At 60.5% G+C, this 56,302-nt stretch carries 52 protein-coding genes (1 of these 52 only partly in view); 27 read left to right on the top strand and 25 right to left on the bottom strand.

Features of this window, described 5'->3' with window-relative positions; all coding sequences use genetic code 11:
- The first annotated feature begins 28 nt into the window (after positions 1-28).
- The 3 genes from hrpB (at position 29) to ACRY08_RS13405 (ending at position 4,676) form a co-directional block, all read left to right on the top strand.
- Positions 29-2,482 carry an ATP-dependent helicase HrpB gene (gene hrpB, locus ACRY08_RS13415; protein WP_432450463.1) on the top strand — a complete coding sequence of 818 codons (2,454 nt, stop codon included), beginning with the start codon at positions 29-31 and terminating at the stop codon, positions 2,480-2,482.
- 120 nt (positions 2,483-2,602) lie between these two features.
- Complete coding sequence (locus ACRY08_RS13410) at positions 2,603-3,061, top strand: NUDIX hydrolase (protein ID WP_432450462.1); 459 nt, start codon at positions 2,603-2,605, stop codon at positions 3,059-3,061.
- Positions 3,062-3,194: 133 nt separating this feature from the next.
- A complete protein-coding gene (locus ACRY08_RS13405; protein WP_432450461.1) occupies positions 3,195-4,676 on the top strand; it encodes an inorganic phosphate transporter in 1,482 nt (493 codons plus the stop codon).
- A 93-nt stretch (positions 4,677-4,769) separates the two neighbouring features.
- Here ACRY08_RS13405 and argF read toward each other — a convergent pair whose 3' ends face one another.
- Both argF and ACRY08_RS13395 read right to left on the bottom strand, forming a co-directional pair.
- Complete coding sequence (gene argF / locus ACRY08_RS13400; RefSeq protein WP_432450460.1) at positions 4,770-5,696, bottom strand: ornithine carbamoyltransferase; 927 nt, start codon at positions 5,694-5,696, stop codon at positions 4,770-4,772.
- On the bottom strand, positions 5,693-6,874 hold the full coding sequence (locus tag ACRY08_RS13395) for an aspartate aminotransferase family protein (protein ID WP_432450459.1): 1,182 nt from the start codon (positions 6,872-6,874) through the stop codon (positions 5,693-5,695). The genes argF and ACRY08_RS13395 overlap by 4 nt, the downstream gene beginning before the upstream one ends.
- A 261-nt stretch (positions 6,875-7,135) precedes the next feature.
- On the opposite strand from ACRY08_RS13395, the gene ACRY08_RS13390 reads away from it, so the two are divergent.
- From ACRY08_RS13390 to ACRY08_RS13375, 4 genes are all read left to right on the top strand, one after another.
- Complete coding sequence (locus ACRY08_RS13390) at positions 7,136-8,011, top strand: DMT family transporter (RefSeq protein WP_432450458.1); 876 nt, start codon at positions 7,136-7,138, stop codon at positions 8,009-8,011.
- 111 nt (positions 8,012-8,122) lie between these two features.
- A complete protein-coding gene (locus ACRY08_RS13385) occupies positions 8,123-8,701 on the top strand; it encodes a GcrA family cell cycle regulator (RefSeq protein WP_432450457.1) in 579 nt (192 codons plus the stop codon).
- A gap of 235 nt (positions 8,702-8,936) precedes the next feature.
- The gene (gene rimO, locus ACRY08_RS13380; protein WP_432450456.1) at positions 8,937-10,334 is read left to right on the top strand and encodes a 30S ribosomal protein S12 methylthiotransferase RimO; all 1,398 of its coding nucleotides are present in this window, start codon (positions 8,937-8,939) and stop codon (positions 10,332-10,334) included.
- 31 nt (positions 10,335-10,365) lie between these two features.
- A complete protein-coding gene (locus tag ACRY08_RS13375) occupies positions 10,366-11,184 on the top strand; it encodes a hypothetical protein (RefSeq protein WP_432450455.1) in 819 nt (272 codons plus the stop codon).
- A 2-nt stretch (positions 11,185-11,186) separates the two neighbouring features.
- Here ACRY08_RS13375 and ACRY08_RS13370 read toward each other — a convergent pair whose 3' ends face one another.
- From ACRY08_RS13370 to ACRY08_RS13355, 4 genes are all read right to left on the bottom strand, one after another.
- Positions 11,187-11,489: a hypothetical protein gene (locus ACRY08_RS13370; RefSeq protein ID WP_432450454.1), complete on the bottom strand. Its 303-nt coding sequence runs from the start codon at positions 11,487-11,489 to the stop codon at positions 11,187-11,189.
- A 119-nt stretch (positions 11,490-11,608) separates the two neighbouring features.
- Positions 11,609-14,839: a carbamoyl-phosphate synthase large subunit gene (gene carB, locus ACRY08_RS13365; RefSeq protein ID WP_432450453.1), complete on the bottom strand. Its 3,231-nt coding sequence runs from the start codon at positions 14,837-14,839 to the stop codon at positions 11,609-11,611.
- 105 nt (positions 14,840-14,944) lie between these two features.
- Positions 14,945-16,225, bottom strand: coding sequence for a glycosyltransferase family 87 protein (locus ACRY08_RS13360; protein ID WP_432450452.1), 1,281 nt, complete (start codon positions 16,223-16,225; stop codon positions 14,945-14,947).
- Entirely contained in the window at positions 16,222-17,520 is a 1,299-nt protein-coding gene (locus ACRY08_RS13355; RefSeq protein ID WP_432450451.1) for a glycosyltransferase family 87 protein, read from the bottom strand. The genes ACRY08_RS13360 and ACRY08_RS13355 overlap by 4 nt, the downstream gene beginning before the upstream one ends.
- Positions 17,521-17,754: 234 nt before the next feature.
- Between ACRY08_RS13355 and aspS the strand changes: the two genes are divergently transcribed.
- Positions 17,755-19,605: an aspartate--tRNA ligase gene (gene aspS / locus ACRY08_RS13350; RefSeq protein WP_432450450.1), complete on the top strand. Its 1,851-nt coding sequence runs from the start codon at positions 17,755-17,757 to the stop codon at positions 19,603-19,605.
- A 206-nt stretch (positions 19,606-19,811) separates the two neighbouring features.
- On the opposite strand, the gene ACRY08_RS13345 is transcribed toward aspS, so the two are convergent.
- Together ACRY08_RS13345 and ACRY08_RS13340 are read right to left on the bottom strand one after the other, a co-directional pair.
- The gene (locus ACRY08_RS13345) at positions 19,812-20,000 is read right to left on the bottom strand and encodes a hypothetical protein (protein ID WP_432450449.1); all 189 of its coding nucleotides are present in this window, start codon (positions 19,998-20,000) and stop codon (positions 19,812-19,814) included.
- A 175-nt stretch (positions 20,001-20,175) separates the two neighbouring features.
- A complete protein-coding gene (locus tag ACRY08_RS13340) occupies positions 20,176-20,895 on the bottom strand; it encodes a response regulator (protein WP_432450448.1) in 720 nt (239 codons plus the stop codon).
- Between the two features lie 190 nt (positions 20,896-21,085).
- Between ACRY08_RS13340 and mce the strand changes: the two genes are divergently transcribed.
- Together mce and ACRY08_RS13330 are read left to right on the top strand one after the other, a co-directional pair.
- Positions 21,086-21,490, top strand: a complete 405-nt coding sequence (mce, locus tag ACRY08_RS13335; RefSeq protein ID WP_432450447.1) for a methylmalonyl-CoA epimerase — start codon at positions 21,086-21,088, stop codon at positions 21,488-21,490.
- Complete coding sequence (locus ACRY08_RS13330; protein ID WP_432450446.1) at positions 21,490-21,768, top strand: DUF1467 family protein; 279 nt, start codon at positions 21,490-21,492, stop codon at positions 21,766-21,768. The genes mce and ACRY08_RS13330 overlap by 1 nt, the downstream gene beginning before the upstream one ends.
- 32 nt (positions 21,769-21,800) lie before the next feature.
- On the opposite strand, the gene ACRY08_RS13325 is transcribed toward ACRY08_RS13330, so the two are convergent.
- The 3 genes from ACRY08_RS13325 to ACRY08_RS13315 form a co-directional block, all read right to left on the bottom strand.
- Positions 21,801-22,490: an EI24 domain-containing protein gene (locus ACRY08_RS13325; protein ID WP_432450445.1), complete on the bottom strand. Its 690-nt coding sequence runs from the start codon at positions 22,488-22,490 to the stop codon at positions 21,801-21,803.
- Positions 22,487-23,065 carry a nitroreductase family protein gene (locus ACRY08_RS13320; RefSeq protein WP_432450444.1) on the bottom strand — a complete coding sequence of 193 codons (579 nt, stop codon included), beginning with the start codon at positions 23,063-23,065 and terminating at the stop codon, positions 22,487-22,489. Before ACRY08_RS13320 ends, ACRY08_RS13325 begins: the two co-directional genes overlap by 4 nt.
- 101 nt (positions 23,066-23,166) lie before the next feature.
- Positions 23,167-24,279 carry a class II histone deacetylase gene (locus ACRY08_RS13315; RefSeq protein WP_432450443.1) on the bottom strand — a complete coding sequence of 371 codons (1,113 nt, stop codon included), beginning with the start codon at positions 24,277-24,279 and terminating at the stop codon, positions 23,167-23,169.
- Positions 24,280-24,351: 72 nt separating this feature from the next.
- On the opposite strand from ACRY08_RS13315, the gene ACRY08_RS13310 reads away from it, so the two are divergent.
- On the top strand, positions 24,352-24,633 hold the full coding sequence (locus tag ACRY08_RS13310) for a DUF167 domain-containing protein (protein WP_432450442.1): 282 nt from the start codon (positions 24,352-24,354) through the stop codon (positions 24,631-24,633).
- On the opposite strand, the gene ACRY08_RS13305 is transcribed toward ACRY08_RS13310, so the two are convergent.
- The 5 genes from ACRY08_RS13305 to ACRY08_RS13285 are packed head-to-tail and all read right to left on the bottom strand — an operon-like array spanning position 24,610 to position 28,358.
- Complete coding sequence (locus ACRY08_RS13305; RefSeq protein WP_432450441.1) at positions 24,610-25,038, bottom strand: DUF805 domain-containing protein; 429 nt, start codon at positions 25,036-25,038, stop codon at positions 24,610-24,612. The genes ACRY08_RS13310 and ACRY08_RS13305 overlap by 24 nt on opposite strands.
- Before the next feature lie 14 nt (positions 25,039-25,052).
- Complete coding sequence (gene plsY / locus ACRY08_RS13300; RefSeq protein ID WP_432450440.1) at positions 25,053-25,670, bottom strand: glycerol-3-phosphate 1-O-acyltransferase PlsY; 618 nt, start codon at positions 25,668-25,670, stop codon at positions 25,053-25,055.
- Positions 25,663-26,934 (bottom strand): dihydroorotase, encoded by a 1,272-nt coding sequence (pyrC, locus tag ACRY08_RS13295; RefSeq protein WP_432450439.1) that lies wholly within the window; start codon positions 26,932-26,934, stop codon positions 25,663-25,665. The genes plsY and pyrC overlap by 8 nt, the downstream gene beginning before the upstream one ends.
- A 10-nt stretch (positions 26,935-26,944) precedes the next feature.
- On the bottom strand, positions 26,945-27,403 hold the full coding sequence (locus ACRY08_RS13290) for a hypothetical protein (protein ID WP_432450438.1): 459 nt from the start codon (positions 27,401-27,403) through the stop codon (positions 26,945-26,947).
- Entirely contained in the window at positions 27,396-28,358 is a 963-nt protein-coding gene (locus ACRY08_RS13285; RefSeq protein ID WP_432450437.1) for an aspartate carbamoyltransferase catalytic subunit, read from the bottom strand. Before ACRY08_RS13285 ends, ACRY08_RS13290 begins: the two co-directional genes overlap by 8 nt.
- 127 nt (positions 28,359-28,485) lie before the next feature.
- Between ACRY08_RS13285 and ACRY08_RS13280 the strand changes: the two genes are divergently transcribed.
- The 4 genes from ACRY08_RS13280 (at position 28,486) to ACRY08_RS13265 (ending at position 34,770) form a co-directional block, all read left to right on the top strand.
- The gene (locus tag ACRY08_RS13280; RefSeq protein ID WP_432450436.1) at positions 28,486-29,310 is read left to right on the top strand and encodes a uracil-DNA glycosylase; all 825 of its coding nucleotides are present in this window, start codon (positions 28,486-28,488) and stop codon (positions 29,308-29,310) included.
- A complete protein-coding gene (gene moaB, locus ACRY08_RS13275; protein WP_432450435.1) occupies positions 29,307-29,849 on the top strand; it encodes a molybdenum cofactor biosynthesis protein B in 543 nt (180 codons plus the stop codon). Before ACRY08_RS13280 ends, moaB begins: the two co-directional genes overlap by 4 nt.
- Positions 29,850-29,953: 104 nt before the next feature.
- Positions 29,954-31,435, top strand: a complete 1,482-nt coding sequence (locus tag ACRY08_RS13270) for an efflux RND transporter periplasmic adaptor subunit (protein ID WP_432450434.1) — start codon at positions 29,954-29,956, stop codon at positions 31,433-31,435.
- Between the two features lie 2 nt (positions 31,436-31,437).
- Positions 31,438-34,770 (top strand): efflux RND transporter permease subunit, encoded by a 3,333-nt coding sequence (locus tag ACRY08_RS13265; RefSeq protein ID WP_432450433.1) that lies wholly within the window; start codon positions 31,438-31,440, stop codon positions 34,768-34,770.
- A gap of 153 nt (positions 34,771-34,923) precedes the next feature.
- Here the strand turns inward: ACRY08_RS13265 and ACRY08_RS13260 are convergent, their stop codons facing one another.
- The gene (locus ACRY08_RS13260) at positions 34,924-35,991 is read right to left on the bottom strand and encodes a hypothetical protein (RefSeq protein ID WP_432450432.1); all 1,068 of its coding nucleotides are present in this window, start codon (positions 35,989-35,991) and stop codon (positions 34,924-34,926) included.
- A 26-nt stretch (positions 35,992-36,017) separates the two neighbouring features.
- Complete coding sequence (greA, locus tag ACRY08_RS13255; protein WP_432450431.1) at positions 36,018-36,488, bottom strand: transcription elongation factor GreA; 471 nt, start codon at positions 36,486-36,488, stop codon at positions 36,018-36,020.
- A 126-nt stretch (positions 36,489-36,614) separates the two neighbouring features.
- Here greA and ACRY08_RS13250 point away from each other — a divergent pair, with 126 nt between their 5' ends.
- The 4 genes from ACRY08_RS13250 (at position 36,615) to ACRY08_RS13235 (ending at position 41,975) form a co-directional block, all read left to right on the top strand.
- Complete coding sequence (locus ACRY08_RS13250; RefSeq protein ID WP_432450430.1) at positions 36,615-37,589, top strand: phosphatase PAP2 family protein; 975 nt, start codon at positions 36,615-36,617, stop codon at positions 37,587-37,589.
- Between the two features lie 61 nt (positions 37,590-37,650).
- Entirely contained in the window at positions 37,651-39,303 is a 1,653-nt protein-coding gene (locus ACRY08_RS13245) for a 4Fe-4S dicluster domain-containing protein (RefSeq protein ID WP_432450429.1), read from the top strand.
- A gap of 118 nt (positions 39,304-39,421) precedes the next feature.
- Positions 39,422-41,137 (top strand): tetratricopeptide repeat protein, encoded by a 1,716-nt coding sequence (locus ACRY08_RS13240; RefSeq protein WP_432450428.1) that lies wholly within the window; start codon positions 39,422-39,424, stop codon positions 41,135-41,137.
- A 7-nt stretch (positions 41,138-41,144) separates the two neighbouring features.
- On the top strand, positions 41,145-41,975 hold the full coding sequence (locus ACRY08_RS13235; protein WP_432450427.1) for a 4-(cytidine 5'-diphospho)-2-C-methyl-D-erythritol kinase: 831 nt from the start codon (positions 41,145-41,147) through the stop codon (positions 41,973-41,975).
- Positions 41,976-42,148: 173 nt separating this feature from the next.
- Here the strand turns inward: ACRY08_RS13235 and ACRY08_RS13230 are convergent, their stop codons facing one another.
- Positions 42,149-43,144, bottom strand: coding sequence for a polyprenyl synthetase family protein (locus ACRY08_RS13230; protein ID WP_432450426.1), 996 nt, complete (start codon positions 43,142-43,144; stop codon positions 42,149-42,151).
- Between the two features lie 70 nt (positions 43,145-43,214).
- On the opposite strand from ACRY08_RS13230, the gene ACRY08_RS13225 reads away from it, so the two are divergent.
- The 3 genes from ACRY08_RS13225 to ACRY08_RS13215 all read left to right on the top strand — a co-directional run bounded on the left by ACRY08_RS13225 (position 43,215) and on the right by ACRY08_RS13215 (position 44,506).
- Positions 43,215-43,430: a DUF2007 domain-containing protein gene (locus ACRY08_RS13225; RefSeq protein ID WP_432450425.1), complete on the top strand. Its 216-nt coding sequence runs from the start codon at positions 43,215-43,217 to the stop codon at positions 43,428-43,430.
- 3 nt (positions 43,431-43,433) lie between these two features.
- Entirely contained in the window at positions 43,434-44,195 is a 762-nt protein-coding gene (locus tag ACRY08_RS13220) for a tRNA1(Val) (adenine(37)-N6)-methyltransferase (RefSeq protein WP_432450424.1), read from the top strand.
- A gap of 143 nt (positions 44,196-44,338) precedes the next feature.
- The gene (locus tag ACRY08_RS13215; RefSeq protein ID WP_432450423.1) at positions 44,339-44,506 is read left to right on the top strand and encodes a YdcH family protein; all 168 of its coding nucleotides are present in this window, start codon (positions 44,339-44,341) and stop codon (positions 44,504-44,506) included.
- Between the two features lie 22 nt (positions 44,507-44,528).
- Here ACRY08_RS13215 and yddG read toward each other — a convergent pair whose 3' ends face one another.
- The 5 genes from yddG to ACRY08_RS13190 form a co-directional block, all read right to left on the bottom strand.
- Positions 44,529-45,404, bottom strand: a complete 876-nt coding sequence (gene yddG, locus ACRY08_RS13210; protein ID WP_432450422.1) for an aromatic amino acid exporter YddG — start codon at positions 45,402-45,404, stop codon at positions 44,529-44,531.
- Positions 45,401-46,342 carry a transcriptional regulator GcvA gene (gene gcvA / locus ACRY08_RS13205; protein WP_432450421.1) on the bottom strand — a complete coding sequence of 314 codons (942 nt, stop codon included), beginning with the start codon at positions 46,340-46,342 and terminating at the stop codon, positions 45,401-45,403. The genes yddG and gcvA overlap by 4 nt, the downstream gene beginning before the upstream one ends.
- Positions 46,343-46,749: 407 nt before the next feature.
- A complete protein-coding gene (gene phbB / locus ACRY08_RS13200; RefSeq protein WP_432450420.1) occupies positions 46,750-47,472 on the bottom strand; it encodes an acetoacetyl-CoA reductase in 723 nt (240 codons plus the stop codon).
- Positions 47,473-47,655: 183 nt separating this feature from the next.
- Entirely contained in the window at positions 47,656-48,831 is a 1,176-nt protein-coding gene (locus ACRY08_RS13195) for an acetyl-CoA C-acetyltransferase (RefSeq protein ID WP_432450419.1), read from the bottom strand.
- Between the two features lie 191 nt (positions 48,832-49,022).
- Positions 49,023-49,826, bottom strand: coding sequence for an EAL domain-containing protein (locus ACRY08_RS13190; protein WP_432450418.1), 804 nt, complete (start codon positions 49,824-49,826; stop codon positions 49,023-49,025).
- Positions 49,827-50,001: 175 nt separating this feature from the next.
- On the opposite strand from ACRY08_RS13190, the gene ACRY08_RS13185 reads away from it, so the two are divergent.
- Positions 50,002-50,586, top strand: a complete 585-nt coding sequence (locus ACRY08_RS13185) for a DNA-3-methyladenine glycosylase I (RefSeq protein WP_432450417.1) — start codon at positions 50,002-50,004, stop codon at positions 50,584-50,586.
- On the opposite strand, the gene ACRY08_RS13180 is transcribed toward ACRY08_RS13185, so the two are convergent.
- Positions 50,552-51,745: a lytic murein transglycosylase gene (locus ACRY08_RS13180; RefSeq protein ID WP_432450416.1), complete on the bottom strand. Its 1,194-nt coding sequence runs from the start codon at positions 51,743-51,745 to the stop codon at positions 50,552-50,554. The genes ACRY08_RS13185 and ACRY08_RS13180 overlap by 35 nt on opposite strands.
- Before the next feature lie 188 nt (positions 51,746-51,933).
- Here ACRY08_RS13180 and argH point away from each other — a divergent pair, with 188 nt between their 5' ends.
- From argH to ACRY08_RS13160, 4 genes are all read left to right on the top strand, one after another.
- Positions 51,934-53,331, top strand: coding sequence for an argininosuccinate lyase (gene argH / locus ACRY08_RS13175; RefSeq protein WP_432450415.1), 1,398 nt, complete (start codon positions 51,934-51,936; stop codon positions 53,329-53,331).
- Positions 53,332-53,440: 109 nt separating this feature from the next.
- Positions 53,441-53,767, top strand: a complete 327-nt coding sequence (locus ACRY08_RS13170; RefSeq protein ID WP_432450414.1) for a DUF2834 domain-containing protein — start codon at positions 53,441-53,443, stop codon at positions 53,765-53,767.
- Between the two features lie 64 nt (positions 53,768-53,831).
- Positions 53,832-55,097: a diaminopimelate decarboxylase gene (lysA, locus tag ACRY08_RS13165; protein ID WP_432450413.1), complete on the top strand. Its 1,266-nt coding sequence runs from the start codon at positions 53,832-53,834 to the stop codon at positions 55,095-55,097.
- Positions 55,054-56,302, top strand: the 5' portion of a protein-coding gene (locus tag ACRY08_RS13160) for a TIGR02302 family protein (protein WP_432450412.1). The gene runs 1,388 nt beyond the window's last position; the window shows 1,249 of its 2,637 coding nt (coding positions 1-1,249); it begins with the start codon at positions 55,054-55,056; its stop codon lies beyond the right edge, outside the window. The genes lysA and ACRY08_RS13160 overlap by 44 nt, the downstream gene beginning before the upstream one ends.

Raw genomic sequence — 56,302 nt, 5'->3', positions numbered from 1 at the left:
GGCGCGCGGAGCGTCGGATAAGGGCAAGATGACCGATCAACTGCCCATCTATGACGCGATCCCCGCGCTTTTGTCCGCGCTGGCAGATCATGGCCGCGCGGTCTTGATGGCGCCGCCGGGGGCGGGCAAGACCACCGTGGTGCCGCTTGAGATGTTGAAGGCAGGTGCCTTCGACGGGCGCCTGATCATGCTGGAGCCGCGCAGACTTGCCGCGCGCGGGGCGGCCGAACGCATGGCCCAAACGCTGGGCGAGAAGGCGGGCGAAACCGTGGGCTATCGCATCCGGGGCGAGGCCAAGATCAGCAAGACAACACAGATCGAGGTGGTGACCGAAGGCATCCTGACCCGCATGTTGCAATCGGACCCGTCTCTGGAGGGCATCGGCGCGGTGATCTTTGACGAATTTCACGAACGCTCCCTGAACGCGGACCTTGGCCTTGCCCTGACATGGGAAGCGCGGGCCGCGCTGCGCGATGACCTGAAACTGGTCGTGATGTCGGCGACCCTTGACGCTGACCCGGTGGCAAAGCTGTTGGATGACGCGCCCATCGTGCGCTCTGACGGGCGGGCCTTTCCGGTCGAAACCCGGCATCTGGACCGGCCCTTGCCAAAAGGCGCGCGTCTGCCGGACGCCACAGCTGAACTGGTTCTGACCGCACTGGATGACACTCAAGGCGGCGTTTTGATCTTCCTGCCCGGCGAAGGCGAAATCCGAAGATGCGAGTCCGCGCTGAAGGGCCGCCTGCCGGATTATTGCCATCTGCACACGCTCTACGGCGCAATGGATTTCGCGTCCCAGCGCGCCGCCATTCAACCCGCCAAGGCGGGTCGCAAGATCGTGCTGGCCACCGCGATTGCCGAGACCTCTCTGACCATTCAGGACATTCGCGTGGTCATCGATGCCGGCCGGTCGCGACGCGCGCGGTTTGATGCTGGGTCCGGCATGTCCCGACTGGTGACCGAGCGCACCTCCAAAGCCGAAGCCGAACAGCGCCGGGGTCGTGCCGGGCGCGTCGCCCCCGGCATCTGTTATCGGCTGTGGACCAAAGGCGAAGAAGGTGGCATGCCCCCTTTTGCCCCTGCCGAAATAGAAACCGCTGACCTTGCCCCCCTTGCGCTTGAACTGGCAGGTTGGGGCAGCCCGGACGGGGCGGGGCTGGCCTTTCTGACACCGCCCAACGCGGGCGTTTTGACCGAAGCGCAAAGCCTTCTGAAAAGCCTCGGCGCGCTGGATGCGGGCGGGCGGATCACCGATCACGGGACAAAGCTGGCCCGTCTGCCCCTGCATCCGCGCCTTGGGCACATGCTGCTGACCGCTGGCCCCAATGCGGCTGATCTGGCCGCTCTGTGGAGCGATCGGGACCCCCTGCCCCGCGGCGCGCCGATGGATTTGACCCTGCGGCTCGAGGCGATCCGCGACCCCAAGGGGTTCAGCGCAAAGCGGGGCCTTCAACCCAATCGCGGCGGGATCGAGCGCATCCGCACCGAAGCCAAACGCCTGCGCCGCATGGCGGGCGACGCGCGCCCGGACCTCAGCCCCGCGCAGATGGCCGCCCTTGCCTATCCGGACCGCGTGGCGCTGCGCCGCCCCGGAGATATTCCACGTTTCGTCATGTCCGGTGGCAAGGGCGCGGTGATGGATGAAGGCGACGCGCTGGCAGGTGCACGGCTGATCGTGGTGACCGACACGGACGGGAACCCGCGCGAGGCGCGGATACGTCAGGCCACCCGGATCGGCGAAGGTGAACTGCGTGAGCTTTTCGCGGATCAGCTCAACTGGGTCGACAGCTGCGCATGGTCCAAACGCGACGGGCGCGTGGTGGCGCGCAGGCAGGAATGTCTGGGCGCCGTGGTGTTGGATGATCGCATCTGGAAAGACACCCCAGCAGATGCCGTGGCGCGCGCCATGCTGGACGGTGTGCGTGATCTGGGTTTGCGCCCAACGGACGCCGCCAAACGGTTCATCGCGCGGGTCGAACTGGTGCGCGCGGGCGGCGATAGCCTGCCCGATATGCGCAACGACGCGCTGTTGGCCACGCTCGACGACTGGTTGCTGCCGCATCTGTCCGGCGTAAAAACCGCGACGGATTGGAAGAAGTTCGACATTCTGGAAGCCCTGCGCGCGCGTCTGGACTGGAACCAGATGTCACGGCTTGACCAAGAGGCGCCCGCTCATTTCACCACACCGCTGGGGCATAAAACCCCCATCGACTATTCCGGTGACACGCCCGAAATCAGTCTGCGCCTGCAAGAGATGTTCGGCGTGACCCGCCACCCAATGGTGGGCAAAACCCCTCTGCGCGTCACGCTATTGTCGCCCGCGCGCAGGCCTGTTCAGACCACCACGGATATCCCAAACTTCTGGGCCACCAGCTATGCCGACGTGCGCAAAGACATGCGTGGACGTTACCCCAAGCACCCGTGGCCAGAGGACCCGACAGAGGCTAACCCAACGCTGCGCGCAAAGCCGCGCGGGTCGTAAATACTGGGAAATAAGGGTAAAAATTGCCGCCTGAACCCGCAATACTTGCATTTCACCCGCAAAATCGCATATTTTAGGTGTTAATCACAAAAAACGTTCGAAAACGAGTACAGGCGCAACATGTCATCACTACTGAAACAGGCCTGGGCAGAGGTCGTCTCGCCCATTTTGAAACGCCCCAACCGCGTTCAGGTTGCGGCGCTGTGTTATCGTGGATCGGGTGATGACAAAGAAGTGTTGCTGGTCACATCGCGCGGAACCGGGCGCTGGATCCTGCCCAAAGGCTGGCCGATGGATGGCAAAAACGCCGCCGAAGCGGCCCGTGAAGAGGCTTGGGAAGAAGCCGGGGTGATCGAGGGTCAGCTGGACCGTGCGCCGATCGGAGAATACTCCTATGACAAGACGCTGGACACCGGTGGCGTGGCGCGATGTTCGGCTGCGGTTTTTCCCCTGAAAGTCGAAAAGCTGTCGGCAGATTTTCCTGAAGCGGACGAACGCACCCGCAAATGGGTATCGCCCGAAGAAGCCGCCGATATGGTCGATGAAAAGGGGTTGCGCCAGCTGTTGCGCGACTTCTAAGGCGCGGCTGCCCGAAACCGTCCCCCTCCCCAAGGGAATCTGTTGCAATTGAACCAAAGGCAGGCTAGCGCAGGCCGTGAATTGTAACGGCCATGTTACAGCCAGATGACAGCTGCAGCGCGGGGGACAAGCCATGAGTGGCGAGAATAACGGCAACCAGTGGAAGACGCTGGACAAAGACCTGAACCGGATCAGCCAGGTGGAGTATGCGACGCAATATGTCGCGCGCCCGCTGGTCGGCATGGGGGTCGCATTGGCCTTCATCGTGATCGCAGCTCTGGGCGCTGCCATGTTTTTCGGTCAGACGCCGACGTCGCTGGTGGTGGTGATCGCAGCGGCCTTCGGGGCCTATATGGCGCTGAATATTGGCGCCAATGATGTTGCGAACAATATGGGCCCGGCCGTTGGGGCCAATGCCCTGACGATGGGTGGCGCCATTGTGATCGCGGCGCTTTTTGAAAGCGCGGGCGCGTTGCTGGCGGGAGGTGACGTGGTCTCCACGATCTCGAAAGGGATCATTGATCCGGCAGGTTTTGACCACTCACGCACCTTTGTCTGGGCCATGATGGCGGCGCTGATTTCTTCGGCGCTTTGGGTGAACCTTGCCACTTGGGTGGGCGCGCCAGTGTCGACCACGCATTCGGTTGTGGGCGGTGTTATGGGTGCTGGCATCGCGGCGGCAGGCTTTGCTGCCGTCAGCTGGCCCACCATGGGCAAGATTGCCGCCAGCTGGGTCATCTCGCCGGTTCTGGGTGGCGTGATTGCCGCCGCCTTCCTTGCGCTGATCAAGCACAAGATTGTTTATCAGGACGACAAAATCGCCGCCGCAAAACGCTGGGTGCCGGTGCTGATCGGTATCATGGCCGCAGCATTCGGTGCCTATCTGTCGATCAAAGGCCTGAAACGGATCGTCAAGATTGATCTGGGAACCGCGCTGATGATTGGTGCCGCCGTGGGCGCGATCGCCTATGTGGTCACAGCGCCGCTCATTGCCCGTCAGGCCGAAGGGCTTGAGAACCGCACCAAATCGCTGAAGACCCTGTTTGCCCTGCCGCTGATTTTCTCGGCCGCACTTTTGTCCTTTGCGCATGGTGCCAATGATGTGGCGAACGCCGTTGGCCCGCTGGCCGCCATCGTGCATGTTGAAAGCGTGGGTGACTTTGCCGCCAAGGTGTCGATCCCCACATGGGTCATGGTCATCGGCGCCTTTGGTATCAGCTTCGGCCTGATGCTGTTTGGCCCAAAACTGATCCGCATGGTGGGCAGCCAGATCACCAAACTGAACCCGATGCGCGCCTATTGCGTGGCGCTGTCAGCGGCGATCACCGTGATCGTGGCCAGCTGGCTGGGCCTGCCGGTCAGCTCGACCCATATTGCTGTGGGGGGCGTATTTGGTGTGGGCTTCTATCGCGAATGGCATATGGAAAAACGCCTGCGCAAAACCATGGCCGCCCGCCCACAGGCAAAGCGGCTGGCCCCGGAAGAGCGTCGCCGCCGCAAGCTGGTGCGCCGGTCGCATTTCATGACCATCGTGGCCGCTTGGGTGATCACCGTGCCCGCCGCGGCGCTGATGTCGGCTGTGATCTTCTACATGCTGAACGCGTTGGTGGCTTGAGCCTAAAGCGTTTCAATCTCGAAATGCTTTAAGTATTCACAAAACAAAAAGGGGCGCCCCATTGGGCGCCCCTTTTTCGTCAACCAAGACGGATCACTTCCCCAAACACCAGCGCATCACGGCCTTCTGGGCGTGAAGCCGGTTCTCGGCCTCGTCAAAGATCACGGACTGAGGCCCATCCATGACCGCGTTCGTCACTTCCTCTTCCCGGTGGGCAGGCAGGCAATGCATGAACAGCGCGTCAGGCTTGGCGTGACCCATCAGCTCGTCATTGATCTGGTAGGGGCGCAGCAGGTTGTGGCGCCGTTCGCGAGCCGAGGGCGCGTCATGCATCGACACCCATGTGTCTGCCACCAGAAGATCTGCATTTTGCACAGCTTTCACCGGATCGCGCACGATCTCGATATTGGCGCCCTTGGCACGGGCTTCTTCAATGAACACCGCTTCAGGGTCGAGCACTTCCGGCCCGGTGAAGGTCACATCAAATCCGAACTGGCCGGCGGCGTGCAGGAACGAGGCGCAGACATTGTTGCCGTCGCCCGCCCAGACCACTTTCTTGCCCGCAATGGACCCGCGATGTTCTTCATAGGTCAGGATATCAGCCATGATCTGGCAGGGGTGTGACCGGTTGGTCAGCCCGTTGATCACCGGCACGTCGGCATGCTCGGCCATCTCAAGCAGCGTCGCTTCTTCAAACGTGCGGATCATAATCATATCGACGTAACGCGACAGCACGCGGGCCGTATCGGCCACGGTTTCGCCGTGCCCCAGCTGCATCTCGGACCCTGACAGCACCATCGTCTGCCCGCCCATCTGGCGCACGCCCACGTCAAAGCTGACGCGCGTCCGGGTCGAGGGTTTTTCAAAGATCAGCGCAACCATATGGCCATCAAGGGGGCGTTCGTCATCCAGCGCACCCTTTGGTTTGCCCTCACGCGCGGTTTTGATCCGATGCGCCTCGGAAATGATGCTTTTCAGGTCATCTGTGTCGGTTTTGTTGATGTCGAGGAAATGTGTCATGCGCTTTGGCCCTCCACAGCCTGGGCAGCGGTTTCAAGGCGGGTCAGCGCCTCGGCAATATCGTCGTCTTCAATGGTCAGCGCGGGCAAAACCCGCAACACGTTGTCACCCGCCGGCACGCACAGCACGCCCGCGTCATAGCATTTCGCCAGCACCTCGGTGTTGGGGGTTTTGCATTTCAGCCCCAGCATCAACCCTGAACCGCGCACGGCTTCGAACACGTCGGGATGCGCGGCAACAAGGCCTTCCAGCTTCTGGCGAAACAGTCCCGCTTTGCGGCTAACTTCAGCCAGAAACGCCGGGTCCGATACGATTTCCGTGACCTTGGAGCCGACCGCACAGGCCAGCGGGTTGCCGCCATAGGTCGACCCGTGGGTGCCAGCAACCATACCGCTTGCAGCCTCTTCGGTCGCCAAAACAGCGCCCAAAGGAAAGCCACCGCCGATGCCTTTGGCGACCATCATGATGTCCGGCGTGACGCCCGAGAACTCATGCGCAAAGAGCTTGCCGGTCCGGCCCATGCCGCATTGCACCTCGTCAAAGATCAGAAGCGCGCCTGCGGCGTCACAGGCGGCGCGGATGGCTTTCAGCTCCGCGTCCGGTACCGGGCGAATGCCGCCCTCGCCCTGCACGGGTTCGATGATAACGGCGGCCACGTCGCCCTCGGCCAGCTCGCTGGTCAGACCGTCCAAGTCGCCGAAGGCCAGATGCGTGAAACCGGGCAGAAGCGGGCCGAAACCTGCGGTCAGCTTGTCGCCACCCGCCGCGGCAATTCCTGCCGAGGACCGGCCATGAAACGAGCCGTCAAAGCCAATGATCCTCGCTCGATCTTCGCCTTTGTCCGACCAGTATTTGCGCGCCATCTTCACCGCCAGCTCGCAAGCTTCCGTGCCTGAATTCGTAAAGAACACCGTGTCGGCAAATGTCAGGTCGACCAGTTGATCCGCCAGCTTTTGCTGCTCAGGAATCTTATAGAGGTTCGACACGTGCCAAAGCTTCGCGCCCTGTTCGGCCAGCACCTCGACCAGCGCGGGATGGGCGTGGCCCAGCGCGTTCACCGCGATGCCTGCCCCCAGATCCAGATATCGTTCGCCCCCATCCGTGACGAGCCAGCTGCCCTGACCCCGCTCGAAAGCAAGGTCAACACGGTTATAGGTCGGCAAAAGCGACGGGATCATGGTGGTATCCTCTTCAAAAAGAAGCCTTTGGGTGCCGGATGGCAGGCCTCAAGTCAACAATTTCCAGATGGTTTTGGATGGGTTTGCGCAAACGGAGCGCGCAGGATCAAACGGACGGGACGTCAGGCGCGAATGCGTCGGCGTCGGGTGTGCACACTGACTGGTGCGATATGCGTGCGTTTGATCATGGGGGCGGGATAGGGGATCGCAATCGTGCTGTCCAGTCTTTTCAATCCGCGTTCCCACGCATAGGAGGGTGAGATGGAAACCCGAAACGCCCCCTTGGCGGCGGTCGGCTTCATGCTGACGGCCACCGTGTTCATCGCCGGCACCACCCTGATGGCAAAGCTGGCGGGGCGGGATCTGCTGGGCGATCCGCTGCACCCGTTTCAGATCACCCACGGGCGGTTCACCTTTGCTTTCCTTGCGATTGGCAGTTTTGCCCTATTCAAGCGGTTGCGCCTGACCCAACCAAGCCTGAGGTTGCATGTCGCGCGGTCTGCTGCGGGGTTTGCAGGTGTGACCCTGATGTTTGCCGCTGCCACGCTGATCCCGCTGGCGGATGCGACCGCAATCTCTTTTCTGAACCCCGTTTTCGCGATGCTGCTGGCCATTCCCTTGCTGGGCGAGCGCGTGGGCCCATGGCGCTGGCTGTCGGTGGCGATGGCGCTTGTCGGCGCGTTGATCCTGATCCGCCCCGGCGCCTCCAGTTTCGATCCCGCGGCTCTATTGGCCCTGGGGGCCGCAGCGCTGCTTGGGCTTGAGACGATCTTCATCAAGCGGCTTTCGGGGCGCGAGGCACCGTTACAGATCCTCGTGATCAACAACGCCATCGGTCTGACCATCGCATCTTGCGCCGTGCTGGCCGTTTGGCAGTCACCAACGCCCGCGCAATGGGGCGTGCTGGCGGCGCTTGGCTTCATGATGGCATCGGCGCAAGCCTGTTACGTGCAGGCGATCCGACGGGCGGACGCAAGTTTCGTCGTGCCCTTTTCTTATGCGACCCTGATTTTCGCGGCATTGTATGATTTTGGCGTTTTCGGCGTGGCCCCTGGCTGGATCAGCGCTGTGGGTGCCGCGATCATCGTGGCCGGCGGGGCAATCCTGGCATGGCGCGAGGGGCGACAGGCCAAGTAATACAGCTTCTTGGCTTGTATCCCCCGCCCGGGTGACTAGTATAGGGGCTTGTGAATTTACGAAGGGCTCCGGACGATCCTGACCGGCCGCCCCAGAAGACGGGAAGACAGCATGTCCTGGACTGACGAACGCGTGGAAATCCTGAAGAAAATGTGGGGCGAGGGGCAATCGGCCTCGGTCATCGCAAAGGAATTGGGTGGCGTGACCCGCAATGCGGTCATCGGCAAGGTGCATCGCCTTGGCCTTTCCAACCGCACGGGCGGTGGCAGCAAAGCGCCTGCCAAGGAGAAAGCCGCTCCGAAAGCGGCCGCAAAACCCAAGGCTGCAGCGAAACCCAAAGCAGCACCGAAAAAGGAAGCTGCTGCGGCGAAGGCGCCGGCGGCAGAAGCCAAACCGGTGAGCCCTGCACGCAAGGCGATCATCCCGGCTGGCCAACCGCTGCCGCCGCAACCCTCTGCCAACGAGATCAGCCCGGAGGCTCTGGCCTCGGTGCGCGAAGTTGAAAAAGGGGCGAAAAAGCTGAACCTGATGGAACTGACGGAACGCACCTGCAAATGGCCGATCGGTGACCCGGCCACCGAAGAGTTCTGGTTCTGCGGTCTGCCCGTTCAACAAGGCAAACCCTATTGCGAAGCACATGTGGGGGTGGCGTTCCAGCCCATGTCCTCGCGGCGTGACCGCAAGCGCTAAGCAAGCCAAAATCCCAAAAGAAAAAACGCGCCTCACCGGGCGCGTTTTTTTCGTTCGGGAAGCCTTCGCGTCAAAGACGCTGCGCGGCGTACGCCTTGCCACCTGCGGTGAGCGGGGGCAGGCGCCGAGCTTTGCTCGGCGCCTGCCTTGCCCAACCGAACGGCGTGCATTTCCTGCGCTCAGGACGGGCGGGAGCGCCCTTTCCAAATCCCGACACTTTGGCTATACGCCCGCCATGAGTAATTCAGCCAATCCGCCCGATCTGCGTCCCGACCTTGCCCCGAAAGCCCGGTTTTCAGAGCCAGCCCGCGACGGCCAGCCGACCGTGGGCATGGTGTCTTTGGGCTGCCCGAAAGCATTGGTCGACAGCGAGCGCATCCTGACCCGCCTGCGCGCGGAAGGCTATGCCATCAGCCCGGACTACTCAGGCGCGGATGCGGTGATCGTGAACACTTGCGGATTTCTGGACAGCGCCAAGGCCGAAAGCCTTGAAGCGATCGGCGAGGCATTGAACGAAAACGGCAAGGTCATCGTGACTGGCTGTCTTGGTGCGGAAGAGGACTATATCCGCGGCACCCATCCCAACGTCTTGGCCGTCACCGGCCCGCATCAATACGAGCAGGTGCTTGATGCCGTGCACGGCGCGGTGCCGCCCAGCCCGGACCCGTTCATTGACCTGCTGCCCGCGACCGGTGTCTCGCTGACCCCACGCCACTACAGCTATCTGAAAATTTCCGAGGGCTGTAATCACAAGTGCAAGTTCTGCATCATCCCTGACATGCGCGGCAAGCTCGCCAGCCGCCCCGCACACGCCGTGATCCGCGAGGCAGAAAAGCTGGTTGAGGCGGGCGTGAAAGAGCTCTTGGTGATCAGCCAGGACACATCGGCCTATGGGGTCGACATCAAACATGCCGAAGATCGCGGGCACCGCGCCCATATCACCGATCTGGCGCGCGATCTTGGGGCGCTGGGTGCGGGCAAGGACCTGTGGGTACGTCTGCACTATGTCTATCCCTACCCGCATGTGCGCCAACTGATCCCGCTGATGGCGGAGGGGCTGATCCTGCCCTATCTGGACATCCCGTTCCAGCACGCCCACCCAGACACTTTGAGGCGCATGGCCCGCCCCGCTGCAGCCTCAAAAACACTGGACGAGATCGCCGCATGGCGCGCGGACTGCCCGGACATCACCCTGCGTTCGACCTTCATCGTCGGCTATCCCGGCGAGACCGAAGGTGAGTTTCAAACCCTTCTGGACTGGATGGACGAGGCGCAACTGGATCGCGTCGGCTGCTTCCAATATGAAAACGTTGACGGCGCACGCTCCAACGACCTGCCCGACCATGTGCCCGCCGAGGTCAAACAAGATCGCTGGGAGAGGTTCATGGAAAAGGCGCAGGCCATTTCCGAAGCCAAGCTCGCAGCCAAGGTCGGCCAGACCGTGGATGTGATCGTCGACGATATCGACGAAGACGGCATCGCCACATGCCGCACCAAGGCCGACGCACCTGAAATCGACGGTAACCTCTTTATCGACGAGGGCACGGAAGGGCTGACCGTGGGGGATATCGTGTCTGTCGAGGTAGATGAGGCTGGGGAATATGACCTCTGGGGGCGCACCGTATTGAGCTGATTTCCAGGCACAATTTGACAGCTCCCTTACAGTGTTAATATCGTTAAGGTTGATTTTAAAGAATCATTTACGCCGTTGGGGAGGCGACTTTATGCGATTCACATCTGTCTTTCTTTGCCTATGCATGGTTCTGGCCACAGCTTGCGCAAACACTGAAAACACCAAAAAAGATACGGACAAACCTGCGACGGAAAGCACCAAAACTGACACCTCAGCCGATGGCGAAAAACCGCAGGGAAAAACGGCTGGCAACCGTGTCGAAAAGCTCTATTTAAACGCCGTCGGCGACGAATTAGAGCATCTCTGGACCGCTTCAACCGCCGATGACGTCCGCAAAACCGCTTACCGACTGGCCGGACTTCACCTGCAAGAAGCCAAACTCCAGTTCCGCATTCATACCGGTGGCAACGCGATTACACTGGCTGGGACCAGCATAGCCGCGGCAGGCGGTGTGGGGTCACTGTCAGCTGATCAGTTCCTTGCGGGCGCCTTGTTCACATCAGAGGTCACAAAATGGAGCGGTGCCAACACCGAAATCGAAGCACTCACCCGCGCGGCCGAGCAATCCGCATGCATTGCCAGCAAGGCTGACAAAGGGGTTCACACCGCGCGCGAGGCACTGCTTCTAAGCAATACAATTGTCCTGCGCAGGCTTCGCAAGCAAACCGTGAATGCGCGCACTCTTGTGGACAATATCCTCAGCAAAAACGGAAAAAGCGAGTTTGAAGAGAACATTGCACTCAAGGAAGAGCTGCGGGTCACCCGGATGATCCTTGATGCGAAAGAGGCAAACGACAAGAACCGCTCCAGCATCCTGAAATGCCTTCAGTACCCAACGTCGACGGGCTGAATTTACTCGCGGCTGACGCTGTAAAGCACCCAATCATCAATCTGGGTGATCTCGGTTGCGCCGGTGTCGGTCACGAAAACACCACGACCTTCGTAGTCAGCCGGGCAACCCACCAGATCGGCTGTGTGATCCAGATAGTTCACGGTCAGCTCGTTTTCGCCCAATTTCTCGCAAACGTCCGCCGGGGAACGATACCCGCCCATCAGCGGCAAATCGGTCACATTGGTGGTCGGCGTTGTTGTTGGATTCATCACTTCGCAACCGGCAAGCGTGCCGATCAGGGCGACGGGGACAAGGAATTTCATGGCTGCTCTCCTTTGATTTGCGCCGAGCATATCACAAAATTCGTCGTTGGGTTGAAAATCGAACAAAAGGCAAAAGGGCGCGGGATTGCCGCGCCCTTTCCCATGCAAGATGTGTTTTCTTACACATCCTGAAGCGGTTTTACATCAATCTCGCGTTCCGCCCGCGCTTTCATCGCGCGCGCCGCCGCATGGCTGGCCGCCAGCGTGGTGAAATAGGGGATCTTGTCCATCAGGGTGACCGACCGCATTTCGCGGCTGTCATTCACGGATTGGGTGCCCTCGGTTGTGTTCAAAACCAGCTGCACTTCGCCATCCTTCAAGCGGTCCACGATCATCCGGCCCGGCTCATAAGCTTTGGCAACCGTTTCGCTTTCCACGCCATTTTCGGCCAGGAATTTCGCGGTGCCGTAAGTGGCAAGGATGTGGAACCCCTGCTCTTTCAGCATCTGCGCGGTTTCAACCAAAAGCGGCCCCTTGTCGCCATCCTTGATCGACAGGAAAACATTGCCTTCGGTTGGCAGCACGGTGCCTGCACCCAGCTGGGCCTTCAAAAAGGCCATGGCGAAGCTCTTATCCGCACCCATAACCTCTCCGGTTGAACGCATTTCCGGGCCAAGGATCGTGTCCACACCGGGGAAGCGAGCGAACGGCATGACGGCTTCTTTGACCGCGTAGCTGTCGATCTCGGGGTCGACCAGATCGAAGGTGGATAGCTTCTCGCCGGCCATGACACGTGCGGCGATCGAGGCGATGGGCGACAGAACTGCCTTGGCCACGAAGGGCACGGTGCGCGAGGCGCGCGGGTTCACCTCGATCAGGTAAATTTCTTCGTCTTTCACCGCGAACTGCACGTTCATCAGGCCAACGACGTTCAGGGCCAAGGCCAGCTCGCGCGATTGGCGGCGCAGCTCCAGGATCACCTCTTTCGACAGCGAATAGGGCGGCAGCGAACAGGCGCTGTCACCCGAGTGCACGCCGGCCTCTTCGATGTGCTGCATGATGCCCGCCACATGCACGTCTTCGCCGTCAGACAGCGCGTCCACGTCCACTTCGACCGCACCGGCCAGATAGCTGTCCAAGAGAACCGGACTGTCACCTGACACGACCACAGCCTCGGCGATATAGCGTTCCAACTGCGCCATGTCGCGCACAATCTCCATCGCGCGGCCACCCAACACATAAGAGGGACGAATGACCAGCGGGAAGCCGATATCTTCGGCAATTGCCAGCGCTTCGGCGTCGGTCGAGGCGATGCCGTTCTTCGGCTGCTTCAGACCCAACTGGTTCACAAGCGCCTGAAAACGCTCGCGATCTTCGGCCAGATCGATGGCGTCCGGCGTGGTGCCAAGGATCGGAATGCCTTCCGCTTCCAATGCGTTCGCCAGTTTCAGGGGCGTCTGGCCACCGAACTGAACGATGACGCCATGCAGCGTGCCGGCCTCTTGTTCCTTGGCAAGGATTTCCATCACATGCTCGAAGGTCAGCGGCTCGAAATACAGACGGTCCGAGGTGTCATAGTCTGTCGACACGGTTTCGGGGTTGCAGTTGACCATGATGGTTTCATAACCGCTTTCGGTCAGCGCGAAACAGGCGTGACAGCAGCAGTAATCGAACTCGATCCCCTGCCCGATCCGGTTCGGACCACCGCCCAGAATGACCACTTTCTTGCGATCCGAGGGACGTGCCTCGCATTCCACCTCGCCCATCATCGGGGCTTCGTAGGTCGAATACATATAAGGCGTCTGCGCTTCAAACTCAGCCGCGCAGGTGTCGATGCGTTTGAAGACGGCGGTGACACCCGCCTTGCGGCGCGCATTGCGCACGTCTTTTTCGGTAAACCCGGTCAGTTTCGCCAAACGCGCATCGGTGAAGCCCATCATTTTCAGATTGCGCAGACCGGCTTCATCCGACGGCAGACCGTTTTCTTTCACCGCATTTTCGGCGTCCACAATCTCGCGGATGCGATCAAGGAACCACGGGTCAAAAGCGGTCACACGCTGGATTTCCTCGTTGGACAACCCGTGACGCATGGCTTGCGCGATCTTCAGGATGCGGTCGGGGCGCTGTTCAGAAATCGCCTTGATGATGGCGGGATGCTCAGGCGCGCCTTCAATCTCGATCTCGTCAAAACCGGTCAGACCGGTTTCCATCGAGGCCAGCGCCTTTTGCATCGATTCGTGGATCGTGCGGCCAATGGACATGACCTCGCCCACGGATTTCATCGCGGTGGTCAGCTCGGGCTTGGAACCGGGGAATTTCTCGAAGGCAAAACGCGGGATTTTGGTGACGACATAGTCGATGGTCGGCTCAAAGCTGGCAGGCGTGACCTTGGTGATGTCATTGTCCAGCTCGTCCAGCGTGTAGCCCACGGCCAGCTTCGCGGCGATCTTGGCAATCGGGAAACCGGTGGCTTTTGACGCCAGCGCCGAGGAGCGCGACACGCGCGGGTTCATCTCGATCACAACCATGCGGCCATCTTCGGGGTTCACCGCCCATTGCACGTTCGATCCACCGGTTTCCACGCCGATCTCGCGCAATACGTTGATCGAATGGGTGCGCATCAGCTGGTATTCTTTGTCGGTCAGCGTCAGCGCGGGCGCGACTGTGATCGAGTCGCCGGTGTGAACCCCCATCGGGTCCACGTTTTCGATGGAACAGACGATGATGGCGTTGTCGGCAGTGTCGCGCACCACCTCCATCTCGTATTCTTTCCAGCCCAGCAGGCTTTCGTCGATCAGGATCTGATTGACGGGCGAGGCATCCAGACCGGTGCCGCAATAGTGGATGTATTCTTCCTTGTTATAAGCCACGCCGCCGCCAGTGCCGCCAAGGGTAAAGGCGGGGCGGATGATCGCGGGCAGGCCGATATCATCCAGAGCGGCCATGCATTCTTCCATCGTGTTGGCGATGGTGGCGCGCGGGTTTTCAATGCCCAGACGGTCCATGGCTTCGCGGAAGAGCTTGCGGTCCTCGGCCATCTCGATCGCATCACGCTTGGCGCCGATCAGTTCCACGTTGAACTTGTCCAAGACGCCCAGATCGTCCAGTTCCAGCGCGGTGTTCAGGCCGGTCTGTCCGCCCATGGTGGGCAACAGCGCATCGGGGCGCTCTTTTTCGATGATCTTGGCGACCACGTCGGCGGTGATCGGTTCGATATATGTCGCGTCGGCCAGACCGGGGTCGGTCATGATCGTCGCCGGGTTCGAGTTCACCAGGATGACCCGGTAGCCTTCTTCGCGCAGCGCTTTACAGGCTTGAGCGCCCGAATAGTCAAACTCGCAGGCCTGCCCGATGATAATGGGCCCCGCACCGATGATCATAATCGAGTTGATATCTGTTCTTTTCGGCATGGTATCCCCCATCGGCAGACTGGTGGGCGCGCGGAAATCCCAACCGCACGCAAATTGTCGTGGGTTATAGACAGCCGAGGGGTTTGTGCAAGCCCCGAAAGCGCCTCAGCGCCGGGTTTCGCGCGCGAAAGCAAACAAAACCGCAATCACGGCCAAAACCATGCTGACATGCAGATGCACTTGCACATATCCGGCCCAGTCATAGTCCGACAAAGTCAGGAACAACGCGATGGATAAAAGGCTGGCGATGGCCAAAAGCACTGGCAAGCACCACGAGGCACGCATGAGTGTCGCCAAGGCCGGCAAAAGAAGGGCTGGCAGGATCAGATAATGTATCCATCCCAGTGGCGCGGTGAGCACGACGAAGAGAAAGCTCAGAAGAAATCGCAACCATTGGCGTGTTGTGTCTGGCACGTCTCGGGTGACCCAGAAGCTTGCTCCAAGTCCCGCGAGCAGGATCACGCGCGCGCTGATGCCCACCCAGACAGGCTGCGCCACCATGCCGGGACCCGGAATGTCCCAATGCGCCGTGCCAGACAGCAGGGTGCTCAGATGCAAAAGGCTCAACTCGATCCCAATCGACAGGCGGCTTTCCAAAATCTCGCCATCCAGCATGCCGATGCGCTCCAGCAGCCCCGCATGCATGGGCCAGCCGGTGATAAGAACCGACCCGCCCGCAAGCACAGCCCCCACCAGCACAAAGGCGCTCAACGCGCGCCAATTGCGCTCCATCACAAAGACCACGGCCAACATGGCGGGCATCAGTTTGATCGCCGCCGCCAGCGCCAATAGCGCCCCCGCAGACAGGTCGCGACCCCGCATCATGGCCCAAAGCGCGCCAACCATAAGGGCCGAGACGAATATCTGCGGTTGTCCCAACTGCAGCGACAGCATGCCAAATGAGGTAAAACCAATCAGCACTCCGCAAGCCAACACCCAAAGCAACAGGTTTGGGGCATCGCCGTGAAACGTCTCGGCCGTCATGCGGCGCGCCATATCAAACCCGAAAAGGACGAGGGCCACCAGCGAGGCGACATTCAGAACCAACATCGCATTGGCAAATTCCACCATGGTCATGCCCTGGGTCAGTGGGGCCAGCAGCGCAGCCCAGACCGGCGGGTAAACGAAAGGGGGCAGGATGGCATTCGGGTTCCCCTGCTGAGCCGCAAGGGCTGTCCACTCAGGCGGCGTGCCGCTGTCTGGCCAGAAAAACGCGCCCGCGGGATACACAAGATCATAGGCCCCCTGACCGTAGAAATGCGCAGCAAAGTAAAGTGCGCTGAGGTCCACCGGCCAATTGTCCCAGTAGGTGCGCAGCAAAAGACCCGCAATCACAATCAGCGCGGCCAAGCCGGCATAGGTCATTCCCTTGGATGCGGCGCTCATGACGAGACCTCACCGCGGGGGGTGTGCGCCAAGACCACAACAGTCACGGAGAACAGAAAAACCACCAATGCAACGTGGAACAGGCTCTGCACCGGGATCACAAGAAACTGTTTGAAAATAAACGAGAACATCACAACAGAGAACCCGATCAACGCCATAAACCCAGCCGCCCAGACGGCGCGGGTCGGGCGCAGTTCGATCAGTCCGGGAAGCAAAAGAAGGGGCAGGAACAGATAGTGCAGCCACCCCAGCGGACTGACCAGTATAGACAGAAGTTGCAAAAGCAAGAGCCGCCCCCACAGACGCGGCCCCGTATCAAGCGCGCGTGTCACCCACCAGGTCAGGCAGGTTCCGCTCAGAAGGCACAGCTTGATGCTCCAGTCGATCCAGACAGGTTTCGGTTCAACCCGCGGCAAATGCACCGCCCAGTCAAACCCACCCGACACGGCCTGTTGTGCATAAAACAACGCCTGATCCAGCCCAAGATGAACCCGTGACAGCAGCACATCGCCCTCGATCATGCCCAGCTTGGCCATGAATTGCTCGTGCAGCGCCCAGCCCGTCGCCATCACGGACAGCCCTGCCAAAGCGCCCCCAACGACGAAAAATGTTGCCAGAGCCCGCCAGCGCCGCTCCATCACAAAGATCACAACAAAAAGCGCCGGTGTCAGCTTGATCGCCGCCGCCAGCGCCAGCCAGCCGCCCGCCCGAAAATCCCGCCCGCGTGACAATTGCAACATCGACAGCAGCACCAAAGCCGAGACAAAAACCTGTGCCTGACCAAGATTGAACGACAAATGCGCCGCCATGCTGGTGGCCGACAGCAAAGCCGCCAGAAGCACCCACCGGAAAATCGTTTCTGCGCGCGGGCCGAACAATGCAGCACCCATCCAGATCATGACAGCCCCCGATGCCAGATTGAGCGCAAGGTTCATCCCCGCAGCCGCCCGAAAACTGACCCATTCGGTGAATGGTGCAAAAACCGCGGCCCATAGCGGCGGATAGATATATGGCGGAAATTGCTCGGGCGTGGTGTGGAACTGTGCCGCCGCCGCTTCGGCCTGCGCGCGCCAAGCCAAGGGAGGCTCATCCCAGAAAAACTGGTCGCTGGGAGGGAAAATCATGTCGAACGCACCATCGGCGTAAAACGTGGCGGCGATATAGATGGAGGAAAAATCGATCGGATAAACGGAGCCGCTATTGACCCAGAACACCACGACCCAGATCGCGATGACCAGCAAAATCCGCACATATGTCTGGCGCGGAGGGGTGTCCTGCATCAGAATATCCGACATTAATAACCTCTGCCCCTACCCAAACCTGAAGCTTCGCCTTGAAATGGCTCAGGTCGCGGACTGTATGATGGGCCCTCAATTTTTATCGCTTTTAGCGAGTTTGATCCGTTCGGCAAAGCCTCTTGCACAGCTCAAGGCACGGTTTTGTGGTCAAATCGACCGCTTCATCTTGACTTTGGGCCTCAAGGCAGGTGTATCGGCGCGAAACCTTTGAACCGCTCTTGGGAGCCTGACATGCACGCCTATCGCAGCCACACTTGCGCCGAACTGAACAAATCCAACGTCGGTGACACCGTCCGCCTGTCGGGCTGGGTCCACCGGGTGCGCGACCATGGTGGCATTCTGTTCATCGACCTGCGCGACCATTATGGCGTGACGCAGGTGCTGTGCGATCCCGACAGCCCGGTCTTTGCCGAGATGGAAAAAGTGCGCTCGGAATGGTGCATTCGCATCGACGGCAATGTGAAGGCGCGTGACGCCGATCTGGTCAACGACAAGATCCCCACAGGCGAGGTCGAAGTTTTTGTGCGTGATCTTGAGGTGCTGGGCGACGCGGGCGAGCTGCCGCTGATCGTCTTTGGCGATCAGGAATACCCGGAAGAAACCCGCCTGAAATATCGCTTCCTGGACCTGCGCCGCGAGGTGATGCAGGAAAACATGAAGCTGCGCTCGGACGTTGTGGCCTCGATGCGCAAGCGCATGTGGGACGCGGATTTCCGTGAATACCAGACGCCCATCATCACCGCCTCCAGCCCTGAAGGCGCACGTGACTTCCTGGTGCCGTCGCGTCTGCATCCGGGCAAGTTCTATGCGCTGCCGCAAGCCCCTCAGCAGTTCAAACAGCTGATGATGGTGGCTGGCTTCGACAAGTATTTCCAGATCGCACCATGTTTCCGCGATGAAGACCCGCGTGCCGACCGCTCGCCCACCGACTTCTATCAGCTGGACATGGAGATGTCCTTTGTCGAGCAGCAGGATGTGTTTGACACGATTGAACCCGTTCTGAAGGGCGTGTTCGAAGAGTTCGGCGGTGGCCGCAAGGTCGATCAGGACTGGCCGCAGATCTCGTATAAGGACGCGGCGCTGTGGTATGGCACCGACAAGCCGGACCTTCGCAACCCGATCAAGATGCAGGTGGTGTCGGAACATTTCGCAGGCTCTGGCTTTGCAATCTTCGCCAAGCTGCTGGAAAACGAAGGCACCGAAGTGCGCGCGATCCCGGCGCCCAAAGGCGGCTCGCGCAAATTCTGCGACCGAATGAACAAGTTTGCCCAGCAGGAAGGTCTGCCCGGCATGGGCTATATCTTCTGGCGCGAGAAAACCGCCGATGGCGTGGCGCAGGAACTGGGCATCACCGTGAAGGAAGCACAGGCCAAGCTGAAATCGGGTGAAGTGGAAGGTGGCATGGAAGCCGCCGGTCCGCTGGCCAAAAATATCGGGCCCGAGCGCACCGAAGCCATCCGCCAGCAGCTGGGTCTGGACGTGGGTGACGCGGCCTTCTTCCTGGGCGGAAAGCCCAAAGCATTCGAGGCTGTCGCTGGCCGCGCCCGCGCCGTCATCGGCGACGAGCTGGGCCTGACCGACAAGGACCGTTTTGCTTTCGCTTGGATCGTGGACTTCCCGATCTATGAAGCCGACGAAGAAACCGGCAAGATCGACTTTGAACACAACCCATTCTCGATGCCGCAAGGTGGTATGGACGCGCTGAACGGCGATCCCCTGGACGTTTTGGGGTACCAGTACGACCTTGCCTGCAACGGCTACGAGCTGGTGTCGGGCGCCATTCGGAACCACAAACCCGAGATCATGTTCAAAGCGTTTGAACTGGCAGGTTACGGCAAGGACGAGGTGGAGAAACGCTTTGGTGCGTTGGTCAACGCGTTCCAATACGGCGCACCGCCCCACGGTGGCTGTGCCGCAGGTGTTGACCGCATCGTGATGCTTCTGGCCGATCAGGAAAATATCCGCGAAGTAATGATGTTCCCGATGAACCAGCGCGCCGAAGATCTGATGATGAATGCACCGTCGGAACCGATGAACGAGCAGCTGCGCGAGCTTCATCTGCGTGTGATCCCACAGGAGTAAAACGCGCAGGTATTGCGCGGCCGGGAGTTTTGCTGACGGCAGCTTGCTTCCTTGTGCAAGCTGACCTCATCTATTGGGCGTCAGACAGTACTCGGTCGCGTTATTGCATAAAAAGAAAGGCGCTGATGCGCCTTCACTTTGCGATCTCTCTGATAGGTGTCGGGCCAGTGTCACGAAGCCACGTCGTGCCCCGACCCCAGGGCCGGTCAGCCCTGCCCACCAACCGGTGTTGCAGCAATGCGCTGGCTGGTCGTGTCGGTCACAGTTTCTGTTCCCGAAGAAATGGTCATCACGACGGCGATGGCCAGCATAAAGGTCCCGGCCAAAAGCACGGTCCAGTCAATCACGGCATTTCCAAATTCTTCATCGGCAAAACGCTTCAGTATATTTTTCATCTGAGTGTCCTCGTTATTCAGTCTGCTCGCCCCATATGTGCTCAACATCGCAGTGAATTGGGGCGCAATTGAGGTCGATCCGGACCCATTTCATGCCCTATCCCGGGCAAGAATCGGTGTCAGTCACCGTGGTAAACAAGGCGTTAAGGACAATACCCGGTGCTATGGGTGGTGGTCAGATCGACCGTCTTTCGGCCAGACGTTCTTCCAGCATGCCCGCAACGCGGGCCAAATCCGAACGGGTCATGCGCCCTTCTGCCCGGGCTTGGGCCAGACTGGTGGCAGCCGCTTCCAAGCCGTCATCATGCGCACTGCGGGCCAAACCGCCCAGAAACTGTGCCAGATAATCCTGTGTCTTGCTGTCGACCTTGTCCCGCATCATCTCTGCCACATGCACAAGGTCATCGCGATAGGCCATGCGGTCAGGTTGCACCATGTCGCTGGGCAAGGAACGTGGGCCGGGTGGACCCTCTGCGGCGGGCAATTGCGCCAAGATCGCCTGTTGAAACACTGCCAAACTTTCCACTGGCTTGGCCATGAATCCATCGGCCCCGGCGGCCAAAGCCGCGTCCTCGGCGCCATCATCGCCGCTCATCGCCAGCAAAACAGGCACGCGCACCAATTCCTTGGACAGCTCTTCGATCAACTCGGCCCCGGACCCATCCGGCAACCCCATGTCGACAATCACGATAGACGGTCGGTAGACCCGCAAATGCCGATGTGCCGCTGCAAGGCTGTCCGCGCGCCGAATACGTGCCCCGGACCGCAGACAGAGTAGCCGGATGGCCTCTGACGCGAAACGGCTGTCTTCGACCACCAGCACAGTCATCCCCTGCAAGGGCCGATCCTGTGTTGCGGGCTGCGCTTGAATGAATGTCTCCATATCATCGCTCATGGGGAGCCTCCTTTCTCTGCCACATTGCGACCAAATTGATAAATGCCCGGTTAACGGCCCGTGATTCTCCCCGGTGCACCCCCATGCGCCCAACCCGAGGCCCTGACGCAGCGATGCGGCACTGCAGCACTTGCCCCTGCGCCCCCGCCTGGGATACACCTGCGCGAGGATCAAATTGGGAGAGAGACAGATGATTGGACGCCTGAACCACGTAGCCATCGCCGTGCCGGACCTTGAAGCCGCCAGCGCGCAATACCGCGACACGCTGGGCGCCAAGGTGAACCCGCCGCAGGACGAACCCGACCACGGCGTCACCGTTGTCTTTATCGAACTGCCCAACACCAAGATCGAGCTGCTCTACCCGCTGGGGGACAACTCGCCCATCGCCGGATTTCTGGAAAAGAACCCGTCGGGTGGCATTCACCATATCTGCTACGAGGTCGACGACATTCTGGCCGCGCGTGACCAGCTGCAAGCCTCGGGCGCGCGGGTTCTGGGTACGGGCGAGCCGAAAATCGGTGCCCACGGCAAACCGGTTCTGTTTTTGCACCCGAAGGACTTCACCGGCACGCTGGTCGAACTGGAACAGGTCTGATGTCGATCACCGCTGCCCTCGTTCTTTATGTCGTGATCTGGTTCGTCACCATGTTCGTGGTGCTGCCAATCCGGCTGCGCACGCAAGGAGACGAGGGTGACATCGTGCCCGGCACCCATGCCGGTGCGCCGGCCAATTTCAAACTGGGACGCACGCTGATCATCGTGACCATTGCGGGCACGCTGGCCTGGGCGGCCATTGCCGGGATCATCATATCAGGTTGGATCGGGGTTGAGGATATCGACTGGTTCGACCGCTACGATGATGTAACGGGATAAAAGAAAAGGGCGCCACTTGGCGCCCTTTTACTTCACCGCCCAGCGAGCCGGTGAAACATATGCGTGAAGCTTGCAGCACCCAAAATAGGGATCAACAAGTTCACCAGCGGCACCGACAGCGGCACTGCCATCAAGCATCCGGCAAACCAGATCTGTGCGTTGTGGCGGCGGCGCAGCGCGTGTGCGTCTGCTCGTGGCATCCGGCGCATGGCGGCCATGGTGAAGTACTCTCGACCCAGAAGGTACCCGTTCACCGCGTAAAACAGAACTGGTGCAAGTGGACCAAGGAAGAAGAACAGGAGCAGCGCGATCAGGTTCACCCCAACGATCACACCAAAAAAGCCAAGACTTTCTTGCACGGCCGAGAAGATGGACTGCTCTGGATTGGGGCCAAGATGTGGGTAGTGGCGCGCCTCAACCGCATCTGCGACCTCGTCCAGGAAAAGCCCGGTAAACGCGCCTGCGACGGGCACCATCAGGACCACGGACAGAACGATCATCAACAGAACCGACGCCCAAAGCGCCAAACCCTCGACCCAGTTCACCTCGCCGATAAAGGGCAGCGACAGCGTGTCGGGCACCAAGAAGCCCACCAGCCAGGTCATGCCCAGGGTCACGGCAACCAAAAGGCCGATTGTCAGGCCCAGACCCTTTAGCAGTACATTGCGAAAACGCGGGTCGCTCAGTTGGCCAAGCGCGCGAAAGAAGTCGTCGAATATCATGTCTCGATCCATGTGGTTTTGGCAGGCACATCGGGGCGCGGGCGTTCGGGCGGGGCGACGGTTTCCGTGCCGATATGAATGATGCCCGCAACGCGTTCGTGAGCGGCGAGGCCAAAGGCGTCTCGTGTGAATTCTGCATCGAAACTCGCCCAGCCGGACAACCAGTTCGCCCCCCAGCCAGAGGCAAGTGCCGCGTTGAGAAGCGCCAGACAAACGGCCCCGGCAGAATAGGTTTGTTCGATCGCAGGCACCTTTTCGCTGTCCACCGGGCTTTCCACCACCACGATGGCCAGCGGGCTGCGGTCATAGGCGATCTGTTCTTTTTCGATCTTGGCTTCATCCAGCCCCAACGCAGCACCACGTTCGGCCACAAGGGCATGGGCACGTTTAAGCGCGGGCTTTTCCAGCACCACAAAGCGCCATGGCTCCAGCTTGCCATGGTCCGGCGTGCGGGCGGCGGCGGTCAGAATCGTATGGATGGTGTCGCGATCCGGGCCGGGGCCAGTCAGGGTTTTGGCCGGGCGCGAACGCCGGGTCAGCAGGAAGTCGAGCGCGGCTTGATTGCGGTCAGGCATGTCGTGTCCTTTGGTCGGGCAATGGCTTGCTTGGCCGCATCTGATGTCGGCTGGCTTGGGGCTTATGTCGGGTCTGTGTTGCCCAACGTCAAGATGTTAAGTCACGTTACATTGAGGAATGTGGCCAAGTCCGCAAGTTGGCTGGAAAAGAACGCCTCTGCCGCGGCATTTGGCTGACGCGCGGCGAAGGTTTCCGCCAAAGGATCGGGCGCGTGCCGCTTGGAGGCCGACATCTCTTCCAGCACGGCATGGCCGCAAAACGGCACGTAAACCTCGGAATAGCCGCCCTCATGCGCCATCATCAAGCGACCGTCACACAGATCATCCGCCCAAGCCATGACCAGTCGTGTCATTTGTCGAAACGTGTCCGCCGTTGCAAGCATGCAGGACAGAGGATCAATCAACGCCGCGTCATAGCCATTGGCGATCACGATCACCTCTGGTTCATGCGCACGGATCGCCGGGTAAACCAGCCGCTCCATGGCTTCCATATATGTGGCATGCCCTGCCCCCGGCGGCAGCGGGATGTTCATATTGGTCCCCTGCCCTGCGCCTTCGCCCCGCACCTGCGCATCGCCCGTGTCCAAAGGATAGTTGCGTTCCTGATGGATCGAGATGGTCAACACGTCGGGATCATCAATGAACACCGCTTCGGTGCCATTGCCATGATGCACATCCCAATCCAGCACCACAAAGCGCTTGGCCAATCCCTTGGCCTGCGCATTGCGGATCGCGATGGACAGGTTGGCCAGCAGGCAAAACCCGTTGGGAAAATCGGGCAGGCAGTGGTGGCCCGGTGGACGTGACAGCGCATAGGCATTGTCCAGTTTGCCGCGCAAGACCGCCTCGAGTGCGGCCACGGACAGCCCCGCAGACAGGGTCGCAATCTCGTAGCCCCCCGGACCAAAGGGCGTGCGCAGGCCCAGCTCTCCACCCCCGGTGTCAGAGGCCTGCCGGAACGCCTCCAGATAGCTGGCAGGATGCACGCGTGTCAGCATCTCGTGATCCGCGTTCTCTGCCGTTTGCGTGATCAGATCCTGCGTCAGGCCGGTCACATCCATCAGGTTTTTGAGCCGCCGTTTGGTCTCGGGGTTTTCTGGCAGTCCCCCCGCCGCCAGAGGTTGAACCAGCCCCCCGACCGGCAAATTGCCCGCATAGTTTCCACCCGAATGCCAAAAGCATTTTTCGTCCCAGAAAAACCCTGTCTTGCGCATGCGAACCTCCTGTTTTCTGCACAGTGACCGAGGAACCTTGCGCCGTCCAGCCCGGCGCGGCACTCTGATCAGATGAAGAAAGGTGAACTTTCACATCTTGCGCAAGAAGGCGCGCGGATCGCCGTGCGGGTGACACCGAAAGTATCGCGGAACGAGGTCACATTGCATGACGGGCAGATACGGGTGATGACAACTGCGATTCCCGAAGATGGAAAAGCCAACAAGGCGGTGCAAAAACTTCTGGCCAGCGCTCTTGGAATTGCAAAATCGCGCCTTGAACTGAGGCAAGGCGCGTTTTCTAGAAATCAGGCTCTTAGAACCGTTGGACGATCAGTCGCCGACATTTGGGATTGAAGACGGGGCGTAATCGCCATCGTCGGCTCCAACAGGGTCATTCCCGAAAGGGTCGTTGCCAAACTGGTTCGGACCTTGGGTGCCGGGCTGGCACATCCAATAGATCAGAACGATCCAACCGATCAGCGGCACAAGGATCAACAACATCCACCAAGCCGACTTGTCGATATCATGCAAACGACGTGATGTGACGGCAAGGCTTGGAAGGATCGTCGCCAGGGAAAACAAATCACTGAGCGGTGAAAACAGGTTGCCCCAGCCAAATACAGCGCCATCCACAAGGCCCAGCACAATCGACGCGATGATGATGAAAAGCGTGAACCACCAATACTCGCTGCGTATCGCGCGGCCCGAGAATGTCACGTAGTTCTGGAAACAGGTTCTGACAGACGTCTGAAAATCCATTTATTTGATCCTTGTCACTCTTGGCGTTGCTTGCGCCCAATGCGTGGCTCTTCGCCGGATTTGATGCGCGCGATGTTTGCGCGGTGACGATGAAAAATCAAGGCACCCAAAGCCACCGAGATCAAAACCATGCTGTGCCAGCCGAAAATTGCCGCGACGACGGGTGACAGGGCGGCGGCCACCAATGCGGCAAGCGACGAGATACGAAAGACCAAAGCGGTGACAAGCCAGAGAGCACAAGCCGCAAGCCCCAGCGGAAAGGCCAGGGCCAGCATGGTGCCCAGCCAGGTGGCCACGCCTTTGCCGCCCTTGAAACCAAGAAATACGGGAAAACAATGCCCCAGAAAGGCCGTGAACCCGGCCAGTTGCGCGGCATCTTCGGCAAACAGGGCGCGGGCAATCAACACAGCTCCGCCCCCTTTGCCCGCGTCGCCGATCAGGGTCAGAAGCGCTGCCAGCTTGTTGCCTGTGCGCAGAACATTGGTCGCCCCGATATTGCCCGACCCGATCTGGCGCAGATCGCCCAGACCAAAAAGCCGCGCCATCACGATGCCAAAAGGCACCGACCCCAAAAGATAGCCCCCCAGCGCCACAAGACACAGGATGGGCAGCGCGGTGGTCAGCTCAGGCATCATCGCCTCCGAAAACGCGGGTGCCCGCGACCCATGTGCCCAGCACTTTGCCCTCCATCCGCGCGCCATCAAAAGGCGTGTTCTTGGATTTCGAACGCAGTTTGAAACGGTCCAGAACGAAGGGCGCGTCGGGATCAAACAGCACCAGATCGGCGGGCGCGCCTTTGGTCAGCTCCCCACCCGGCAGACCCAGTCTGCGGGCCGGGTTCAGAGACAACGCGCGCCACAATGTGGGCAAGTCGATCAGACCCGCATGCACCAGCCGCATCGCGGCCGGCAACAGCGTTTCCAGACCTACAGCACCCGAGGCGGCTTCTTCAAAGGGCAGACGTTTGCTTTCTTCATCCTGCGGCGTGTGCATCGATGATATGATGTCGATCAAACCCGACGCCACAGCCTCGGCCATGGCCAGCCTGTCTTCTTCAGACCGGAGCGGCGGCTTCACCTTGAAGAAGGTGCGATAATCGCCCACGTCGAATTCATTCAGTGTCAGGTGGTGAATATTCACCCCGGCTGACACGTCCAACCCGGCGGCTTTGGCGCGTTCCAGCGCGGGCAGGGATTTTGCCGTCGACAGGCTGTCGGCGTGATAGGCCACACCGGTCATCTCGACCAAGGCCAGATCGCGCTCGAGCCCCATCCGTTCCGCCTGCGGGCTGACCGCCGGAAGTCCGCGCAGAGAGGCAAACTTGCCCGAGGTGACCGCCGCCCCTTTGGACAGCTGCGGATCCTGAGGGTGGCCAATGATCAACGCACCCAGTGAGCGCGCATAGGTCATGGCGCGGGAATAGACCTTGTTGTCCGTCACCACGTGGTCGCAATCGGTGAAGGCCACGGCGCCTGCGTCCAGCATGAAGCCCATTTCGACCATTTCGCGCCCCTCGCGGCCCTTGGTCAGCGCGCCCATGGAATGCACATTCACCGGCGCGACCTGACCGGCGCGTCGCCCGACGAAGGCCAGCGTCTCGGGCGTGTCGACGGCAGGCGTGGTGTCGGGGCGAATGACCATGGTGGTGACCCCACCTGCCGCCGCCGCATGACCTGCGGTCTTGAAGCTTTCCTTGTGACGTTCGCCCGGTTCGCCGATCTTCACGCCGATATCGACAATCCCCGGCGCAAGACATTTGCCACCACAATCGATCACGTCGCCTGTCTCGCGCTCATTGACGCCGGTGATCAACCCGCCGTCGATGGTCAGGCTGCCCAGCGCATCTGTGCCGGTCTCGGGGTTGATCAGGCGGGCATTGGTGAAAGTGGTGGTCATTGTGCTCTCCTCATGCCCCCCGCGCGCGGTCGATGGCCGCTTGAGTGGCCTTGGCATCCGCCTGGTATTTCAACATGTATTTGTCACCGGAATGTGTCACCACCTGCGCGGCGGTGAAGATCACATTCACCTTGTCGATATTGCTCAGAAGGATCGTGCGGTTGCCCGGCCCGATCAGGCGCCGGTTGGTCAGATGCCAGGTAAACCCAAGCTGCTCACGCGCGACGTAGAACCCACGCACTGCAATCGCCGCAACCGCCCCGACAATGCCCGTCCACGCATGTGGATTGCCCATATACATAAGCGTGCCCGACATCAGGACAGACCCAAGAGCTGCCAGCAAAACATGCTCTTTCACATAGGTGCTCAGATTGCCGGAATAGCTTTCGATCAGCTGTTCGCCCGGTTCCAGTTCTGGTCCAGTCTGGCTTTCCAGCCGGGGTTCGAGTTCGAACTCTGGATCAGACATAAACACCCCCGGCGGTCTCGGCCCGCGCTGCTTTCAGATTGCGCGCCAGCAGGTCCATCGCGGCCATGCGCACGGCAACGCCCATCTCGACCTGCTCCTGAATGACGGATCGGTTGATGTCATCTGCAATGGTGCCGTCGATCTCGACCCCCCGGTTCATCGGGCCGGGGTGCATGACGATGGCGTCATCCTTGGCATGGGCCAGCTTTTCGGCGTCCAGACCAAAGCGGTGATAATATTCGCGTTCCGAGGGGATAAAACCGCCATCCATACGCTCGCGCTGAAGGCGCAGCATCATGACCACATCGGCGTCTTTCAAACCCTCTTCCATGTTGTCATAGACCTCGACCCCGAACTGGTCGATCTGGCTGGGCATGAGCGTCGGCGGGCCGACAAGGCGCACACGGTTTTCCATCTTGCCCAGAAGGATCAGGTTCGAGCGGGCAACGCGGCTATGCGCGATGTCACCGCAAATCGCGACGGTCAGGCGATGCAACCGGCCCTTTTCGCGCCGGATCGTCAAAGCATCAAGCAGCGCCTGCGTGGGGTGTTCATGCTTGCCGTCGCCCGCGTTCAAAACGGCACAATTCACCTTCTCAGACAGCAGGTTCACGGCCCCCGAATGCGGGTGGCGCACGACCAGCAGATCGGGGTGCATGGCGTTCAGCGTCAGCGCCGTGTCAATCAGCGTCTCGCCTTTTTTGATGGACGAGGCCTGCATCGCCATGTTCATCACATCCGCACCCAGCCGTTTGCCGGCAATCTCGAACGAGGCCTGCGTGCGGGTGGAGTTTTCAAAGAACATGTTGATCTGGGTCAGACCGGCCAGAGCCTCTGACCGTTTCTGGGCAGAGCGGTTCAGATCCACATAGCTGTCAGCAAGGTCCAGAACGGATGTAATCTCTTCGGGGCGTAAAGGTTCAATCCCCAGAAGATGGCGTTGGCGGAATGTCATGCGGGCCTCCGTCCTTGGTTCCCAGCGCTTATAGGGTCGGGGCGCGGGTTCGTCTATCCCTTCTGTGGCGCTGCCCGGTTTTGTCAGGGGCGTTTACCTTCCCGACGCGCGCGCATAGGCTGCGAGCATGGAATCGGCACCGCAAACGGAACTGGACTGGCACAGCGCAAAAGCGCTGTTGGACTGGTATGTGGAACTGGGCGCGGTCGACGCGGTTGGGGATACGCCTGTTGACCGTTATGCGCTGGCTCCACCCACGCCAAAACAGGCACCCGCCCCGAAAGCCGCCGCCCAAGACCTGCCCAAGCGGGCAACACCGAAAGCGCCGCCTGCCGCCCCCAGCATCGACTACGTCGCTCTGGCCAAACAGGCCGCAGCAGGGGCGCAGGACATGGATGGGCTGAAGGCCGCCATCAAAGCCTTTGACGGCTGCGAGCTGAAGAAAGGCGCGCGCAATACGGTGATTTCGGACGGCAACCCGGCAGCGCGTGTGATGATCATCGGCGAAGCACCGGGACGGGACGAGGATCGTGAAGGCAAACCCTTTGTGGGCCGCGCCGGGCAGCTTCTGGACAAGATGTTTGGTGCTATTGGCATGGGGCGCGACGTGCCTCTGTCGAAAGACGCGGTCTATATCACCAACGTCATGCCCTGGCGCCCACCGCAGAACCGCGATCCATCGCCCGAGGAAATGGCCATGATGGTTCCCTTCCTTGAGCGTCACGTGCAGCTGGTGGCCCCCGACCTGATCGTTCTGATGGGCAACACCCCCTGTCAGGCCGTCCTTGGTAAGCGCGGCATCACCCGGTTGCGGGGCGGCTGGCACGAGGTCTGGGGCAAACCCATCCTGCCGATGTTCCACCCGGCCTACCTGCTCAGAAACCCCGCTGCCAAGCGTGAGGCCTGGGCCGACCTTCTGAACCTACAGGCCAAGCTGAAGGAACGTGAATGACCCGCATCGACGACAGCAAGGAATTCATCCCAGTCCGCATTGCGGTGCTGACGGTGTCCGACAGCCGCTCCATGGCCGAAGACCGATCCGGCGACACGCTGGTCGCGCGCATCGAAAAGGCTGAGCACCAGCTGGCCGACCGCAAGATCATCCGGGACGAACGTGGCGAGATTGCAGATCAGCTGCGCGCCTGGTCGCTGGACCCCGAGATTGACGTGGTGATCTCCACGGGCGGCACTGGGCTGACCGGTCGTGACGTGACCGTCGAAGCCCATCGCGATGTCTACGAGAAAGAGATCGAGGCTTTCGGCACCGTTTTCACCATCGTCTCGATGCAAAAGATCGGCACGTCGGCTGTGCAAAGCCGCGCCACGGGAGGCGTCGCAAACGGCACATATCTTTTCGCCCTGCCTGGCAGCCCCGGCGCCTGCAAAGATGCGTGGGACGAGATTCTTGTGCATCAGCTGGACTATCGCCACCTTCCCTGCAACTTCGTCGAAATTTTTCCGCGGCTGGATGAACACAAGCGACGGAAGTGATCCGCCGCCCCGTTTAACCCGTAACAAACCTGTGGCGCGCGCTGTCGAAGCTGTGACCACACGCCGCTTGCCCTGCCCGACGCGGCGGGTCAGGATGGGCGGGGATGAAACGGAGAATTCTTATGCGCTTTCTGGGCCGTAGCCTGATGGGCCTCTTTCTTCTGGCGGCCACAATCGCCCTCTTGGCGACGGCCGTTTTGACCGTGACCAGCGCGATGAAAGCGCGCGCTGAACGCGAAGGTGCGCGCCCCGGCGGCGAAGAGAGGGTATTTTCGGCCAATGTGGCGACCATCACGCCGGGCCGCGTGGTGCCCGTTTTGTCTGTGAATGGCGAAGTTTCCGCGCGCCGGGGTCTGGACATTCGCACCCTTGCCGGTGGCACCGTGGTCGAAATGGCCGACACGTTTGAAACCGGCGGCAAAGTCATGCAAGGCGATCTTTTGTTGCGCATCGACCCGCTTGATTTCCAACGCGCTGTAGAACTTGCACAAACGGACCTGACACAAGCCGAGGCAGAGCTGCGCGACGCGCGCGCGGCGCGCGATCTGGCGCGTGATGATCTGGCCAATGCCCGCCGCCAATCAGACCTGCGCGAGGCCGCGCTGCTTCGTCAAAAAGACCTGCAATCGCGCGGTGTGGGCACCGAGGCCGCCGCCGAAAACGCCGCCTTGGCCGCCGCCAGCGCCGAGCAGGCGGTGCTGTCCAAACGACAAGCGGTGATCTCGGCCGATGCGCGCATCGCCACGGCGCAAGCCACCCTGACCCGCCGCCGCGTGGGGTTGGAGGAGGCCACCCGCCGACTGACTGAAACCGAAATCCGCGCGGGCCTGTCCGGCACGCTGGAAGACGTGAGCGTCGTTCAGGGGGGCATTGTCACGGCAAACGAAAAGCTTGCGCGCATCATTGACCCGACCTCGCTTGAGGTCAGCTTTCGCGTCTCTACCGCGCAGCACGCGCGCCTGATCGGCCCCGATGGCGCGCTTAGCGCGCAGCCTGTATCCGTCCGGCTGGCCGCAAATGGAGTGGACCTGACAGTGGCCGGCAAAATCGCCCGCGAAGGGGCGTCGGTCGGGGATGGCCAGACCGGGCGACAAATCTTTGCAACGCTCGAACCGGCCCCCAAACTGCGCCCCGGCGATTTTGTCACGGTCGACATTGCGGAACCCGCTTTGGAACAAGCGGTTCTTTTGCCTGCCTCGGCACTGGGTGCCGATAACTCCGTCGTGATCCTGGGCGAGGGCAACCGACTGGAAGCCGCCCCCGCCACCCTTCTGCGCCGCCAGGGCGATGACGTGATCCTGCGTCTGGACGGGATGGCAGGGCGCGAAGTGGTGCTGGAACGCACCCCCACCCTTGGGGCCGGGATCAAGCTGCGCCCACTGCGCAAGGGATCAGATGGCAAACCCGTGCCCGAAGCCCCCGAAACTGTCACGCTGAACACCGACCAGCAAAGCGCCTTGCTGGCGTTTCTGTCGGCCAATGATCGAATGCCGGAAGATCGCAAAGCCAAGCTGATGAAAGAGATCAAGGCCGGCGAACTGCCCGCCGACACCTTCGCGCGGCTGCAAGCCCGCATGGGGCAGTAGCCATGCAACGCACCCCCGGCATCCTGTCCTATTTCACCCGCCACACCACCGTGGCCAACTTGCTGTTGGTGGTGCTGATCGCCCTGGGTGTTGCCACCTACCCACGCATGCGCGCGCAGTTCTTCCCGGATGTGGTAGTTGAAACCGTGACCGTGACCGCCAATTGGTCGGGTGCGGGCGCCGAGGATGTGGACGAAGCCATCGTACAGGTTCTGGAGCCTGCGCTGCTGGCGGTGGAAGGCGTCGAAGAGGTTTCCTCGCGCGCCTTTGAGGGCCGCGCTCGGATCACCATGGATTTCGAACCGGGCTGGGATGTGGCGCGCGCAGCCGATGACGTGCAAAGCGCGGTTGACGAGGTCGCAGACCTGCCCGAGGACGTGGACCCGCCCAGCGTGAAACGTGGCGCGTGGCGTGACAGCGTAACCGATCTGGTGATCACCGGCCCCGTGGGGGTCGATCAGCTGGCGCGCTTTGCCGACGAGCTGACTTTGCGGCTGTTTGAACGCGGCGTGACGCGCACCACGATCCGGGGGGTCGCCGCCCCGCGCACCGTGATCGAGGTGACCTCGCAATCGCTGATCCGCCATGACGTGACGATGGCCGCCATCGCGCGCGCCATCGCGGCCGAGGTAACCACAGCCCCTGCAGGCGACGTGGCCTCGGGTGCGGCGCGTGTGCGCACGGGCGTGGCCAAACGCTCGCGTGATCAGATCGAGGCCATCGTGCTGCGCCCCGGCGCAGATGGCGACGCGCTGACCGTGGGCGATGTGGCCCGCGTGATCGTCGAAGGCGTGGACCGCGACCGGTCATACTTCGTGGGCGAAAATCCGGCCATTGCGCTGAACGTATCGCGATCCGCGCAGGGCGACGCCATCGGCATTCAGGAAACGGTCGAAGAGGTGCGCGCAGAGGTGTTGCAAAACTTGCCCGATGGGGTCGAGATCAACCTGATGCGCACAAGATCAGAGCTGATTACAGCGCGCCTGAACATGCTGACGGAAAACGGGTTGGTGGGGCTTTTGCTGGTCACGATCCTGCTGTTTCTGTTCCTGAACGCCCGCACCGCTCTGTGGGTGGCCGCGGGCATTCCGGTTGCCATGACCACCGCGCTTTTCCTGATGTATATGTCCGGGCTGACCATCAACATGATCTCGCTTTTTGCCCTGATCATCACGCTGGGCATCGTGGTGGATGACGCCATCGTGGTGGGCGAACACGCCGATTTCCGCGCCCGCCGGCTGGGCGAAAGCCCCGTCGAGGCCGCTGAAAATGCCGCAAAACGCATGTTTGCCCCGGTCTTTTCCGCAACCCTGACCACGGTGATCGCCTTTTTCGGTCTTACGGCTATTGGCGGCCGGTTTGGCGACATGATCGCGGATATTCCCTTCACGGTGATCGTCGTGTTGATCGCCTCGCTGGTGGAATGCTTCCTGATCCTGCCCCATCACATGGCCCACGCCCTGACCCACACGGCGAAAGAACATTGGTATGACTGGCCGTCGCGGCAGGTGAACAAAGGCTTTCGGCGGGTGCGCGACCGGCTCTTTCGCCCGCTCATGTCCTGGGTGGTGACCGCCCGCTATCCGGTCATGGCGGCCGTGATCCTGATCCTGATCAGCCAGGCTGCAATCTTCATCCGCGGTGATCTGACCTTCCGCTTTTTCAACGGGCCGGAACGCTCGACCATCACCGGCAATTTCGCCATGGTCTCAGGGGCCACGCGCGACGACACTCTGGAGGTGATGCAGGCGATCCAGACCGCGACGGAAGAGGTCGCCGCCCGGTTCGAGGCAGAGCACGGCCGCAACCCCATCAAACAGGCGCTGGCCCAGATCGGCGGCAATTCCGGGCGCGGTCTGTCAGGCGTCGACGCCAAGGACACGGACCTGCTGGGCGCCATCGTGATCGAGCTGATTGACGCGGACCTGCGCAACTATTCGGTCTTTTCCTTCGTCTCGGCCCTGCAAGACGAGGTCGCCACCCTGCCGCTTTTGGAAACCCTGTCGTTCCGGGGCAATCGCTATGGGCCGGGCGGGGATGCGCTGGACGTGGACCTTTACGGCGCCTCATCCGACAGTCTGAAGGCCGCCGCCGAAACGTTGAAATCCCAGCTTGCGGCATTCCCCGAAGTGTCTGCACTGGAAGACAGTCTGGCCTATGACAAAGAAGAACTGGTGCTGGACCTGACCCCCCACGGGCAGGCGTTGGGCTTCACCATCGACGATTTGGGCGCGGTGCTGCGCAACCGGCTGAACGGGGTCGAAGCCGCCAGCTATCCGGTCGGCACCCGCTCGGCCGACATCCGGGTGGAGCTTCCGACAAACGAGCTGACCGCCGATTTTCTGGACCGCATGCAAGTGCGCAGTGCGAGCGGAGACTATATCAACCTCGCCGATCTTGTGTCGGTCGAACGGCGCATCGGTTTTGCCAGTGTCGAGCGGGTCAACGGCGTGCGCCTGATGACCGTGACGGGCGACATCGACGAAGGCAATCCGGCCCGCGCCGAGGAAATCCAGCTGGCGCTGGCGAATGACATCCTGCCCCGGCTGGCCGAGGATTTCGCCATCGACTATCAGCTCTCGGGTCTGGCCGAACAACAAGAAGAGTTCCTGTCAGATGCGCGCACCGGGCTGATCCTGGTGCTTTTGGGTATCTTCCTGACGCTCGCCTGGATCTTCTCCAGCTGGACGCGCCCGCTGGTGGTGATGGCGATTATCCCCTTTGGGCTGACCGGTGCCATTTTCGGCCATGTCAGCTGGGATGTGCCGCTGTCCATGTTCTCGGTCGTCGGGCTGATCGGGATGACCGGGATCATCATCAACGACTCGATCGTTCTGGTGACCACGATCGACGACTATGCACGTGACCGCGACATGCGAAGCGCGATCATCGACGGGGCGGCGGACCGCTTGCGCCCGGTAATGCTGACCACGATGACCACCGTTCTGGGACTGGCCCCGCTGCTCTATGAAGGCTCGCGTCAGGCCGAGTTTCTGAAACCCACCGTGATCACCCTGACCTATGGGCTGGGCTTTGGCATGATTCTGGTGCTTCTGGTCGTGCCCGCGCTTGTGGCGATGCAGGCAGATGTGGGGCGCATGGTGCAATCGCTGCGTCATTTACGGCGGGGTCGCGGACGGGCGGGCATGGCGCCTGCGCTCAGACTTGTGGGCGGGACAAGCCTGCTGGTGGCAGCAGGGTTTGCCCTGTCCGTCTCGCTGTGGGGGGCAAATGCTGGCGCGATGCTGCGGGCGGTGGGCATGGCCGGGGGTGTGACCCTTGGCGCTTATCTGCTGGCTCTGACCAACCAGAGACGAAAAAGCGCGCGGGGCTGAGGGCCGCGCGCGCTTTCTAGGCTGTGGTGTCAAAGCGTTTCGACTTATTGTTGAAGCACGACAATAAGTCGAAACGCGCGGGACCTATTGATGGTGTGGGCGTTTCGAAATCAAGTTGTGATCCAACTTAATCTCGAAACGCTTTAGCAGCCGTCAGTCGAAGGTGCCCGCCACACGCCCCAAAAGCATGAAGGCGCGCGCAGTGCGCGTGTCGGCCATGGCCGCAATATCCGCATCTGATGCGTTTTTCTCGAACTCGGCAAATGTCTGGTCAAAGCGGCGCAGAAAGTGATGCACCGCATCGCGAAAAATCGGGTCTTTCTTCATCCGGCCTGCAGACAAAGCCAGCGACGACCGATCGCGCACGCCGCCCAGAACAGCCACGCTGCGGCCGCGCTCTCCGGCGGCAAATTTGCGCCAAACCTCGGGACGTGCGCGATCCGGGCGCAGGTCATCCATGTAAATCCCGTCCTGCGACAACAGCGTCAGCACATCCTGTGAGGCTTGTACCAAACCGGCCACCTGACGGTCCTCGAGCGCGCGACGCAGCGCGCGAAACCCGTCGGCATCTTCGGCAGTTTCCGGAAAGTGCAACGCACGGATGAAGTCACCAATGGACAAGGGTTCGGCGATTTCCTCGGCACGGGTGCCCAGCGCAAGACTGGTCTGATCTGTTGCATCGGGCGTGTCATCCGATTTGGCCGACGCAAGGGCGGGCGCGGCAGGGGAACTGCCGGGCGCATCTGCCACCGGGGCACCGGGCCGGATCGAGGTAAACGTCGCAAGCGCCGTTTCGGTTTTGCGGCTGACCTGTGCGATCTCGTCCAGCTTTTGCTCGACTTTCGAGGCTTGCGACGTGCCGCCACCCAGCCCCTGTTGCTGTTGGATATAGGCGGTGCGCAACCCATCGACCGCCGCCTGCAAGCGCTGGCTTTCTTCGCGCATGATCCGGGCCGAGCGCATCGCCGCCACGGCCACCCAGATGATCGCCACGGGCATCACGATGGCCACGATGGTCATCACGAAGCGCAACGGGTCCGCACCTGCGCCGGCATCACCGGTCCCGAGGATCAGGAAAAACGCAAGACATCCTGCCAGCCAAAGCCCGGACAGGACCAGACCGATCACCTCGCCGCCGGACACCGGGGAAGAGGTCTTGGACAGCCCCGCCGCCGCGTCACGCGCATTGCCTGCGGGGTTCTTGTCTGTCGCAGCACCCATGCGCCCCCCACCCGTTTGCGTCATGGTCAGATCCAATCCACCTTCAGAATCTCATAGGCTTTTTCGCCACCGGGCGTGCGCACTTCGACGCTGTCGCCTTCTTCTTTGCCAATCAGTGCACGGGCAAGCGGTGACTTGATGTTCAGCTTGCCTGCCTCGATATCCGCCTCGGGTTCGCCAACAATCTGATAGGTCTTTTCTTCGTCCGTATCTTCGTCAACGATGGTCACCGTGGCTGAAAACTTGACCGCGCCAGACAGGTTCGCCGGGTCAATCACCTCGGCCAGCGACAGGATGCCCTCAAGCTCCTTGATGCGGCCCTCGATGAAGCCCTGTTTCTCGCGTGCCGAGTGATATTCCGCGTTTTCTTTCAGATCACCCAGCTCGCGCGCCGTGGCAATCGCCTCGATAATCGCGGGGCGTTCTACGGTCTTGAGCTGCTTCAACTCGTCATTCAGCGCGGTATGGCCCGCGCGGGTCAAAGGTATCTTGTCCATCTTTACGTTTCTGTCCTGCCTGTTCGGGATAACAAAAAAACTGACTTCTTCTATAGAGCGCCCAATGAGCGCGTGCTAGACCGGCCATGGGTCTTCTTGCGTCGTTAGAGGTCTTTTTTGCGCATATTGTTCATTTCCGTCGCCGCCTACGCAGCTTTCAGCATTTTAGTCATCTATCTGACGCGCGACAACCCAACCGCTGTGATCGGGCATGCAGCAGGGCTGATCCGGGACCTGGTGAAAGACACGGTCTGGATGCTTCTGCCCTATCTGTCCCTTGCCGTTTTGGTCATTGCCCTGAAACGTCAACGTGATTGGGCGATCAGGCTTGGTTGGGCCTTTGTTGCTTTGGCGCTGTGTTCGGTCTTTTCGCTGTGCTTTGTGATGGTGAAATCCAGCTTGCCGCATATCGTGCCCTTCTGGGCCGACCCGCTTTTGGCAGAGCTGGACCGCATCTTGCATTTCGGCACGGACCCGTGGGTGTTTGCCCATGCGATGCAGGGCATGATCCCCAACGCCTTTGTCTTCTATTTCTATCAATATATCTGGTTGCTGCCGGCGATCTTCCTGCCGGCCTTGCTGATACTATTTGACACGGACCAAAGCCGCATCAGGCGCTTTGTGATCTTGTGGTTATTTGCCGATATCGCGATCGGCAATCTGCTGGCGCTGGCCTTCATGTCAGGCGGTCCGATTTTCTATGGGCTGATCGAGGGCACAGACCGGTTTGCCCCGTTTATAAGCTCGGCCCGTGACATGGGCTTGATGGACGACTGGCTGGCGGAATTCGCGGGGCTTTTGTGGAGCAGCCATGCCCAAAACGCCCTGTTGCCCCCCGGAATATCAGCCTTTCCCTCTGTCCATCTTGCCATGGCCTGCCTGTTTGCCCTCTACGCATGGGAACGCGCGCCCCAAACCTGGCCGGTCGCGGGTCTCCTGCTGCTGATGTATCAGTTCTTCTCGGTCTATATTGGCTGGCACTATGCCATTGATGGCTATGTCTCGATCCTGTTGATGACAGGACTTTGGGCCATCTTGCGTCGATATAGCGCTAACCAAAGAAAATTGTCGGTTTCAGCCCCTTCAAACGTCGCGTCCTGATTGACCCGCCCGAACCAGCGGGCTAACGATCTTGCGAAACGGATCGACCGGGGAAAATATTATGAGCGACATCGAACGCGAAAGCATGGAATACGACGTGGTCATCGTGGGCGCAGGCCCCGCGGGCCTGTCGGCTGCCATTCGTCTGAAACAGCAAGATCCCGACCTGAACGTCGTGGTCTTGGAAAAAGGCTCGGAAGTGGGCGCGCATATTCTGTCTGGCGCTGTGCTGGACACCTGCGGGTTGGACAAGCTGATCCCTGACTGGAAAGACAAGGGCGCCCCGATCAAGACCGAGGTCAAGAAAGACAACTTCCTGGTGCTTGGACCGGCGGGTCACCTGCGCGTGCCGAACTGGCCGATGCCGCCTTTGATGAACAACCACGGCAACTACATCGTGTCGATGGCGAATGTCTGCCGCTGGATGGCCGAACAGGCCGAAGAGCTGGGCGTCGAGATATTCCCCGGCATGGCCTGTTCCGAGCTGGTCTATGGCGACAAGGGCGAAGTGAAGGGCGTTGTCGCTGGTGTCTTCGGTCTGGAAGAAGACGGCTCGATCGGTGAAAACACCGAACCGGGCATGGAGCTGCACGGCAAATATGTCTTCATCTCGGAAGGCGTGCGCGGGTCACTGGCGAAAGAGATCATCGCCGAATACGACCTGCAAGCAGGGCGCGACGTACAGAAGTTTGGCGTCGGCATGAAAGAGATTTGGGAAATTGACCCCGACAAGCACCGCGAAGGCACCGTGACCCACACGATGGGTTGGCCTTTGGGGTCGAATGCAGGCGGCGGATCCTTCATCTATCACCTCGAAAACAATCAGGTATATGTCGGCTTTGTGGTTCACCTGAACTATAAGAACCCGCATCTCTATCCCTACATGGAATTCCAGCGCTTCAAGCATCACCCCGAGATTGCGAAACTTCTGGAAGGCGGCAAACGCGTGGCCTACGGCGCGCGTGCGATCACCGAAGGCGGTTATCAGTCGATGCCGAAAGCCTCGTTCCCCGGCGGCGCCCTTCTGGGCTGCTCGGTCGGTCTGGTGAACGTGCCGCGCATCAAGGGCAACCACAACGCGATGCTGTCCGGCATTGCCGCCGCGGATGCCGCTGTGAAAGCCATCAAGGAAGGCCGTTCGGGCGACGAACTGCACGGCTATGAACAAGAGCTGCGCACCGGCGAGATCGCCAAGGACCTTAAGAAAGTGCGCAACGTGAAGCCACTCTGGTCGAAATTCGGCCTGACCGCATCCCTGATGCTGGGCGGATTGGACATGTGGGTGCAGACGCTGACCGGCTGGTCGCCCTTCGGCACCGTGAAACACGGCAAAACCGATGCAGAGGCCACCGGCAAAGCCGCAGATTACCCGGAAATCGACTACCCGAAACCCGATGGCAAGCTCAGCTTTGACCGGTTGACCAACGTGTCCTTCGCGGCCACGAACCACGAAGAAAGCCAGCCCTGCCACCTGAAGCTGGCCAATGCAGAGCTGCCGATCTCGGTCAACCTGCCCGAGTTCGCAGAACCTGCGCAGCGGTATTGCCCGGCTGGCGTCTACGAAGTGGTCGAAGAAGAGGGTAAAGACCCGCGTTTCGTCGTCAACTTCCAAAACTGCGTGCACTGCAAAACCTGCGACATCAAAGACCCGTCGCAGAACATCACATGGACCGTGCCGCAAGGTGGCGACGGGCCGAACTATCCGAACATGTAATTCGGACGAAAAACGCAATTGTGAGGGGTGGCCAAGTGCTGCCCCTCATTGTTTTCAGGCCACGGGGGGATTAGGTTTCAACCAAACGCCCTGATCACGGCCAAGGAAGCTCTCGCAAATGCCCAATCCCCTGTCGCCAAAACGACTTCTCCTTCCGCTGCTTCTGGCAAGCCAGATCGGAATTTCCCAACCGGGGCTGGCAGACAGCACCGCGGGCGCCTATCTGGCGGCACGCCATGCGGATATGTCGCGCAGCTTCCCCGAAGTGGTGGATTACGGCATCCGCACGCTGGCAGAAGAGCCTGAAAACATCGACATCCTGGAAGGGGTCGTCGTGGCCAAGATTGCACTGGGCCAGGTCGGGGAAAGCCTGCCCTTTGCCCGCCGCCTGTCCGCGCTGTCCGCAGACAACCAGATTGCCGGGCTGGTGATGCTGGGGGATGCCCTGGCCCGCGATGGTTGGGCCGAGGCGACAGCTTTGCTGGATGGCACAATCTCGATCGCGCCGATGGTGGACGAGATGATCCGCGCATGGGCCAGCATCGGTCAGGGGAAAATGTCCGATGCGCTGAAAATTTTCGATCAGCTGACGCAGGATGAAAACAGCAAAGGGTTTGCGCTTTATCAAAAGGCTCTGGCCTTGGCGCATGTGGGTGACTTCGAAAACGCCGCGCAGATTTTGGGCGGATCAGAAGGTGTCTTGCATCTGAACCGGGGCGGGCTGTTTTCGCGTGCCCAGATTCTGAGCCGGTTGGAGCGTCACGACGAAGCAACCGAGGTGATCACGGCGGCGCTGAATGGCATGTCGGACGCGGAAACCGATCAGTTGCTGGCGGATCTTGAGGCGGGGAAAGAGCTTGAGTTTACAGCCGTGCGCACGCCGCGCGACGGGGTGGCTGAACTGCTTTATGCGGTTGCCGAAAGTCTGGCGCCGGATGCGGATGCCACGGTTGTATTGCTTTACAACCGGATTGCCGAACACCTGAACCCGAACCATGAAGGCGCAATGCTGCTTTCGGCTCAACTGTTTGAAAAGATGGAGCATTACGACCTTGCCATCGACGCTTTTGGCCGGGTTCCGAAAAGCAGTTTCGCCTATCAGCACGCAGCACTTGGGCGCACGGATGTCTTGCGCCGGGCGGATCGTTTGGACGAGGCCACCGGCGAATTGCGCACCCTCGCAGACACCTATCCCGACACGCTGCGCTTTCGCGTGTCGCTTGGGGATACGCTGATGCAGCAAGACCGTTATGAAGAAGCACGTGGCGCCTATGACCAGGCTATCGGCCAGTTTCAGGCGGATTTGCCCGGCCAGTGGGCAACCTATTTCCAACGTGCGATTGCGGCCCACAAGCTTAATGATTGGCCCGCTGCCGAGGCGGATTTCCGCAAGTCTCTGACCCTGAGCCCGGACGAGCCCAACGTGTTGAACTATCTGGGGTATTCCTTGGTAGAGCGGCGCGAAAAGATGGACGAAGCCCTTGCCATGATCGAACGCGCCGTGGCGGCTCGCCCGAACTCCGGGTTCATTGTCGACAGCCTTGGCTGGGCGCTGTTTCGGCTTGGGAAATATGAAGAGGCCGTATCGCATCTGGAGCGGGCCGTGGAACTGATGCCGGTAGACCCAATCCTGAACGACCATCTTGGCGATTCCTACTGGGCCGTTGGTCGCGCGCGCGAGGCGGAATTTCAGTGGAGCCGCGCCCTGAGCTTCATCACCGATGACACGGACCTGACCGAAATGAACCCCGACCGCGTGCGCCGCAAGATCGAAGTTGGGCTTGATGTGGTGCTGGATGAAGAGGGCGCGGCCCCGCTTCATGGGGGTGAGTGATCGGCGCATGCAGATCTCGAAAGTCTTTGCGCCCGCCAAGGTGAACCTGACCCTTCATGTGACAGGGCAACGAGCCGATGGCTACCACCTGCTCGACAGTCTTGTGGTATTTGCCGATGTCGGGGACCGGATCACGGTGATGCCCGCTGAAACATCCTCGCTTGAGGTGATTGGACCACGTGCTGATGGTATCCCGTCAGATGGGTCAAATCTGGTGATGAAAGCGGCGGCGCTGTTTGATCAACCGGTGAAGATCATTCTGTCAAAACACCTGCCCGCCGCGGCAGGCATTGGCGGCGGCAGCTCAGACGCCGCGGCCACGGTGTTGGCCATGGCCGATCTTCTGGGCGATGCGCATCTGCCAGAAGGGGTGCATGATCTGGGTGCGGATGTGCGCGTTTGCCTGATGCGTCAAGCCGCAAGAATGCGCGGCATTGGCGAAGACGTGACCCCTTGGCCGGGCTTGCCAGAGCTTTATGCGGTGTTGGTCAATCCCGGCGTCGAAGTGCCCACACCTGCGGTTTTCGCGGCGCTGGAAACAAAGGCCAACCCGGCCATGCCCAAACGCATTCCCCAAGCCATGAAGCTGCCCGCATTCATCAAATGGATTGCCGCGCAACGCAATGACCTGGAGACCCCGGCCATTGCAGCAGCCCCGGTGATCGCAGAGGTGATTGCCGCGCTCGACAGCTTGCCCGGCGTGAGGTTTGCGCGCATGTCCGGATCGGGCGCGACATGTTTTGGTCTATGCGCCACGCAAGAAGACGCCAGTGTCAGCGCCGCGCGCCTTGCCGAAGCACACCCCGACTGGTGGGTGACGCCTGCGCGGCTAAGCTGAGGGTCCGTGGGTGAGTTGAGACGCGCCTTTGCCCGAGGCGCAGTCTGGGCAAACCCCGCATAAGTATCAGCGCAGAAAGGAGCAGCTCATGGCTGTGCCATGAGCCTTCAGAGGCGCTGCCTCTCTGCGCTACGCGCATTCACTCCGAGGTATTTTGGACAAGAAAATAGGGCTCAGTTGACCCGTGCGACGACGTAGTCCGCAATATCATGCAACATGTGACGGATCGGATGGTCCGGCAATTTCGTCAGCGCGGCCTTTGCTTTGTCGGCCCAGGCAATCGCCTCGGCGCGCGTGTCTTCCAGCGCACCGTGCTTCTTAAGAAGCATCAGGGCCTGTTCAAGGTCGCCGTCTTCCTGACGTCCCTTTTCAATGGTACGCACCCAAAACGCGCGTTCGTCGGCATCTGCCTTGGCCACGGCTTTGATCAGCGGCAGGGTCAGTTTGCGTTCACGGAAGTCATCGCCAATATTTTTGCCGGTGGCGTCGCTGCCCAGATAGTCAAGCAGGTCATCCACGATCTGGAATGAGATACCCAGCGCATCGCCATAGTCATAAAGCGCCTGCACCTGTTCAGGGGCAACATCCGCGATCACGCCCCCCACTTCGGTTGCCGCAGAGAACAGCGCCGCTGTTTTGCCGCGCACCACCTGACGGTAAATATCTTCTGTGGTCGACAGGTCCTGTGCGGCGGTCAGTTGCAGCACCTCGCCTTCGGCAATTGTGGCGGATGCATCTGACAAGATGCGCAACACGTCAAGCGATCCGGTTTCTGTCATCAGCTGAAACGAACGCGAAAAAAGGTAGTCGCCCACCAGAACGCTGGACTTGTTATCCCACAGCAGGTTTGCCGTGGGGCGGCCGCGTCGCTGGCCGCTTTCATCCACCACATCATCATGCAAAAGCGTGGCCGTGTGAATGAACTCGACCGTGGCCGCAAGATGGATGTGATAGGGGCCCTCATAGCCGCAAAGCCGTGCGGCCGCGAGCGTCAGCATCGGGCGCAAACGTTTGCCGCCTGCGTCCACCAGATGCGCGGTAACTTCGGGAATACGCGGGGCGTGTTTTGACGCCATGCGCTCGCGAATCAGCGTGTTTACCGCCTCCATTTCGGCGGCAAGATATTCCCCAAGTGCTTCATGCGGTTTATGTGCAGCTTCGATCAGCATTTCATCTTCTCGTCATTCCGACCGGTATCCGGCTCGACAATTGCAGGGGTCTGTTCTTAACTCTGAACGCATGAGAGAGCTTATCCGAACAACGGACCCGACCCTGATCCCATTCGTAACCGCCCTTCTTGCAGGCGAGGATATAGACTGCTTTGCGATGGACGTCCATATGAGCGCGCTGGAGGGGTCAATAGGAATTTTACCTCGTCGCCTTATGGTCCGCGACAAAGACCTGTTCCTGGCCCGCGCGATTCTGCGCGACAATGGTATCGATTTCGAGGAGTAAGACATGACCGCAGCTGAAACCGGATTGACCCGCGATGCCTTTCTGGGGGGGCGTTTGAGCCTGTCGCAGCCCACCGCCGGCTATCGTGCGGGGGTGGATCCGGTTTTTCTGGCCAGTTTCGTCAATGCGTCATCCGGCGATGCGGTGCTGGATCTGGGCTGCGGTGTTGGTGCGGCCTCGCTCTGCCTGGGTGCACGTATCCCGGGACTGCGACTTGTCGGCGTTGAACGGCAACGAAACTATGCCGAACTGGCCCGCAAGAATGCGTCAGACAACAACATTTCGCTGACGGTTCACGAAGGCGACATCGCTGAGCTGCCCCCGGCACTGCGCGAAGACAGCTTTGATCACGTGATCATGAACCCCCCGTATTTCAAACGTGACCGGGGCAGCGCCTCGCCTGACCGGCCACGTGAAACGGCACTGGGCGAGGACACACCGCTGGCGGTCTGGATAGATCAGGCGACGCGGCGGCTTACCCCCCGCGGATATCTGACCCTGATCCACGCGGCAGAACGACTGCCGGATGTTCTGGCGGCCATGGATGATCGGCTTGGGTCAGTTCTGGTCAAACCGCTTTGTCCACGCGCCGGACGCGCAGCGAAACTGGTACTGGTCCATGCGCGCAAGGGCGGACGCGGGGCGTTTCGCCTTGCCGCCCCGTTGGTGCTGCATATGGGGGACGCCCATGAAGCGGACAAAGAGCATTACACGCCAGAGGTCAGCGCCATTTTGCGTGACGGGCATGCATTGCCCCTGTGGTGACCGCGTGAGCGGCCACGGAGTCCCGGGTAAGGTCTGCGCAACCTTGACGGGCAAAAATCCGCAAAACCGTGCAACGTTTTCGTGACAAGCCCGGCAAAGTGTGCTGCACTTGTCTTGTTCAATCACATCACAGGAGGATCGCCATGAGCATGAGTTCGCATCTGGAAGAGCTGCGCAGGAAACACGAGTTGCTCTCGGACAAAGTTGAAGAAATCCAGCGTTCCCCCGGCAGCAGCGATTCAGAAATCTCTGAACTGAAGAAACAAAAGCTCAAGATCAAAGAAGAAATCGAACGCTTGGCCACGGTCTGAACGACCGCTTGAAAAGCGCGGGTCAGTCCGCTGCGGCTTGATCCGCGCTGGCCCGCGCCGCCAACAAGGCGCCGACGGTGATCAGCCCTCCGGCCAATAAAAGCGAGGGATGAGCCTCGGCCACCCCTGCAAGGATCAGCACAAAGGTCGACAGTAGCGGTGCGCCATAGCTCGCCACGCCCAATAGCTGAATGTCCCCGCGTTTTACCCCGATATCCCAGACATAAAACGCCAGCCCAACCGGGCCCAGCCCAAGTCCCAGAACCGACGCCCAGCCCAACGCGCCATGCGGCCATACGGTCTGTTCCCACACCAGATGTGCCGCCCCGGACAGCAGAGCCGTTGCCAGGCAAAACACCACGACAGAGGCCGTAGGCGTATTGCCCAGCCGCCGCGACAGAACGGAATACCCCGACCATGTCAGAGCGCAGAGGAATGCCAACGCGAAACCCGGAAGCGCTGCGCGTTCAAATCCCTGAGCACCGCCCAATACGATCAATGCCGCCCCGGCAAACGAAATCAATGCCCCGACAATATGCATCATCCGTAAGTGTTCCCCCGGCAATAGGCCCGAGAAGAGAACGATGAATAGCGGCCAGAGATAAGCAATCAGACCCGCCTCGGCGGCAGGGGCCATACGCAATGCTGAAAAATACAGTGCGTGATAGCCAAACAGGCCCAGCGTGCCAAAGGCATAGACGCGCCAACTGACACGGCGCAGAACGCCCAATCCTTCTGTCGCTCCGATCCAGATCACACCCAGAACGCCCCCGATCAGAAAACTCATGGCCGCGAGTTGAAAAGGGGGAACAGGTGCTGTGCCCACCGTGAACAACGCCAGAAGTGACCACAAAAGAACGGCGATGAACCCCGTTAGGGTGGCGGTTCTGCGGGTCATTTCAAATCTTCTACCGCAACAATGTTAAAGCGTTCGGACACATGCTTGGTTTTTGCAATCTCGGCAAGCACCCAATCGCGGAACGCCGCAATTGCCGGGCGCTTTTCCTGCCCCTGACGACACAGAAACCTGAACCGGGCACGGGTGGACAACGCCAACCCATAGGGGGCAACAAGCCGCCCTTCGGCCAGATACTTCACCACAAAGGCGCGACGGCCAAGCACAATGCCCACGCCTGCCATCGCCGCATCCAGCGCATGGTCGGGCTGTGAAAACACAGATGCGACCCGCGGTGCACCGTCGACCCCAGCTGCCCGCAACCACGCGGGCCAGTCACAGGGCGGGTTTAGAAAGTCGTCAGATGTGTTGTGGATCAACGGGGCCGACAGAAGGTCCTTAGGCTCCGGGTATTTTTCCGCCATTGCCGGCAACATCACGGGGGTCAGCCATTCCTGCTCCAGCGGCTGCGCATAAAGACCATCATCCGGCCCATAGCCAAAGCGGATGGCCACATCCACCTCATCCCGGTTCAGATCAACAAACCTCAAACCCGCAGCAAAACGCAGCTCGATCTGTGGATAGGCCTGCGCAAAGGCATAAAGCCGCGGGGCCAACCATTTCGACGTGAAGGCGGGCCCTGCCGTGACCGTCAGAACATTGGTTTCCAGACTTCTGCGCGCACTGCGCCAAGCGGCCGTAAGCGCTTCGAACCCTTCTGCCGCTCCGGGGGCCAGAAGACGCCCCGCCTCGGTCAGTTCGACAGCCCGGTTCAGACGGCGAAACAGCGGAGCACCAAAATGCTCTTCAAGGGATTTAATCTGAAACGACAGGGCAGCCGGGGTCACATTCAGTTCTGCCGCCGCTTGCTGAAAGGACATATGGCGCGCGGCGGCGTCAAAGGCACGCAAGGCGGTCAATGGGGGCAAGCGATCAGTCATTTCAGTTAAATATCACTAAACTGAAACACGCGAAAGTCTCGTTTGCCCAATAAATATCAGAGAGTGATACTGCAAACAGACAAACATGACTTAACAGGAACACACCATGCTTGAAACGGCGACAACAGACAGCGCGCTGCGCGAAGCCTACACAAAGGCCCACACTGCGCGCGCGCAGACGTTCCGGTCCGCAGGCCTTTGGATTGGAACGTTTCTCACATCCATGATGCCTGTGCTGAAACGCAAAGGGGCCAGCCAAAACGGCCAGCCCCTGAAATGTGATTGTCCTGCCTGACGCGTGAGTTTCCTTTTGTTGTTGGCGCACAACAAGAACCGGAAACACCCACAAGCCAGAGAACTGAGCTTACATCCCCGCATCATGCTTTTCAGCAGAATGCAAAAACGTTTTAGACGAAGAACTGAGCCCCGTTGGCCGAAATGGTCGACCCGTTGATGAAGCCCGCATCGTCAGATGCCAGGAAGGCCACGCAGCGTGCGATCTCTTCCGGTTCGCCCAGACGGCCTGCCGGGATACCTGCAACGATCGAATCGCGCACTTTTTCCGGGATCGCCATGACCATTTCTGTGGCGATATAGCCGGGGCAGATCGCGTTGGCGGTGATACCTGCACGCGCACCTTCCTGCGCCAGCGACTTCACGATGCCCAGATCACCGGCCTTGGTGGCAGCATAGTTCACCTGAGCGAACTGGCCTTTCTGGCCGTTGATCGAGCTGATCACGATGATGCGGCCAAACTTGCGTTCACGCATGCCGGGCCAGATCGGGTGCACGGTGTTGAACACGCCAGTCAGGTTGGTGTCGATCACCTCCTGCCACTGTTCAGGGGTCATCTTGTGGAAGGGGGCGTCGCGGGTGATGCCCGCGTTGGCAACGACAACGTCGACCGGGCCCAGATCCGCTTCGACCTGTGCGATGCCGGCTTTGCTTTCCTCATAGCTGCCAACATTCCACTTATAGGTCTTGATGCCGGTTTCGGCGGTGAAGGCGGCGGCTTTCTCTTCGTTGCCGGCATAGGTCGCGGCGACCTCGTAGCCTTCCGCTTTCAGCGCTTTTGAAATTGATGCGCCAATACCGCGCGAACCTCCGGTGACGAGTGCAACTCGGGCCATGTGTTTCCTCCACTTCGAATCTAGGTCTGAAACTCTGTTACATTTTCTGTTTAACCTGCGCAATATTATTGCGCAAACATTTTGCCGCAATGCAGAGTTTATTTCGCACCTGCGACAAAGGCGTGACGAAAATGCCAATAAAAAAGGCGCCCGAAGGCGCCTTTTTGTGAAGTTCTGTCGCGCTTACGGGCGTTCAAGGCACATGGCCACGCCCATGCCGCCGCCGATGCACAGGGTCGCCAGACCCTTCTTCGCTTCGCGGCGTTTCATTTCGAACAGAAGCGTGTTCAGGATACGGCAGCCCGAGGCGCCGATGGGGTGACCGATGGCAATAGCGCCGCCGTTCACGTTCACAACATCCGGGTTCCAGTCCATGTCCTTGTTCACGGCGCAAGCCTGCGCGGCGAAAGCTTCGTTGGCCTCCACAAGGTCAAGGTCCTGTGCTTTCCAGCCCGCCTTGTCCAACGCCTTGCCCGATGCGTGGATCGGGCCAACGCCCATGATCGACGGGTCCAGACCAGCGGTGGCATAGGAGGCAATGCGCGCCAGCGGTTCCAACCCGCGCTTCTCGGCCTCGTCTGCCGACATCAACAACACAGCGGCCGCGCCGTCATTGATGCCCGAAGCGTTGGCCGCGGTCACCGAGCCGTCCTTGGTGAAGGCCGGGCGCAGCTTTTGCATGGCTTCCATGGTTGCGCCGTGGCGGATGTATTCGTCGCTGTCCACCACGATGTCGCCCTTGCGGGTCTTGACCGTGAAGGGCACGATTTCATCGGCAAATTTGCCGGCTTTCTGCGCGGCTTCGGCCTTATTTTGCGAGGCGACGGCGAATTCGTCCTGCATCTCTCGGGTGATGCCCCACTGGTCGGCCACGTTTTCGGCGGTCTGGCCCATGTGGTAGCCGTTGAACGCATCCCACAGACCATCGCGGATCATGCAATCGATGAATTTCATGTCGCCCATTTTGTGACCCGCACGCAAATGCGCAACATGAGGGCTGAGGGTCATGTTCTCTTGCCCACCGGCAGCCACGATCGCGGCGTCGCCAAGCTGAACATGCTGCGCGCCAAGCGCAACGGTGCGCAGGCCCGAGCCGCAAACCTGGTTGATGCCCCAAGCCGATGCCTCTTTCGCGTAGCCTGCATTGATATGAGCCTGACGGGCCGGGTTTTGCCCCTGCCCGGCTTGCAGCACCTGACCCAGAATGGTCTCGCTGACCTCGGACGGGTCAATCCCGGCGCGGGCAACGATCTCAGCCAGAACGGCAGCGCCCAGATCATGGGCAGGCGTGTTCGCGAATGATCCCGAAAAACTGCCCACGGCGGTACGCGCGGCCGATACGATTACGACATTGGTCATAGTGCTTCCTTTTCCTCCAACTGGTGAGCTTGCACGGCGCGCCGTTCAGAAATGTCTAAAACGGCGCCATAAGCGCAAGTTCATTGCTGGGCACATCCTGTGCTGCGATGCAGAGAAAATCAAGTCGCGCGATGGCATATATGCGGACAAGCCGCATATGCCCCCCTGATTGCGAGACAAATATGGAAAGGTCAGGCCACGTCTTGCCAATAGGGTGTCAGGGTCGGAACGCCGAAATAATACCCTTGCATGCAATCGACCCCAAGCGCGGTAAGATAGGCCGCGTCCTCATAGGTTTCGACGCTTTCCGCAACCGTAAACATATCGAAATGCCGTGCCACGGAAATCATGGCCGCCGTCAGGATCTGATTGTCGGGATTGTCGTGAATTCCAGTGATAAACTCCCCATCGATTTTCATGATATCGAAGTAGAAGTCCTTGAGATATCGGAAAGAAGTATACCCCGCCCCGAAATCATCCAACGCAAAGCTGATACCCTTGCGCTGCAGGTCAGACATGAAAACCTGAACCAGATCCGGCATGGTGATTGCCGTGCGTTCGGTAATCTCCAGGATCAGCCGCTCACCTAGATGGGGGTCATCTTCCAAACCCCGATCCAACACGGTTTTCCAACCGGGATAGCCAATGGATCGGGCGGACATATTGATCGATAGCCGCAAGCCCGGTTCCTGACGCAAGGCCTCCAACCCCTTTTCAAGCGCCAGCGCATCAAGCATCCGCCCCAGTTCTTTATCCTCAACGGAATCGATGAAGTCTTTTGCGGGAATCACCCGGCCAGTTGGATCAAGGACCCGCAACAGCCCTTCGTAGAAGGCCATTTTTTCAGGATCTGCCGTCTGAACAACCGGCTGATAGGCCAGCTTGACCCGTTTTCGGTCCAGCGCTTCACGCACAAGGTCCAATGCCTGCCGATCCCGCATCGAGATGGCTTCGGCCAGAGGGCTGCTTGTTGGCGTGTCTGCTTGATGAACCATAGTCGCGTCACTTCACTTGTTGCGAGACCCCGATTTGCGCGGAGTTTCCTGTCCCAGTTGCAAGCAGTTTTGGCAGGATTATGCTAACGGTGCGTAAAATCGACAGTTCGGTTAAAATTGTATCGACCCGCGGATTTTTCGACGCAGAAACCTATACGAACGGACAGGAATAAAAATGGACCGCTGCCCTTGGTGCTCGGATGATCCGATTTATCAATCATATCATGACCTTGAATGGGGAGTGCCGGAATGGGACGGGCGCGCACTTTGGGAAAAGCTGATCCTTGATGGGTTTCAGGCCGGTCTGAGCTGGATCACGATCCTTAAAAAGCGAGACAACTTTCGCGCCGCATTCGACGGTTTTGACCCCGCCAACATCGCGGGTTGGGGCGAGGACCACGTGCATCGGCTTTTGCAGGACAAAGGCATCATTCGGCACCGCGGAAAAATCGAAGCCACCATTACCAACGCTCAGGCTTATCTGGATTTAGGCGGCGCAGATGCATTTCGGGATATGATGTGGGGATATGTCGGCGGGGTGCCGCTTGTTGGCGGCTACGACCATCAGGCCGACGTGCCCACATCTTCGCCCCTATCGACCCAGATATCGAAGGACCTGAAGAAGGCAGGCTTCAAGTTCTGCGGGCCAACAATTGTCTACGCCTGGATGGAGGCCTGTGGGCTTTTCAACAACCACCTGACATCGTGCCACCGCTATGCGGCCTTTACGATCGCAGCCGCGCCAGAAGATCAGCACTAGGCACACCCGTCACCCGCAGCCCGCGCGCCTGTTCATAGGCCCGGATCGCAGCACGCCCCTTTTCACCGATCACGCCATCGGGGCGCCCGGCTTTGAACCCAAGGGCATTCAGCCGTTTTTGCAGCTCTTGCCGGTCACCCCGGCTCATCCCCCATGGGCGTTTGGGATAGCCCGACACGATCGGCCCGCGCCCGGCCAGACGGTCGGAAAGATGGCCAACCCCGATCACATAGCTGTCTGCATAGTTGTAGGTTTTCAGCACGTGGAAGTTCTGAAATATCATGAACACAGGACCGTCCGGTCCCGCCGGCAGGATCAACGCGCCCTGCGCATTGCCCTTCAGCGCCCGCCCCTGCGTATCTGTGACGCCGATTTTGGCCCAGTCCCGCAAGCGGCGCGGGAAAACGCGGCCCGTGACGGCCAGATCAAACCCTTTCGGCAATCGCACCTCCACGGCCCAAGGCTGCCCTTTCTTCCAGCCTTTCGCACTGAGGTAAGCGGCCGTCGACGCCAGCGCATCCGTCGGGTCATCCGACCAGATATCACGCCGCCCATCGCGGTTGAAATCCACCGCATGGGTCAAAAAAGAGCTGGGCATAAACTGCGTGTGCCCCATGGCCCCGGCATAAGACCCCCGCATACGGGTCGCAGACACATCGCCCGCCGACAGGATCTTCAAAGCAGCCAGAAGCTCGGCTTCAAAAAGGTCGCGACGCCGACCCTCGTAAGCAAGGGTGGCCAGCGTGGACAAAACGGGGGTCGACCCGCGCACCGCACCAAAGCTGCTTTCCATACCCCAGATCGCCACAACCACCTCTTTGGGCACGCCATATTTGCGCTCGATCTTTTTGAGCAGGGTCGGATAGCGCGACAAGGCGCGCTGGCCACCTTTGATTCGCTGGGGCGACGCCGCCGACTGGATATAGTCACGCAGGCTGCGCGTTGTTTCCGCAGGCTTTGCATCTGACTTGACGACGGATGGCAGAAACTCTGCCTGTCCAAGCGCCTTCACCGCCTGTGTTGAAAGCCCTGCGGCACGGGCACGCGCGGCAAACTGATCACGCCATGCAGCAAATCCGGCATTGGCCAGCAAGGGGGCTGGAAGGGCTGCGCTAAGGGCAAGCCCGGCGACAACCGCCCGTCGTTTCATCACATGCATCGCGCATCCCCCTCGTTACTGACAGGGTGATCTTAGAAGGTCCGGGGCCACTCTCAAACCCAAACACATTCCATAGGCGGGACCATGCCGCGCGCCGCTGTCCACCTGCCAACGCAGAACAATTGCACCTGCACGCAACCCCGCGTATAGCAAACCTGTGAAAAGACAGATGTTCTGAAAGGCCGATCATGAGCGACGACAAGAAATCCGCGAATGAAATGTGGGGGGGCCGCTTTTCGGCTGGACCCGACGCGATCATGGAGGCGATCAACGCCTCGATCGGCTATGACCAGCGCATGGCCAAACAGGACATCGAAGGCTCGCGCGCGCACGCCGCAATGCTGGCCGCGACAGGCGTGATCACCGAGGATGACGCCAAGGTCATCCGCGAAGGCCTGTTGACCGTGCTGGCCGAGATCGAGGGCGGTTCCTTCGCCTTCTCGACCGCGCTGGAAGACATCCACATGAATGTCGAGGCCCGCCTGAAAGAGATCATCGGCGAACCGGCTGGCCGTCTTCACACGGGCCGGTCGCGCAACGATCAGGTTGCCACGGACTTCCGCCTTTGGGTGCGGGATCAGATGGACGCCGCCATCGACGGGCTGGATGCCCTGATCCGCGCACTTCTGGGCCAAGCCGAGGCCGGTGCCGATTGGGTCATGCCCGGCTTCACTCACCTGCAAACCGCACAGCCAGTCACATGGGGCCACCACATGATGGCCTATGTCGAGATGTTTGGCCGTGACATGTCGCGCTTCCGTGACGCACGCACGCGGATGAACGAAAGCCCACTGGGCGCGGCTGCGCTGGCAGGCACATCTTTTCCGATTGACCGCCATATGACCGCCGAGGCGCTTGGCTTTGACCGCCCGGCGGCGAACTCGCTGGACGCCGTGGCGGATCGCGACTTCGCGCTGGAGTTCCTGTCCTCGGCCACCATCTGCGCCATGCATCTCAGCCGCTTTGCCGAAGAGCTGGTGATCTGGTCATCGGCCCAGTTCCGCTTTGTGCGCATGTCCGACAAATGGTCGACCGGCTCGTCCATTATGCCACAAAAACGCAACCCGGATGCGGCGGAGCTGATCCGTGCAAAAATCGGCCGGATCATGGGGGCCAATATCGGGCTCATGACCGTGATGAAGGGTCTGCCGCTGACCTATTCCAAGGACATGCAGGAAGACAAAGAGCAGGTCTTCGACGCCGCCGACACCCTGATGCTGGCTTTGGCCGCGATGACGGGTATGGTGTCTGACATGACCGCAAATACCGATAGCCTTGAAGCGGCGGCATCGTCGGGCTTCTCGACCGCAACGGACCTTGCCGACTGGTGCGTGCGCGCGCTGAACATGCCGTTCCGCGACGCCCACCACGTGACCGGATCGCTTGTGGCCATGGCCGAGGCGCGCGGCTGTGACCTGCCGGACCTGAGCCTTGAAGACATGCAGTCGGTGAATGCCGATATCACCAACGACGTGTTTGGCGTCCTGGGTGTGCACAATTCGGTCGCCTCGCGCACCTCTTATGGCGGCACCGCGCCCAGCGAAGTGCGCAAGCAGATCGCGCGCTGGAAAGAGAAACTGTCATGATCCGCGCGGCGCTGGTCATCGCCATTCTGGGACTGGCCGCCTGTGGCGCGGATGGCGAACCCATCCGCCCGGGCAGCGCCGAAGACACGGCCCAACAACAGGCGCGCGGATGACCGCCCGCATCTCTCCCTTGCGCAAGCTTTACCTTGCGCTTGCTGTGATCGGCGCCATCGCGCCCTATGCCTATTTCATCGCGTTCTTTCGCGAAAACGGGCTGGATCTGAACGCGCTCTTCACCGCATGGGGGGCCAATCTGGCCACCAAGGGGCTGGGCATGGACCTTGTGTTTTCGGCCATCGCCCTGACCGTTTGGATCGTGGCCGAAACCACAGTGCGCCGCAACTGGTCAGCACTTTGGGCGATCCCGGCGACCTTTCTGATCGGGGTCAGCTGTGGTCTGCCGCTTTACCTTTTCCTGCGCACACGACCCGTCTAGGCAATTGCCAGCGCGGCCCGCTTCCTTTAGGGCATCGAATAAGCGCTGACAGACGAGGCCCAAGATGGACCATTTCCTTTACAAAGACGGTGTTTTGCATGCCGAAGACGTGTCAATCCAAGAAATTGCTGCCGAGGTTGGCACGCCATTCTATGTCTATTCCGCCGCCACGTTGAAACGCCATATCGGTCTTTTCAACGAAGCACTGGGCTGGGCTGATCACCTTGTCTGTTTCGCAGTGAAATCGAATTCCAACCTCGCCGTTCTGAAATTGATCGGAGAGATGGGCGCAGGCATGGATGTGGTCTCGGGCGGCGAATACCGCCGCGCGATTGCCGCTGGCGTGCCGGGCGAGCGCATCGTCTTTTCCGGCGTCGGCAAAACCCGTGAAGAAATGCGGCTGGCCCTGACCGGCGGCATCCGGCAGTTCAATCTGGAAAGCGAGCCCGAAATGCGGGTGCTGTCAGAGGTGGCCAGCGAGTTGGGCGTCGTTGCTCCGGTCACCGTGCGCGTAAACCCGGATGTGGATGCAAAGACACATGCAAAGATCTCGACCGGGAAATCTGAAAACAAGTTTGGCATTCCGATTGCCCGTGCCCGCGAAGTCTATGCCGAGATTGCCCGCCTGCCCGGTCTGAAAGCCGTCGGCATCGATGTGCATATCGGATCGCAGCTGACAGAATTGCAGCCCTTCCGCGAAGCCTATCAGAAGGTCGCCGAGCTGACCGAGGCGCTGCGTGAAGACGGGCATGACATCACCCGGCTTGATCTGGGTGGTGGCTTGGGCATTCCCTATGAACGCTCGAACGACGCCCCGCCCCTGCCCATCGAATACGGGCAAATGGTGCGTGAAACCGTCGGCCATCTGGGCTGCGAGATCGAGATCGAACCGGGCCGTCTGGTGTCGGGCAATGCCGGCATCATGGTCACCTCGGTCATCTATGTGAAAGAGGGCGAAGGCCAGGATTTCCTGATCGTGGACGCGGCCATGAACGACCTTGTGCGCCCAGCCATGTACGAGGCCCATCACGACATCATCCCCGTGGTCGAGGTCACGCCGGGCGAAGAAAAATCCCGCTACGACATTGTCGGCCCGATCTGCGAAACCGGCGACACTTTCGCCAAGGGGCGCGATATGGATGGGCTGGCCCCGGACGATCTGATCGCGTTTCGGTCAGCTGGCGCCTATGGCGCCGTGATGGCGTCGGAATACAATTCGCGCCCCCTGATCCCCGAAGTGCTGGTGATGGGCGATCAATATGCCGTCATCCGCGCACGTCCCACCTATGAAGAGATGCTGGGACGCGATACCATTCCAGAATGGCTGTGATGACACGCCGGGTCCGGTGACCCGCAAAACCACCCCCGACAAGGCGTTGGCGCGCCTTGCCCGTCCTCTTGCACTGACAAGGGGTGGGATGGTTTTGGAACGGCTCTGGCATGCGGGCTGGCCCTTTGTGACGATCTGCCTTGCCGCGGTTGCCCTTGCAGGCTTTGGCGCAGTTGGAATTTCCGGTCTGCCGGGTGGCGTGACATTGGGCCTGATCCTTGCCGCGATTGCGGCGGCCGTGCACGCCCTCAGACAGGTCACATGGCCCCGAAGCTCAGAGGCCTATTCGCGGTTGGATGACACCCTGCCCGGCCACCCGATTGCCGCCCTGATGGACGAACAGGCCACGGGCCAAAGCGATCCGGCAGCCACGGCCCTGTGGCAAGCGCATCGCGCCCGGATGGCCCAGAAGATCGCACAGGCAAAGCCCGTATCCCCCAACCTGCGCGTGGCGCCGCGTGACCCTTTCGCCCTGCGGCTCATCGCGCTGACCGGGGCCGTGCTTGCCATAGGTTTTGGGCCATGGACCGCACCCGATGACACTCGCCTTGCAGAAGGTGGTGCCGCGACATCCCTTGCAGCGGCCAGTTGGGAGGGCTGGATCGAACCACCCGCCTATACCGGCCAACCCAGCCTCTACCTGCCCGACCAGCCCGAGGGGCCGCTTTCCGTGCCTTCGGGCAGCCGCCTGACCCTTCACAGCTATGGCGATCTGGCAGGGATCACCCTGTCGGGCAGCGCACTTGACCTGACCACAGATACCCCCACTCCCGCCCAGCACCGCCAGCGCCTGACACGCAGTGGCAGCTTGGCCATCGCCACGGATCACACCAAACGATGGAGCCTGACAGCCGTGGGCGACGTGCCGCCTGCCATTCGCCCGGATGGCCCCCTGACCCGCCGCCTGAACGGCGATTTCTCGGTTGGGTTTGTGGCCGCTGATGACTACGGGATCACCTCGGGACGGGCGGAGTTTGCGCTGGCCCCCGCGCGCGTTGACCGTCGCCACGGATTGTCAACCGATCCCGAGCCGCGCGACCCGGTGATTGTCGATCTGCCGCTGCCCTTTCGCGGCAGCCGCACGCTTGTGGAAAATCTGTTGGAAGACAACCTGACCCAGCACCCGTTCGCCGGTTTGCCCGTCGATATGGTGTTGTGGGTCGAAGATGGCGCAGCCCAGATCGCCGAAAGCAAACCCATGGCCA

Origin of the sequence: Aliiroseovarius marinus, from assembly GCF_050881025.1 — a bacterium.
Taxonomy (GTDB): Bacteria; Pseudomonadota; Alphaproteobacteria; order Rhodobacterales; family Rhodobacteraceae; genus Aliiroseovarius; species Aliiroseovarius marinus_A.
This window is presented reverse-complemented; position numbering and strand designations above follow the sequence as displayed.

What these genes read in the sequence shown, in the direction of transcription:
- ACRY08_RS13195 (WP_432450419.1), bottom strand. Translation starts at nt 48,831, where the DNA reads ATGACCAATGTCGTAATCGTATCGGCCGCGCGTACCGCCGTGGGCAGT.
- ACRY08_RS13385 (WP_432450457.1), top strand. Translation starts at nt 8,123, where the DNA reads ATGTCCTGGACTGACGAACGCGTGGAAATCCTGAAGAAAATGTGGGGC.
- ACRY08_RS13190 (WP_432450418.1), bottom strand. Translation starts at nt 49,826, where the DNA reads ATGGTTCATCAAGCAGACACGCCAACAAGCAGCCCTCTGGCCGAAGCC.
- ACRY08_RS13235 (WP_432450427.1), top strand. Translation starts at nt 41,145, where the DNA reads ATGCAGATCTCGAAAGTCTTTGCGCCCGCCAAGGTGAACCTGACCCTT.
- phbB (WP_432450420.1), bottom strand. Translation starts at nt 47,472, where the DNA reads ATGGCCCGAGTTGCACTCGTCACCGGAGGTTCGCGCGGTATTGGCGCA.
- ACRY08_RS13240 (WP_432450428.1), top strand. Translation starts at nt 39,422, where the DNA reads ATGCCCAATCCCCTGTCGCCAAAACGACTTCTCCTTCCGCTGCTTCTG.
- ACRY08_RS13325 (WP_432450445.1), bottom strand. Translation starts at nt 22,490, where the DNA reads ATGATATTCGACGACTTCTTTCGCGCGCTTGGCCAACTGAGCGACCCG.
- pyrC (WP_432450439.1), bottom strand. Translation starts at nt 26,934, where the DNA reads ATGACCACCACTTTCACCAATGCCCGCCTGATCAACCCCGAGACCGGC.
- moaB (WP_432450435.1), top strand. Translation starts at nt 29,307, where the DNA reads ATGACCCGCATCGACGACAGCAAGGAATTCATCCCAGTCCGCATTGCG.
- ACRY08_RS13355 (WP_432450451.1), bottom strand. Translation starts at nt 17,520, where the DNA reads ATGTCGGATATTCTGATGCAGGACACCCCTCCGCGCCAGACATATGTG.
- rimO (WP_432450456.1), top strand. Translation starts at nt 8,937, where the DNA reads ATGAGTAATTCAGCCAATCCGCCCGATCTGCGTCCCGACCTTGCCCCG.
- hrpB (WP_432450463.1), top strand. Translation starts at nt 29, where the DNA reads ATGACCGATCAACTGCCCATCTATGACGCGATCCCCGCGCTTTTGTCC.
- ACRY08_RS13220 (WP_432450424.1), top strand. Translation starts at nt 43,434, where the DNA reads ATGACCGCAGCTGAAACCGGATTGACCCGCGATGCCTTTCTGGGGGGG.
- greA (WP_432450431.1), bottom strand. Translation starts at nt 36,488, where the DNA reads ATGGACAAGATACCTTTGACCCGCGCGGGCCATACCGCGCTGAATGAC.
- ACRY08_RS13230 (WP_432450426.1), bottom strand. Translation starts at nt 43,144, where the DNA reads ATGCTGATCGAAGCTGCACATAAACCGCATGAAGCACTTGGGGAATAT.
- ACRY08_RS13345 (WP_432450449.1), bottom strand. Translation starts at nt 20,000, where the DNA reads ATGAAAAATATACTGAAGCGTTTTGCCGATGAAGAATTTGGAAATGCC.
- ACRY08_RS13305 (WP_432450441.1), bottom strand. Translation starts at nt 25,038, where the DNA reads ATGGATTTTCAGACGTCTGTCAGAACCTGTTTCCAGAACTACGTGACA.
- ACRY08_RS13265 (WP_432450433.1), top strand. Translation starts at nt 31,438, where the DNA reads ATGCAACGCACCCCCGGCATCCTGTCCTATTTCACCCGCCACACCACC.
- ACRY08_RS13360 (WP_432450452.1), bottom strand. Translation starts at nt 16,225, where the DNA reads ATGAGCGCCGCATCCAAGGGAATGACCTATGCCGGCTTGGCCGCGCTG.
- argH (WP_432450415.1), top strand. Translation starts at nt 51,934, where the DNA reads ATGAGCGACGACAAGAAATCCGCGAATGAAATGTGGGGGGGCCGCTTT.
- ACRY08_RS13180 (WP_432450416.1), bottom strand. Translation starts at nt 51,745, where the DNA reads ATGCATGTGATGAAACGACGGGCGGTTGTCGCCGGGCTTGCCCTTAGC.
- ACRY08_RS13170 (WP_432450414.1), top strand. Translation starts at nt 53,441, where the DNA reads ATGACCGCCCGCATCTCTCCCTTGCGCAAGCTTTACCTTGCGCTTGCT.
- ACRY08_RS13310 (WP_432450442.1), top strand. Translation starts at nt 24,352, where the DNA reads ATGAAGAAAGGTGAACTTTCACATCTTGCGCAAGAAGGCGCGCGGATC.
- ACRY08_RS13285 (WP_432450437.1), bottom strand. Translation starts at nt 28,358, where the DNA reads ATGACATTCCGCCAACGCCATCTTCTGGGGATTGAACCTTTACGCCCC.
- gcvA (WP_432450421.1), bottom strand. Translation starts at nt 46,342, where the DNA reads ATGACTGATCGCTTGCCCCCATTGACCGCCTTGCGTGCCTTTGACGCC.
- ACRY08_RS13405 (WP_432450461.1), top strand. Translation starts at nt 3,195, where the DNA reads ATGAGTGGCGAGAATAACGGCAACCAGTGGAAGACGCTGGACAAAGAC.
- ACRY08_RS13215 (WP_432450423.1), top strand. Translation starts at nt 44,339, where the DNA reads ATGAGCATGAGTTCGCATCTGGAAGAGCTGCGCAGGAAACACGAGTTG.
- aspS (WP_432450450.1), top strand. Translation starts at nt 17,755, where the DNA reads ATGCACGCCTATCGCAGCCACACTTGCGCCGAACTGAACAAATCCAAC.
- lysA (WP_432450413.1), top strand. Translation starts at nt 53,832, where the DNA reads ATGGACCATTTCCTTTACAAAGACGGTGTTTTGCATGCCGAAGACGTG.
- yddG (WP_432450422.1), bottom strand. Translation starts at nt 45,404, where the DNA reads ATGACCCGCAGAACCGCCACCCTAACGGGGTTCATCGCCGTTCTTTTG.
- ACRY08_RS13280 (WP_432450436.1), top strand. Translation starts at nt 28,486, where the DNA reads ATGGAATCGGCACCGCAAACGGAACTGGACTGGCACAGCGCAAAAGCG.
- ACRY08_RS13330 (WP_432450446.1), top strand. Translation starts at nt 21,490, where the DNA reads ATGTCGATCACCGCTGCCCTCGTTCTTTATGTCGTGATCTGGTTCGTC.
- ACRY08_RS13395 (WP_432450459.1), bottom strand. Translation starts at nt 6,874, where the DNA reads ATGATCCCGTCGCTTTTGCCGACCTATAACCGTGTTGACCTTGCTTTC.
- ACRY08_RS13390 (WP_432450458.1), top strand. Translation starts at nt 7,136, where the DNA reads ATGGAAACCCGAAACGCCCCCTTGGCGGCGGTCGGCTTCATGCTGACG.
- ACRY08_RS13370 (WP_432450454.1), bottom strand. Translation starts at nt 11,489, where the DNA reads ATGAAATTCCTTGTCCCCGTCGCCCTGATCGGCACGCTTGCCGGTTGC.
- argF (WP_432450460.1), bottom strand. Translation starts at nt 5,696, where the DNA reads ATGACACATTTCCTCGACATCAACAAAACCGACACAGATGACCTGAAA.
- plsY (WP_432450440.1), bottom strand. Translation starts at nt 25,670, where the DNA reads ATGCCTGAGCTGACCACCGCGCTGCCCATCCTGTGTCTTGTGGCGCTG.
- ACRY08_RS13185 (WP_432450417.1), top strand. Translation starts at nt 50,002, where the DNA reads ATGGACCGCTGCCCTTGGTGCTCGGATGATCCGATTTATCAATCATAT.
- ACRY08_RS13340 (WP_432450448.1), bottom strand. Translation starts at nt 20,895, where the DNA reads ATGAGCGATGATATGGAGACATTCATTCAAGCGCAGCCCGCAACACAG.
- ACRY08_RS13315 (WP_432450443.1), bottom strand. Translation starts at nt 24,279, where the DNA reads ATGCGCAAGACAGGGTTTTTCTGGGACGAAAAATGCTTTTGGCATTCG.
- mce (WP_432450447.1), top strand. Translation starts at nt 21,086, where the DNA reads ATGATTGGACGCCTGAACCACGTAGCCATCGCCGTGCCGGACCTTGAA.
- ACRY08_RS13245 (WP_432450429.1), top strand. Translation starts at nt 37,651, where the DNA reads ATGAGCGACATCGAACGCGAAAGCATGGAATACGACGTGGTCATCGTG.
- ACRY08_RS13320 (WP_432450444.1), bottom strand. Translation starts at nt 23,065, where the DNA reads ATGCCTGACCGCAATCAAGCCGCGCTCGACTTCCTGCTGACCCGGCGT.
- ACRY08_RS13290 (WP_432450438.1), bottom strand. Translation starts at nt 27,403, where the DNA reads ATGTCTGATCCAGAGTTCGAACTCGAACCCCGGCTGGAAAGCCAGACT.
- carB (WP_432450453.1), bottom strand. Translation starts at nt 14,839, where the DNA reads ATGCCGAAAAGAACAGATATCAACTCGATTATGATCATCGGTGCGGGG.
- ACRY08_RS13410 (WP_432450462.1), top strand. Translation starts at nt 2,603, where the DNA reads ATGTCATCACTACTGAAACAGGCCTGGGCAGAGGTCGTCTCGCCCATT.
- ACRY08_RS13260 (WP_432450432.1), bottom strand. Translation starts at nt 35,991, where the DNA reads ATGGGTGCTGCGACAGACAAGAACCCCGCAGGCAATGCGCGTGACGCG.
- ACRY08_RS13270 (WP_432450434.1), top strand. Translation starts at nt 29,954, where the DNA reads ATGAAACGGAGAATTCTTATGCGCTTTCTGGGCCGTAGCCTGATGGGC.
- ACRY08_RS13225 (WP_432450425.1), top strand. Translation starts at nt 43,215, where the DNA reads ATGAGAGAGCTTATCCGAACAACGGACCCGACCCTGATCCCATTCGTA.